The following is a 54,219-nucleotide window of genomic DNA, read 5'->3' as shown; positions in this document are numbered from 1 at the left end:
GCGTTTCTGCCCGTACTGATGGACATGGGTCAACGCCTGTCGGTCGGTTTCTGTCAGAGGAGAGATGAAGCGCCTTACCATGCTGCCGTCCTAAGCTGATATTATACCGACATTATGCATGAATATATTTGCCTAGGCACTTAAATGTATCTTTGGTACCTTTTACGGGCTCCTTGCCTTCTTGGATAACTTTTTCCTGAAAGTTATCATATATCTTGTTCATTTCTTCCCGTAGATCGCCCGGCTTGTAGTCTGCCATAGTTATGCGCCTTTTTTAGATTAAGCTAAAATTTGTTTTCCCCTCGTAACATAAGGTAGCGGATAGTAACCCGAATTTCCAGCGCCGCAGCCAATTTATTTTCATTTTTTATGGCAGCCGGAGCGGCCCGGGCTTTTCAGGCGAGCGCCGGGCAGCGATGGCGCCAGGGCCGGCCCGACCGGCAAGGCGCCCGGCAAAGGGTTTACCCGGAAAAGAGCTCAGTGCAGGCTGCCTTCCCGCGGGTCGGTGAGTTCGGCAATCTGCCGGGTGAGCGACTGGATTTCGCGGTGCACCTCGATGCCGCGCCGGGCGCGCAGGTGGCGCCTGGCGGAGTGGCGGCGGCGGGTTTCGTGGGCATCTACCTCCATGTCCATGAAAATGTCGAGAAGCTGAGCTCTGACCGAAGTGACACGTTCGACGTTACGCATGATCGACGTTCCTCCCGAAACTTCCTTTATGACGTTTTCCTTTATGAAAACTCCACGATGACTATAGCCCAAATGGCGATACGTGGCCCCGCCTACCGCGCCAAACGTGCGATAATTCCCCAACATGCGACCCGCCGCCCGTAAACGCCGGCACCCTCTGCCACTGCAGCCTTCGCGGCTGCCACAACCCGGGAGCCCGCCGTGAGCCGTGCCCTGTTTGATGAAATGAGACACCGCATGGAGCACCTGCGCCGCTCCGAACAGAAAGTGGCCCGCTTTGTGCTGAGAAACTCCGAAGAAGTCATCCACATGCGCATCGTCGACCTGGCCACCGAGGCCAAGGTCAGCGAGCCCACCGTGGTGCGCTTTTGCCGAGCGCTGGGCTGCGGCGGCTTCCAGGACTTCAAGCTCAAGCTGGCGCAGATGCTGGCCACGGGCAGCCAGTTCGCCCAATTTTCGATGAATGACAGCGACTCCGTGGCCGAGTTTTCCCACAGTATCTTCGACTCCACCGTGGGCACGCTGCTCTCGGTACGCGACCGCATCGACAACCAGGCGCTGGGCCAAGCGGTCAACGCCCTGGCCAGCGCCAACCGAGTGGAGTTTTACGGCTTTGGCGCCTCCGGCGCGGTAGCCGTGGATGCCCAGCACAAGTTCTTCCGCCTGCAGATATCCACCTCGGCCTACTCCGACCCGCACATGCAGAACATGTCGGCGGTCACGCTCAAGGAAGGCGACGTGGTGGTGGCCATCTCCCAGACCGGGCGTACCCGGGCGCTGGTGGCAAGCGTACGCCTGGCCCGGGAAGCCGGCGCCACGGTCATCGGCCTGTGCCCCAGCGGCTCACCGCTGGCCGCAGAGGTGACCCTGGCGCTTTACGTCGACGTGTTCGAAGATACCGAAATCTACACCCCCATGAGCTCGCGGATTGCGCACCTGGTGCTGGTCGACGTGCTCGCCGTGGGGGTGGCCAAGACCCGCGGCCCCAAACTTGCCGAACAGCTCAGGGAAGTGAAAAAAAGCCTCGGCCCGCTGCGCTTTCCCGAAGACGACGCCACGCCCTAATGAAGCAAGGAGGAATACCATGTGCTTTGCCAATTCGCTGACGCGTCTCGCCCGCATTCGGCACCCTATCGTTCAGGCACCGATGGTTGGCGTCTCGACGCCGGCGCTTGCCGCAGCCGTCTCCAACGCCGGGGCGCTGGGCTCCATCGGCATCGGGGCAAGCTCAGCCGAACAGGCGCGGGAGATGATCGCCGCGACCCGGGCGCTGACGGAAAAGCCGTTTAATGTCAATGTCTTCTGCCACCGCGAAGCGACACATGATTCAGCCCGTGAGGCTCAATGGATCCGCTACCTGAAGCCCTTTTTCGAAGAGTTCAAGGCGCCAGCCCCCTCCCGGCTCACCGCCGCCTACCCAAGCTTTAACGACAACCGCCCGGCTTTGGACATGCTGCTGGAAGAAAAGCCGGCGGTCGTCAGCTTTCACTTCGGCTTGCCGCCTGCGGAATGGATTCAAGCGCTTCAACAAGCGGGCATCGTCACCTTCGGCTGCGCCACCACGCCGGAAGAGGCGCGCATGGTGGAGGCCGCGGGCGTCGATGCCGTAGTGGCCCAGGGCGCCGAAGCCGGCGGGCACCGCGGTGTCTTCGCCCCCGAGCAGGGCGACCGGCAAATAGGCAGCCTAGCGCTTACTCGTCTGATCAGCGCCGCAAGCGGCATACCGGTGATTGCCGCCGGCGGCATCATGGATGGCCAGGGCATCGAAGCGGCATTGAACCTGGGCGCCGCCGGGGCTCAGCTGGGCACGGCCTTTATCCTGAGCCCCGAGTCCGCAGCCGGTACGGCCCACCGCCGGGCGCTAAAAAGCGAGCGCAGCCACCATACGCAAATCACCAGCGTCATCTCAGGTCGCCCCGCCCGGGGCCTGGTGAACCGCATGCACACAGACGTTGACCGGCCTGACGCCCCGGCCCTGCCCGACTACCCAATTGCCTACGCCGCGGGAAAAGCGCTGGCCGCCGCCGCCACGGCCGGCAACAGCACGGAGTTTTCCGCCTACTGGGCAGGCCAAGGCGCACCGCTGGCCCGCGAAATGCCGGCGGGCGAGCTGATCGAAAGCCTGGTGCAGAACTGCCGGTTTTTATCCCTGGCGCGATAGCGGCGTTTCACGGGAGGCTCTGGCCAGCGCATTGCGGGGTGAAGCACAAGGGGACGCCAGCGAACGTGTCGAGGATCATATTCCTGGACGTGGTCATTCGGTGACACCCTCTACCGTGCGATAGCCTTGCCGGCTATGGTTCGGAACGTTGGGATAGCGAAGTTGCAACTTGCCCGCCTTAACCAGGGGAGCAATGTGGCGCTCACCCGTATTTTTGGGCGAGCGCTGGAGCAGTTCAGACAGCTGGGCAAGGGTAAGGAATCGGCCTCGGCAGAGTCGAAGTAACGTGATCTGCATCGTCTCTGGTGGGGCGCGCCTGGTTTCTGCAACCGGGGCCGCTATCTGCTGTAGCTCTTGCCAGGCCTGAATGTCTTCAGCGATATCGCTATGCGGGAAGCTCTCCTCATTGCGGGGGGAGCTAGCATCCTTTTGAGGTATACCAGCCTCCATCTTCAAGTCGGCTGGAATCTCCAGGGGGAGCGTGTAATAGGCCCCCCGACGACGGCCGTGGGGCACCAGCATGCCTTTCTCTACCAAGCCACTGAGCATTTGAGTGATATCGACTCGATGCAGGGTGAGCATCTCCTGCAAGCGGCGGTTGGTGACCTGCTGTTCCAGGACAGCGATGATCAGCGTCTGGGCTTCATCAGCAGAGAGCTCCTGAAAGGCCTCACCAAAACACTGCTGCAGCCTTTTCATCACATCTTCGGGCATCACGCTGATCAGCGGCAGCGTCAGCATGACCCGATCCGGGCGGAAACGCTCACCAAGGCTGGGCGGTTGCCAAAGGTGTGCATGCCAGCTGCGCCGAATCTTGTCGAGGCCGGAACCCGCCTTATCGCCTACGCCCAGCAGCTGAAACATCAGCTGCAATGACTTGTTGCGGCACTCACTGACACCGCCTTCCATCAGCTGCTCCTGCGAAAGCAATAGCGTACCGGGGTTGGAGAACTCGAAACGGTTCTTGAAGCGATCCACCACAATGCCGCCCTGACCGTGATGCTCGGCATGGATCAAGGCATTGACTAGCGCCTCCTTCAACGCCTCATGGGCATCGCTTTCACCACGGCGATCGGCGCTGAAAGGCACCTTGAGTGCCGGGTCGTGTGCAAGCTTCTGGGCAACACGCAGATAAAACTGAAACAGATTGGCTTCCCAGGTGCCGTCGATGGTAAGCCGATCGCTCCAGCGAGTGTTCTCCTCTTCAGCCAGGCGCTCACGATAGTCAAGCTGGAAGCCTGGTAAGGCTGCGACATCCTGAATGGCTTCGACTTTGCCAAACATCAGCAAGCCCGAAAGGGTAAGACCCTCATCTCCGCTGCGCCGATCCTTGCGCCATCCACCCAGCTTGGCCAGCAAGCCCAGATCATCCTCGGTAAGCCAAGGGTGATCGGGCACCCGCGAGGCCACCCGATTGCGGTACTGTTTGAGCGAGGCGGAATCAAGATCATCGAAGTCAAAGTACTCGAGGATGCGGCTATCGGCCGGTTGCTGCTCGAGCCGGTCGGCGAACATTCGCTGCACTTCGGCCTCATTACAGCGGAAGTCCCCCTCGTGGTTACGCCGATAGGTGCCCTTGAAAGGGTCAACGCCAATATAGACCGGCCGCTCGCTGCGCGTGGCCCGAGGCACCTCGACGATAAGGATAGCGCTGCCCTCAAAAGACTCGACGCTGACATGGCGCTCCTGGAGGATGTTGGCGCTGATCTTCTGAGAGTTATTGAGCGTCATCCAAAAGTCACGCTGCAGCTTATCCACATCCGCCCCGGAAAGACCGGCTGTGGATGGCCCCTCATTACCCTCCTTCACTCCCAGATAGAGAGTTCCGCCTGCGGTATTGGCGAAAGCACTGTAGGTTTCCCAAAGGCTTTTATGGACGACGTGACGGCGATTCTCGGCTCGCTGCTGGCCGCGGAGGTGGCCCTCGCGCTTTACGACGTGTTCGAAGACACCGAAATCCACACTCCCATGAGCTCGCGGATTGCGCACTTGGTGCTGGACAACGTCCTCGCCGTGGGGTGGCCAAGACCCACGGCCCCAAAATTGCCGAACAGCTCAAGGAAGTGAACAAAAGCCTGGGGCCGCTACGCTTTCCCGAAGACGGCGAAGCGGTCTAGGTGTTTAGTCTCACGGCATAGTCGTTTATAGTATAAGACCTTGGCCCGGGAGGGTTTGGCGTTTTCATCAGCCTGCCAAGGCTATAATAAACAGCGCTATCATCCTTAAGGCTGAATTGTATATTCTGTATGGCCCAGCAGTGATCAAGCGCGCTGCAAGCCGACCTGCTTATCAGGTCTTTATCATACCGCCTCCTACTATTTGCGGCCCCTCACGCTGACGTCGCACAGGTGGCACTCGGAAATTGTATGAAGGATGACAGCGGCACTATAGACGTCTAGAGTCTTGTTCCCGCGCGCGCAGTAGATGCCAATACATTGCCCGCAAGCTTGATCATGTATCTGGAGTTAGGATGATACGTTTGTCTATCATGGCGCTGCTTTGCGCTGCACTGGCTGGCTGCAACGCTGCCACTATGGCGACAAAAAAGCCAACGATTCGTGTTCAACAGCCGGAGGGAGCGCAGCTCTCCAGTCAAAGCGAGCTGATTGAGCAGGAGCATGCCGATCGTATCCACCGCATTCGCCGTCTCGCGGACAAATGTGACGTCCCGGCGCCCAGCATTGACCAGCAGCTGCTACTGCCTAAAACACTGTTCGATACGGACCGTGATCTACCGGTCATTCGCGTAGCATGGGGTGATCGGGCTTTCTTTGACACCGACGAAGCCACACCATTGGCCTCTTCCGAGCCGATACTCTGTGTCCTGGCTGGCGTGCTTGAAGGCGACCTCCCTGATACCCATCTGGCGGTGGTAGGCCACACCGATGCACGCGGCAGCAAGGCTTATAACGAGGAACTAAGCCTGGCCCGCGCTCGGAACGTAACGCAGCGGCTGGTAGAACGGGGAGTACGACCGCAGCAGGCTGATTATATCGGTATGGGAAAACTACAGCCTGTAGCGCCTAACAACACGCCGGAAGGCATGGCCAAAAATCGCCGTGTAGAATTTTTCCTGGGGGCCTACCCCGAGATTACGCTGGAAGCGGTGAGTCGGGTGCCGGTCAATGAAGAGCACCGAGAGTTGGCCGAGACCCATTCACGAGAGCGCCAACCAGCAAGCGTGGGTAAAAAACGTTCTGTGCAAGTACACACACCGGCATCGCGCGATACTGATACCGTCGACCAGTCTCGCAAGACTAACGTAGAGAGCGCGCAGCGTCAGCCTGACGCCGGCGAAGCCAAGTCGCGGGAAATAACGGTCGGCGGTCGCCAGCGTAGCCTGGACCTTCCTGCCGTTGTGCATCGCGAGCCGGCTATTGGCAGCCGGCGCAGCGGTTTTTAACTTATTTAGCCACTGATATTAGTACGCAAAGGACGCCATATGCAGGATAAAGAAAAAGAAAAATACCAGGATGATACTGTAACCATCGACGACGCAAAAGTACGACAGGTAGCGGAGCAATGCCTGGCGTTCCGCTGGTCATTTCCTGATGAGGCCACCTTCAGTCAAGAACTGAGAGAAGCGGCAAATAGCGAAGCACAAACCTCTCAGGGGCAGATTGTGCTAACCGAATATGGCTATACGCCACAAATGGAAGGGCTGGTCTTTTTTCCTTTACTACGCCAGACCGCACGCTGGGTCGAGGTGAAAACCGCTTTCACTAATATTCTTGCTCCCCACAGCAAACTGCTGGAAGAAACGGCTGACCTCAAGGAACGCAAAACCACTCTGGAGAAGCAGCGTACCACCTTAAAGCAGGACATTAGTGCGGAATGGGTCGAAAAGAAGAAGGGCTTCAAGGACGATCGCCGCGAAGCGGCAAATGCCGAAGAAGAATACGACAGGCTTTACGAACGTCATGGCAATCGCCATGCCAAAATCGTCAAATTGGGGGTTTACCTGCCCATACTGGCGCTGGTCGGCATGGTCGAATGGCTGATCAACTGGGAAGCAGCCAATGCGCTTTTCGCTCAGCCTTATCTTGCCGCGGGCATTGTTATCGTCGTCGCGATGGCGGTCGCTGCCGCCTCTCACGAGCACGGTAGTCTAGCCAAACAGTGGAGCCACCGCTGCGGCTTTGCAGCCACCTCGGAAACGCGCAAGCGCAACTTTACCGTACTGACCTTCACCACACTGCTATTTATTGCCGCCATGACGTTGGTGGGCTATATGCGCTACAAGCTGGCTTATAGCGATCTGATGGGCGGATCGGCATTCGACAGTAGCAACCCTTTCGGCGAGCGAGGCTCGACAGGCGAAGTGTATACCGCTGTTGCCATGACGCTACTCGGCAATCTCATCGTCTGGCTACTGGGATCGATGGTGGCCTATTGGTTTCATGACAGCGATCCCAACTTTGCCGATGCCCGTGTACGTCATCTGGCGGCCAGCAAGAAATTTGCCGCTTGGTCGCGTCGTATGGAAAAGGCAATGGGAGAGCGCGAGCAACATCTGAGCATGCAGATTGACCAGGTCGACAACATGCTCAACTCACGCAACAATCAGGGACGACTTCTGGTGGATATGAGTGAGCAAGTGCAAGAACATGAAGCCATGCTCTATGGCCGACTTAAGGAAGTGCTGGACGAAAACCTCAGAGCCTATCGTCGCAACCTGCTTGGCTACATCAAGGCCGGCAACCTGAACGTGAGCTTCGTGGATCTTGAGCACGGCACGCTAACTCCCCAGGAGTATGAAACCTATCCGGTAGCAGCACCCGGCAAAGTGCTGAAAAAGCGCATGGAGTTTGGACCTTTTATTGAGCGTCGTGCAGCCAAGCGCCGTATGGAGGAAGCAGTAGCATGAACGGGCAACGACTTTCCCTATCTTTGGCGGTGATAATAGGTCTCGCTGCTGGCCCAATGAATGCCGCACAAGCACAGGGTCTATTTCGCAGTTCCACGGGATCAATCTGTGAGCCTGCTAAAGAAGCAGGCGTCAAGCCAGTGCGTCGCACCTTGCTTTATGTGGATAAACAGGCGCTCTCGCTCTCACCGGATGAGCAGGAGTGGTTCGGCGCTGTGAACCAAATGCTTCAGCAAACAATGACCACCGCTGAGCCGCTGGATATTGTGGTATTGGACAGCGCCAAAGGAACTGCCAAAGCCCACGGTTCTACGCTTTGCTATCCGGTTATCGAAGAGCGTTATCATGACCGTTTTGCCGGCTCCGGCATCAGCGGCCTTTTAACCAACGATCTCATTGACCAACTGCCCGACCTCAAAAAAGAAATCACGGTGCAGATGCAGGATCAGGTTGGACCAGGCTATGCCGACGCACCGCAGCAGCGCCGTCAGAGTAAAGCCGAAGATATTGGGAAGCGCCACTTACTGCGCGCACTGCAGTCGGATGCGGCACGCTTTGGTGGTGATCTTCCCACACGCGTGATCCTCTATTCAGACATGATAGATAACTCGGACTTAGTCGATTTAAACGCGGTTTTGTCAGGAGATGACGAGCAGCGTTTGAATTCGGCTACGTCGGCGATAGACGACCTGCCGCGTCTCGATTTCCAGGGGGCCATGGTATATGGCTTTGGTACGGCTGCTGCCCTTAAAAATCCGGTGGCTGCTGACGCTCTGAATGGCTTTATGCAGCAGGTAGTGTATCTTTCCAACGGCTATCCGGGAGACTTTTCCCGTGAGCTGTCTGTCCCTGCCATCAGGCCTGAAAGTGTCGCGCAATACGATATGGAAGTGACGGTAGAGGAGCGTACCTTCAAGGGCAGAATGCAATTAATGAAGGGTGATAATGGGCGCCTGACCGATAGCTTTCTTGACCTGGGTACAGACAATCGTAGTGCGCACTTCACAAGCGGACGTCTAATTTGCAGCCAGGACAACAGTTGTCAACTTGAAGGCAAGCTGGCCACAGCACTGCTGTTTGAAGACCCGGAGAACGTTTTCCTGGAAGGATCTCAGGATACACTGTCAGGGCATCTCGGATTTCGTAACGACAGGCTGGCAGACAGCGATAACCCGGCGCTACTTCCCATAGAGGCTGAAGTAAGGCCATGAGCCTATACCCTTTGATTTCTATCCCCAACTCACTAAGGAAGCTAAAAAATGCAAAGCCCTTTCCGTCCGGCTGTCGTCATCATGGCCATACTGGTATTTTCGCTGTTTCTCAGCGGCTGCCAATCTCTCTCGTCTCAACAGCGCTCCGCACTGGGGACAACGGTAGGCTCTGTAGCGGGCGCGCTGGCGGGCTCTCAGATAGGCGGCGGAAAAGGCCAGGTTGTGGCCATGGCCGTGGGCGCAGCCCTGGGCGGCTATGTTGGCAACCGCTTTGCTAACCACCTAAATCAGCAAGAGCAGGAGTCGCTAGCTCAGACGACTCAAGAGGCGCTACGTGCTGATGAAAGTCGTGCTGGTGCCGTTGATTGGCGCAGTGGTCAGCGCACGGATGTCGGGGGCCAAGTCTATTATGGCAAAACAGTGTCGGCACATGACAATCAAGCGGGGGACTACTTGTCCGACGTGCGCGGGAAAACCATCTCTGCTCAGGAACGCGCCAAACTGGCCAGCTTGGATGAAGGCACAAGCTGCCGTCCGACGCGCACCTCATTATCGGTAGAAGAACGTGGCGTCGCAGACGGTGTCATCTGGTGCCGCACGCCTAAAGGCGACTATAAGCCGCTGGACGCGATTGCTGCCTGATACCGTGGGAAACCGCCGATACGGCAAGAGGTCGGCTCTCGACCTCTTGCCCTGTAGCTAGACGCCGCACTTTTCGTTCCAATCACTACACTCTCGCCCCAATACGCCTGACGAACCGCCCACAAAGCAGGCGCTATGATAGACTATCAGCCCACTTTTCAACCCCCGGCAGCGGCTTTTATGGACGACGTGACGGCGATTCTCGACTCGCTCAACTCCGCCCAGCGCGAGGCGGTGAGCGCTCCCCAGGGCAACCTGCTGGTGCTGGCCGGTGCCGGCTCGGGCAAGACCCGGGTGCTGGTGCACCGCATCGCCTGGCTGATGCAGGCCGAAGGGCTTTCGCCCTATGCGCTGCTGGCGGTGACCTTTACCAACAAGGCCGCCCGGGAGATGCGCACCCGGCTCGAGGCGCTGCTTAACATTTCCATGCGCCACGTCTGGGTGGGCACCTTCCACTCCATCGCCCACCGGCTTTTGCGCACCCACTGGCAGGATGCGCGCCTGCCCCAGCACTTCCAGATCATCGACGCCGACGATCAGCTGCGCCTGGTCAAGCGCCTGCTCAAGGACTACAGCATCGACGCCGAGCGCTTTCCGCCGCGCCAGGTGCGCAGCTTCATCAGCGGCTGCAAGGAAGAGGGCCTGCGCCCGGCCCAGGTGAATACCGCAGGCGATGCCTACCTGAGCCAGATGGTCGAGCTCTACCACTTCTACCAGCTGACCTGCGAGCGCGGCGGGCTGGTGGACTTCGGCGAGCTTCTGCTGCGAAGCCTTGAGCTTCTGCGCGACAACCCCGCGCTGCTGGCGCACTACCAGGAGCGCTTCGGCCACGTGCTGGTGGACGAGTTTCAGGACACCAACACCCTGCAGTACGCCTGGCTCAAGCTGATCACCGGCCAGCAAACGCCCACCACCGTGGTGGGCGACGACGACCAGTCGATCTACGGCTGGCGCGGGGCCAAGGTAGAAAACATCAGCCGCTTCGAAAACGAGTTTGATCAGGTACACACCGTGCGCCTGGAGCAGAACTACCGCTCCACCAGCGCGATCCTCGACGCCGCCAACGCGCTGATCAGCCACAACAGCGAGCGCATGGGCAAGCACCTGTGGACCGACGGCGCCCGGGGCGAGTCGATCTCGGTCTACGCCGGCTTCAACGACCTGGAAGAAGCGCGCTTTATCGTCGATACGATCAAGGAGCGCACCGCTTCCGGGCTCAGGCGTCAGGACGTAGCCATCCTCTACCGCTCCAACGCCCAGTCGCGGCTGCTTGAGGAGACGCTGATTCGCCAGGGCGTACCCTACCGCATCTACGGCGGCCACCGTTTCTACGAGCGGCTCGAAATCAAGAACGCCCTGGCCTACCTGCGCCTGCTGCTCAACCGCGACGACGACGCCTCCCTCGAGCGGGTGATCAACGTGCCCACCCGGGGCATCGGCACGCGCACGGTAGAAACCCTGCGCCTTCGCGCCCGGGAGCAGAGCATTCCGCTGTGGCAGGCGCTCCACGACTGCGCCAGCGACGGCACGCTCAAGGGCCGCGCCGCCACCGCCGTGCGCGCCTTTGCCAATCTGATCGAACAGCTGGACAACGACGCCGCCGGCCTCTCCCTGCACGAGATCATCGAGCACGTCACCGCCCTCACCGAGCTGATTGAACACCACCAGGCCGAGCCCGGCGAGAAAGGTCAGGGCCGGGTAGAAAACCTCGAAGAGCTGGTCAACGCCGCCCGGGCGTTTACCCAGGGCGATGTCTTCGACGCCCCGGAAGCCGGCGAGGGCCTGGTGGCGCTGGAAGCGTTTCTCTCCGAAGCGGCGCTCAACGCCGGCGAGCACGAGGCCGAGGAGTTCGAGGACAGCGTGCAGCTGATGACGCTGCACTCGGCCAAGGGGCTGGAGTTTCCGCTGGTGTTCATCGCCGGCGTCGAGGAAGGGCTGTTCCCGCACAAGATGTCGCTGGAAGAGCCCGGCCGGCTGGAAGAAGAGCGCCGGCTGGCCTACGTCGGCGTTACCCGGGCGATGCACAAGCTCTACCTGACCCACGCCGAAACCCGCCGCCTCCACGGCAAGGAAATCTTCCCCCGGCCGTCGCGCTTTCTGCGCGAGCTGCCCGCCGAGCTGCTGGAAGAAGTGCGCCTGCGCGGGCAGGTCTCGCGCCCGGTCACCGCGCCCCGGCGTGGAGCTGCCTCCGACCTTAGCCAGCAGAGCGTGGAAGGCGACGACGACACGCCCAGCCTGCACATCGGCCAGGTCGTGGAGCACCCGGTGTTCGGCGAAGGCGTCATCCTCAACGCCGAGGGCGAAGGCGCCCGGGCCCGGGTGCAGGTCAGCTTCGAGCGCGAAGGCGCCAAATGGCTGGTGCTGGGCTTTGCCAAGCTGATTCCGCTATCGTAAGCCAGACGATTGGTTAATACCGCCGAAGATAGGGTGGCGAGGGGCGCTGTAAATCCCTCCCTGGACGCTACCTACGCCATCCTTGGCGTAGAACCCCTCGCCACCCTATTCTCCGGCATGTTGGTTAGCCCAAAGCAGTATTCTTTCAATAACAACCGGAGCCTCACCATGACCCTGCCACGCCGCCATTTTCTCAAGCACACCCTGACCACCGCCGGGCTGGGTGCCGCCGGTGCCGCCGCCGCGCCCTTTGTCGCCACCGCCAGCGCCGACGAGACGGTCTCCTGGGACATGGTCACCTCCTGGCCGACGAACTTCCCGGCCCTTGGCACCGGCGCCAGCGAGTTTGCCAAGCAAGTGGAGATACTCTCCCAGGGGCGCATGCGCATCCGCGTTCACGGCGCCGGCGAGCTGGTGCCGGCCATGGAAGTGTTTGATGCGGTGTCGTCGGGCACCGCGCAGATGGGCCACTCGGCGTCGTACTACTGGCGCGGCAAGGTGCCGGCGGCGCAGTTTTTCACCGCCGTGCCCTTCGGCATGACCACCCAGGAAACCAACGCCTGGCTTTATTACGGCGACGGCCAGAAGCTCTGGGACGAGCTTTACGCCGAGCACAACCTCAAGCCCTTCGCCGTGGGCAACACCACTACCCAGCCCGCCGGCTGGTTCAAGAAGGAAATCAACTCGCTGGACGACCTTCAGGGCATCAAGCTGCGCCTGCCCGGCCTTGCCGGCGAGGCCATGAACCGCATCGGCGTGACCACGGTGAACATGCCCGGCAGCGAGATTTTCACCTCCATGCAGACCGGCGCGCTGGACGCCGCCGACTGGGTCAGCCCCTACAACGACCTGGCCTTCGGCCTGCACGAAGTCGCCGACTACTACTACACCAACGCCTGGAACGAGCCCAGCGCGGTGCTTGAGGGCACGGTCAACCTGGACGCCTGGAAGGCCCTGCCCGACGACCTCAAGGCCGTGGTCACCGAGGCCGCCCGGGCTGCCAACCTGGCGATGATCAGCGAGTTCACCTTCCGCAACGCCCAGGCGCTGAAGGCGCTGGTGGACGAGCACGGCATCAAGCTGCGCACCTTCCCCGACGACGTCACCCGGGCGCTCTACGAAGCGTCTAATGCGGTTATCGAAGAGCAGGTAGCCGACGACCCGGCGTCGAAGAAGATCCACGACTCCTACCGCGCCTTCCAGCAGACCGTACGCCCGGTGACCGATACCGGCGAGTATGCCTACTTAAAGACCCGGGACGCGCTAACCCGCGGCTAGCCGCCCGGCAGGCCTGGGTCAGCCCTGGTGATGCGCCGCACGGATGCGGCCGTTGTCATCAAGCGCCACCATGATAAAGCGCGCCTCGGTGACCTTGAGGCGCTCGTGGCAGCCTTCGTGGGGCGCGCGTACCCAGACCTCGACGTCGATCTTGATCGAGCTGTGGCCGACCTCGCACACCCGGGTGAAAAGGCTCACCACCGAGCCCGCTCGCACCGGGCTCAAAAAGTCCATGGCTTCGATAGCCACCGTGGCGGTTCGCCCGCCGGCTTCCCGCCCGGCGGCGAGCTCGGCGGCCTGGTCCATTTGGCTGACCAGCCAGCCGCCGGGAATGTCGCCGTACAGGTTGGCCTCCTGGCGCGTGGCCGGCAGCTTCAGCGTCAGCTGGCCGTCGGGGGCAGGAATGTCATCCACGCCGCCGGGAGGCGGCGCGTCGTTGGTTTCCAGTGTCATGTCGCTATCGCTTCTACCGGTTATTGTTGTCCGCCGGGGAAGCGGCCGCCGCCTTCGCGGGGGCTGCCGTCTACCCGGGCGCTGCAGTTAACCACAGGAGATCAGCGGTTTGAACCAGACGGGCAGCAGAAACGCTTGACCTCGGGCCCTATTGGCCCTGCAATACGCGCTTTCGCTCATCGCCACACAGGGTCATGCCATGCTGAACGCCGTTGAAGCCATCGCCCAGGGCACGCGCTGGGTCTATCGTCCGGGGCTGCGGCGCTACGTTTTTGCCCCCATCGCGATCAATCTGGTCGTCTACGTCACCCTGCTGGGCGTGGTCATCCAGCGTTTCGGCGGCTGGGTCGACTACTGGATGAGCCTGGTACCGGGCTGGCTCGACTGGCTGTCGTGGCTTATCTGGCCGCTGTTCGTGCTGTGCCTTTTAGTGGTGATATTTTTTACCTTTACCCTGGTCACCCAGCTGATCGCCGCGCCGCTTTACGGCTTTCTGGCCGAAAAGGTGGAAGTCGTCGCCACCGGCCGCGAGCCGCTGGACGACCGCGGCCTGGCCAAAACCGCCGTGGACGCCCTGGGCCGCGAGCTGATCAAGCTGGGCTATATACTGCCCCGGGCGGCGGTGCTGTTCATCATCAGCTGGATCCCCGCCGTCAACCTGCTAGCGCCTTTCCTGTGGGCGCTGTTCTCCGCCTGGATGATGGCCATTGCCTATCTCGACTACCCCATGGACAACAACAAGGTCAGCTTTGCCGACATGCGCCGCCGGCTCGCCCGCCGCCCCTGGCACAGCCTGAGCTACGGCGGCGCGGTGACGCTGATCACCTGGATACCGCTGGCCAACCTGTTCTTGATCCCCGGGGCCGTGGCCGGCGCGGTGCTGATGTGGGACGCCCACTACCGCCAGGCGCTACCCGCCGCTTAGCCGGGCCGGGGGAAACGCGCAGCGAAACAGCGCGCCTTCGCCCGGGCCTGACTCAATCTCCAGGCGGGCGTCGTGGCGCAGCAGCACGTGCTTGACGATAGCAAGCCCCAGGCCGGTGCCGCCGCTTTGGGTACTGCGGCTTTTGTCCACGCGGTAGAAACGCTCGGTCAGGCGGGGAATATGCGCCGGATCGACGCCGTCGCCGTCGTCCTCGACCTCGATCACGCCGCCGCCGGCCTCGCGGCGCCAGCGCAGCACGATGCGGCTGCCCGCCGGGGTATAGCGCACGGCGTTGAACGCCAGATTGGAAATCGCGCTTTGCAGCTCCTCTTCGCTGCCCAAAAGCGTTAGCCCCGGCGCCGCGCCCTCTACCGCGATCGTCTGGCGGTCGGCGGAAAGCGCCCGGGTTTCTCCGGCGATGCGCTCGAGCAGCTTGGCCGGGCACAGCCAGGCGTGATCCTCGCCGCCCTGGTCGATCTCCAGCCGCGAGAGCAGCAACAGATCGTTTACCAGGTTCTGCATCCGCGCGGTCTGGGCCTGCATCTGCTCGATGCCGCGCCCGAGCCTGGGCGGCAGCGCTTCGGCCAGGTCGCCGTAGGTTTCCAGATACCCCGCCAGCACGGTGAGCGGCGTGCGCAGCTCGTGGGACACGTTGGCGACGAAGTCTCGACGCATCTGCTCCAGGCGGTTCAGCCGGGCGGCGTCCCCGGCGACCGGCAGCCGCTCGCCGGCGGCATCGAGCGGCGACGGCCGAGCCAGCCGGGCAAAAACGTCGCCCCAGAGGCCGGGCGCCCGGGGCGGGGGCTTGTCGGGGCAGCGGGCAAGCCATCGGTAGAGCGTCCCGAGCCGGTAAAGGTGGGTCCCCAGCACCGCGCCCAGCCCCAGAGCCAGCCCCGCAAAGGCGTGGCCGAAAACGCCGCCAAGCCCCGCCCCCAGCGCGGCCAGCCCGGCGAGATAGGCGAATTCGTAAAGCCACGGCCGCATACGGCGCTACACCTGGGGGGAGAAGCGGTAGCCGGTGCCGCGCACCGTCTGGATCAGCGCCTTGTGCGGCTGGCCCAGGGTCTTGCGCAGCCGGCGGATATGCACGTCCACGGTGCGCTCCTCGACGTAGACGTTGTCGCTCCAGACCTCGCCCAGCAGCTGGCGGCGGGTATAGACACGCTCCTGATGAGTCATGAAAAACAGCAGCAGGCGGTACTCGGTGGGGCCAAGCTCCAGCGGCACGCCGTCAACGCTGACCCGGTGGCTCAACGGGTCCAGCCGCAGGCCCGCCACCTCGATGACGTCTTCTCCGCCCGGCGGCGCGGCCCGGCGCAGCACGGCCCTGAGCCGGGCCATCAGCTCCCGGGGCGAGAACGGCTTGGTGATGTAGTCGTCGGCGCCGGCCTCCAGCCCCTGGATCTTGTTGTCCTCTTCGCTGTTGGCGGTGAGCATGATGATCGGCAGCTCCGCCGTGGCGGCGTCGCGCTTCAGCCGCCGGGCAAGCTCGATACCGCTGACCCCGGGCAGCATCCAGTCAAGCAGCACCAGGTCCGGGCGCTGGTCGACGATCATGGCGTGGGCGTCCTGAGCGTTGCCGGCCTCGAGCACCCGGTAGTCGGCCATTTCCAGCGCCACGGCGAGCATCTCGCGGATGGAGACTTCGTCTTCGACCAGCAACACGGTTTGAGCGGTCATGCAGCATCCTCACGATACGCCGATGCGGCAGCGGCTAACCCACCGCCGGCCACAGGCCCAGGGCAATCCCGGCAAACACGATCAGCCCCGACCAGAAGTTATTGAGAAAGCCCTGAAAGCAGCGCTCGCGGGCGCGCTCGTGGATCAGCCACTGCTGGTAAACAAAGGTCGCGGCCATGCCGGCAAGCCCCAGCCAGAAAAAACCGCCCGCCGCCAGCCGCCAGCCGGTCCAGCCGAGAAAGCCAAGCGCCACCAGCTGAAAAATCCCGATCATCAGCTTGTCGGCACGGCCAAACAGCACGGCGGTGGACTTTACCCCGATCTTCAAATCGTCGTCGCGGTCCACCATGGCATACTGGGTGTCGTAGGCAACGGTCCAAGCCACGTTGGCGATGAACAGCAGCCAGGCTTCCACCGGCACCTGCCCCAGCACCGCGCCGTAGGCCATGGGAATCGCCCAGGAGAACGCCGCGCCGAGAAACAGCTGGGGCAGATGGGTGTAGCGCTTCATGAAGGGGTAGATAAACGCCAGCGCCACCCCGCCAAGGGAGAGCAGAATGGTAAAGAGGTTGGTCATCAGCACCAGGAGGAAGGCGATGACCACCAGCCCGGCAAACACGCCCTTGGCCTCGGCCTCGCTGATGCGCCCGGTCGCCAGCGGGCGCTGGGTCGTGCGCTTGACGTGGCCGTCCACGTAACGGTCGGCGTAGTCGTTGATCACGCAGCCCGCGGCGCGCATGACGTACACCCCGGCGACAAAGATCAGCACCACGCCGCGGCCGGGCACGCCGTCGGCGGCCAGCCACAGCGCCCAGAGGGTCGGCCACATCAAAAGCCAGGTGCCGATGGGGCGGTCCAGCCGGGTCAGGTGAAGAAAATCCGCTACCCGGGAAAGCCCCGTGGGCCGCAGCAATGAACGGTTCATGCCCTACCTCGTCGTGATCAGAACCGGCCCGGGTAAAGGCCGGCTACAGGTAAACGTCGTCCGGCGTCAGGTCGGCGGCAATGCCAACGCCTCGGCCATGGCCGGCAAAAAGTACTCCTGCACCAGCAGCGCCAGCCGGCGGTGGCGAAACACCGAGCGCCGCCCCCAGAGGCTGGGCACGGCCACAAACCGCGGCGGCGCTCGGGTGACTTCCAGCGGGCGGCGGACAAGCCCCGGCTGGGCAAACAGCCAGCTTCCCAGGGAGCGCTCGCCGAGCGCATACAGCCGCTGGCCGCGCAGGGCGGCGAGCGGTGCTACCGAGCGCGCCACCACCCAGGGCACGCCGTCGAGGCACAGCGCCACTTCGCGCCGCCAGGCAAGCCGCCCGGGCGCCATGCCCAGCGCCCGGGCCTCGTCGGCAAACGGATAGCCCGTGCCCTGGCGCAGCAGGCGCACGCTGAACTGCCGGGAGCCGCCCGCATTGATCAGCCGCGCGGTCAGCGAGTCCGTGGAGGCCACCCAGCGCCACCAGCGCGGCGACATCAGCGGGCGCGCTGCCGCTGCCGGGCGCCAGCGCACGGGCAGGCCGGGCGCTATACTGCTTCGCCGGACGTTATCCTTCACCGCGCTGCTCCCCCAGAGTTAAAGGCGGCTAGTGTAACATGGGCTTCTCCATGCGCTGATAGGGCCTTACCGTGCAGGCGGTTTTTATCGTGCCACTTACTTTCCGGATTCAGGGGATAACATGCCTGTTCAACACGCCGAGCTGGTGATCATCGGTACCGGCATGGCCGGCGTCGGCCTGGCCCGGGCGCTGCGCCAGACAGGCGACAGCCGCACGCTGGCGCTGATCAGCCAGGATAGCGGCGACGCCTACAGCAAACCGCTGCTGTCCACCGGCTTTGCCAAACGCCTGCCGCCGGATCGGCTGGCCCAGCAAAAGGCCGCCGCTCTCGCCGACGAGCTTGACGCCACGCTGTGGACGCACACCATCGTCACCGGCATCGACCCCGACGCCGGCATGCTTACCCTCAGATCGCGAGATACGGGCGATGAAGCCGCGGCAGGCGCCCAGACGCTTGCCTTTACTACCCTGGTGCTGGCCACCGGGGCCGAGCCGCGCCTCCCCTTCTCCCTGCCTGCCGAGGCTGCCCCGCGCTGTTTCAGCGTCAACGACCTCGACGACTATCGCCGCTTTTACGCTGCCCTGGGCGACGCCCCCGCCCGGGTCGCGATAATCGGCGCGGGGCTCGTCGGCTGCGAATTTGCCAACGACCTTCACGCCGGCGGCCACCGGGTCAGCCTGGTGGCCCCGGAATCCACGCCGTTGCCCCGGCTCTTGCCCGAGGCCCCGGGCCGGGCGCTGGGCGAGGCGTTCCACGCGGCGGGCATGGCGCTGCACCTGGGCCGCACGCCCGAGCACTTAGGCCTCGACGCCGACGATAACCTGGCCCTCAAGCTCGATGACGGCGAGACGCTGCGCGCCGACGTCGCCCTGCTCGCTACCGGCCTGGTAGCGCGCACCGAGCTTGCCGAGGCCGCCGGACTCGAGGTGGTAGCGGACGGCATTGTCGTGGACCGCACCCTGGCCACCTCTCACCCGCGCGTTTACGCGCTGGGCGACGGGGTCTGCATCGACGGCGTCAGCGCCATGTACGTACAGCCCTTGCAGGCAAGCGCCAAGGCGCTGGCCAAAACCCTGAGCGGCACGCCCACCCCGGTGCGCTTTGGCGCCTGGCCGGTGGTGGTCAAGACCCCGCTGCTGCCGGTGGTCGCCTACCCGCCGCTGACGCCGCCGGCGCACTGGCGGATCGAAGCCGACGGTCACAACATCAGCGCCCTTGCCGAGGATAAAAACGGGCGTTTGCTGGGCTTCGCGTTGACAGGGGACTGCGTGAAAAGGAAAGTGAAGCTTTCCAGAGCGGCACCGGCGCTGCTAGGCTGACGTTTGCTGCCTGCGGGCGCCGGCTCTGGGCCGTTCTGCCAACCATAGCGGCACGGGCCTTGCCACGCTCCGGTTATAATCACAAACAACGCGCTTGATCCATCACAAGGGAGATATCGTATGCGCAAACCCGAACTGGCTGCGGCCATCGCCGAAAGCGCCGACCTGTCCAAGGACAAGGCCGGCCAGGTACTCAACGTAATTCTGGATGAAATTACCCACAGCGTCGCCCAGGGCGACGACGTGGCGCTGATCGGCTTTGGTACCTTTACCGTCCGCGAGCGTGCCGCGCGCACGGGCAAGAACCCGCAGACCGGCGAGCCGCTGCAGATCCCGGCCAGCAAGAACGTGGCTTTCAAGCCGGGGAAAGCGCTCAAGGACGCGGTTTCCTGATGAAACTCCGGCTTGCGCTGTGGCTTCTGGGCTTGCTGCTCAAGCGCGCGCTGCGTCGCAAGCCGCGCTTTGCCGAACAGCTGGAAAAGATGCGCGGCCTGGACTTCGGTATTGCCACCGAAGACCTATCCATCGCCCGCCACTACCGCATGACGCCGGCCGCTATCCACAGCGGCAAAGGGCTGCCCACCGATCTGGATCTGGAGCTGCGCTTTGCCGACGCCGACACCGCCTTCAAGGTGCTGAAAAAGCCCACTTCCCGGGCGTTTTTCGACGGCATGCGGCACAACAAGGTGCGCCTGGTAGGCGACTCCGCCGATATGACCCGGCTGCAAAAGCTGCTCAAGCACCTCTAGCCGGCGGCCACGCTTTCCGGCACGGCACAAAAACGCGGCGCCTCGGGCCAGTCACCGAGGCGCCGCGTTTTTTTATGGCGGATGCCCGGCGGAGGCGCTACACCTGGCCGTAGCGGCCCGCAGCGTCGCCCAGCCAGCGGCGGATCAGCACCGTGGTCGCGTCTGCGTTGCCCTGGAGCTCGGCGGCCAGGGCGCTGACGCTATCGAGCAGGTCGGCGTCGCGCTCCAGATCGGCGATTTTCATCTGCGCCAGGCCCGTCTGGCGGGTGCCCAACACCTCGCCGGGGCCGCGGATTTCCAGGTCTTTTTCGGCGATGCGAAAGCCGTCGGTGGTGTCGCGCATCACGCCCAGGCGCTGGCGCGAGCTTTTTGAAAGCGGCGGATGGTAGAGCAGCACGCAAAAGCTTTCGGTGCTGCCGCGACCGACCCGGCCGCGCAGCTGGTGGAGCTGGGAAAGCCCGAGCCGCTCGGGGTTTTCGATCACCATCAGGCTGGCGTTGGGCACGTCGACGCCGACCTCGATCACCGTAGTGGCCACCAAAAGGTCCAGCTCGCCTTCCTTGAAGGCGGTCATTATCTCGGCCTTCTCGGCGGCCTTCATGCGCCCGTGCACCAGGCCCACGGCGAGCCCGGGCAGCGCTTCCGTGAGCTCGTCCCGGGTTACCTCGGCGGCCTGGCACTGCAGCGCCTCGGACTCCTCGATCAGCGTGCATACCCAGTAGGCCTGGCGGCCCTCGCCGCAGGCGCGCTCGATGCGCTGCACCACCTCCGGGCGGCGCTCGTCGGCCACCACCACGGTTTTTACCGGCGTGCGCCCGGGCGGCAGCTCGTCGATCAGCGAGACGTCAAGGTCGGCGTAGGCGCTCATGGCAAGCGTTCGCGGGATCGGCGTGGCGGTCATGATCAGCTGGTGGGGCGTGAGCCCCCCGGCCTCGCCCTTTTCGCGCAGGGCCAGGCGCTGGTGGACGCCGAAGCGGTGCTGCTCGTCGATGATCACCAGGCCCAGGCGCTGGAAGTGCACGTCGTCCTGGAACAGCGCGTGGGTGCCCACCACCATGCGCGCGCGGCCGTCGGCAATGGCGGCCTTGGTATCCAGCCGCGCCTTGCCCTTGAGCTTGCCGGAAAGCCAGGCCACCTCGATGCCCAGCGGCTCGAACCACGCCTGGAAGGAGCGGTAGTGCTGCTCGGCGAGAATCTCCGTGGGCGCCATAATCGCCGCCTGGCAGCCGCTTTCCAGCGCGGCGAGCGCGGCCATGGCGGCCACCACCGTTTTGCCCGAGCCTACGTCGCCCTGAACCAGCCGCAGCATGGGCGCCGGGCGGGCAAGGTCGAGGATGATTTCTTCGAGCACCCGCTGCTGGGCGCCGGTCAGCGCAAAGGGTAGCTGGGTCAAGAACCGCGCCTGGAGGCCGCGCCCGTCGGAGAGCGCCGGCGCGCCGTCCTGCTGGATGCGCTGGCGCACCTCGCGCAGGCTAAGCCGGTGGGCTAAAAGCTCCTCCAGCGCCAGCCGCCGAGTGGCCGGGTGCTTGCCGGCGCCCAGCTGTTCGATGTCCGCATCCGGCGGCGGCTGGTGCAAAAACTCAAGGCTTTTGTGCAGCCCGGGCAGTCGAAAGCGCTGGCGCAGGGCATCGGGCAACACCTCGGGCAGGGTTTCCGGCTGGCGCTCCAAAAGCGCCAGCGCCTGCTTGACCAGGGCGCGCAGGCGCGGCTGGTTGAGCCCTTCGGTCGTGGGGTAAATCGGGGTGAAATGCTCTTCGACCGGGGGCTGGGCGCCCGCGTCCACCAGCCGATATTCCGGGTGGTAAAGCTCAAGCCCGGTGGCGCCGGCCCGGGCTTCGCCGAAGGCGCGCACGCGAACGCCGGGGCGCAGTTGCTGCTGCTGGGCCGGGGCAAAGTGGAAAAACCGCAGGCTGATAATGCCGCTGCCGTCGCGCAGACGCACCAGCAGGCTGCGCCGGCGGCCCTTGACCACGTCTCCGGCGGTGACCTCGCCCTCGATCACCGCTTCCTGGCCGGCGTGCAGGGTGCCCATGGGTGTTAGCCGAGTGCGGTCCTGATAGCGCAGCGGCAGGTGAAACAGCAGGTCGCTGGCCCGCTCGATGGAAAGTCGCTTAAGCTTTACGGCCAGCGCCTCGCCCACGCCCTTGAGCGCGGTGACCGGCGCGTCAAGGGAGCTCATGCCACCTCTACGGCGCCGTTGACCGGCTGCCGGCAGCGCTCGGCGGCGCGGATCAGCGCCTCGATGGCCTGGGGCCGGGGGAAGCTTGCCCGCCAGGCAATGGCCACCGTGCGCGACGGCGCCGGCGGCACGAACGGCCGGCTGATCAGCATCGAGTGCTCGTGGTTCTCGCTGCCGAGCGCCGACTGCGGCAGCACGGTGATACCCAGTTTGGAAGCCACCATGTGACGGATGGTCTCCAACGAGCCGCCCTCGGCAATCAGCGTATTGCTGGGGCTATTGAGCTTTTGGCTAATCGCCGGGCAGGCTTCAAGAATCTGGTCGCGAAAGCAGTGGCCTTCGCCCAGCAGCAGCAGGCGCTCGTCCAGCAGGTCTTCCTTGTGGATGGCCTCGCGCTCGGCCCAGCGGTGGTCGGCGGGGAGCAGGACCTCAAAGCGCTCCTCGTAAATCGGGCGGTTGAGCACGTCGGTCTCGGTAAACGGCAGCGCGATGATAATGGCGTCGAGCTCGCCGCTTCGCAGCTTGCCGCGCAGAGCTCCGGTGAGCCCCTCTTCGATGTACAGCGGCATCTGCGGCGCGGCCCGGGCAATCTCGGGGATCAGGTGGGGGAACAGATAAGGCCCGATGGTATAGATCGCGCCGATGCGCAAAGGGTTGGCCAGCTGGTCCTTGCCTTCGCTCGCCATGGCATAAATCATGCTGCTCTGCTCCAGCACGCGCTGGGCCTGGGCGACGATTTTTTCGCCCAGCGGGGTCACCTGCACGGTGGATTTGGAGCGCTCGAACAGCGGCACGGCGAGCTCTTCCTCGAGCTTTTTGACCGCCACGGAAAGCGTCGGCTGGGAGACGTGGCAGCGCTCGGCGGCGCGGCCAAAGTGGTGCTCCTGGGCCAGGGTTACGATATAGCGGAGTTCTGTTAGAGTCATGGTGGTGCCCGTGGCATCCTCCCGTGATAAGCGTGCTGGCGGCATTCTCGTCGAGTAAAGCCCTGTCTGATAGTGAGGGTCTATCAACAGGGAGCGCTTTGTCAAAAGCGCCTGTCCAACAGGAGTCAAATAGTGAAACCAAGCGTACTGATTATCGGCTGTGGCGACCTGGGAACCACGCTCGGGCGCGAGCTGGTGGCCGAAGGCCACCGGGTCACCGGCGTGCGCCGCCACGCCGACGCCCTGGCCGGCACCGGCATCGAGCCTTTGGCGCTGGACCTCGCTACTCTCGACGGCAAAGGCGCTGACGCGCTGCCCGAGGCGGACTACGTCATTTACACCGTGAGCGCCGACCGCTTTGAAGAAAGCGCCTACCAGCGCGCCTATCCGGACGGCCTGAAGCACGTGCTTGGCGTACTCGAGCAGCACAAAACGCCGCCCAAACGGCTATTTTTCGTCTCCTCCACCAGCGTCTACGGCCAGCAGGAGGGCGAAGCGATCAGCGAACAGAGCCCGGCCAGCGCCCAGAGCTTCTCCGGTTTGCTGATGCGCGAGGCCGAACGTGCCCTGCTGGATCACGCCATTCCCGGCACCGTGGTGCGCTTCTCGGGCATTTACGGCCCCGGGCGCGATCGTCTGATCCGCCAGGTCGCCGAAGGCCGGGTCGCCGCGGTCACGCCGGAAATCTACACCAACCGCATCCACCGCGACGACTGCACCGGTATCCTCTACCACCTGATTCAGCACCAGGAGCGCGGCGATAGCGTAGAGACGCTGTATCTGGGCAGCGACAGCGAGCCTGCCACCCAGCACAACGTCATGAGCTGGATGGCCCAAATGCTCGAGGTCGCAGCCACCGAGACCATGCAGTCGCCCCTGCGCCGGCGCGCCAGCAAGCGCTGCGACAATACCCGCATCGTCGAGAGCGGCTACGATTTCCGCTACCCGACCTTCCGCGAGGGCTACGCCCAGGTGCTCAGGGAAGGCGGCTTTCTACCCGAACAGACGTCGGAGCAGACATAAAAAGCCGGGAGAGCCAAACAGAGGCACTCCCGACGCTTTGCAGGGACATTGGCAACGGCGCGGCTTAATCGCCCAGCACCATCACCGCTTCGGCTTCGAACCGCGCGCCCTTGGGCAGCGCCTTGACGCCGACGGCCGCGCGGGCGGGGTAGGGCTCGGTGAAGAACTCTTCCATCACGGCGTTGACCACGCCAAAGTGCTCAAGCTCGGTGAGATAGAGGTTGAGCTTGACGATATCCCCCAGGCTGCCGGCAGCTTCTTCGCACACTGCTTTAAGGTTGGTAAATACCTGGCGCGCCTGGGCCTCCACGTCGCCTTCCACCAGCGCCATGGTCGCCGGGTCCAGCGGGATCTGCCCGGACATGTACACGGTGTTACCCGCCTTGATGGCCTGGGAATACGGGCCGATCGCCGCCGGGGCTTTTTCGCTATTGATGGCTGCCTTGTTACTCATTGGGTTGATCTCCTTGGCGGATAAAAACTGATGGATGAAAACTGGTGGATAACAACGTGATAGATGCCAACAACGGCGTACTCTGGCGCGGTGCGCCGGATCGCAGGGGAAACGAATGACGTGCCGGGCTACTGAACCAGCCGGTAGATCTTTTCCACGTTGGGCAGGTTGCGGATACGCTTGATGATCCGCGCCAGGTGCACGCGGCCCTTGACCGCCAGGGTCAGATTGACCGAGGACAGCCGCGCATCGCGCTCTTCGATGCCGATACGCTCGATATTGGCATCGGCGTCGGTGACTACTCCGGCAAGCTCGGCCACCAGCCCCCGGCGGCTTTCCACCTCGATGCGCAGCGCGACGAGGAAATCCTCGTCGATATCCTCCGCCCACTCCAGGGTAAACAGCTTGTCGGGGTGATGCTTGTCGATGAGGTTCTTGCACTCGGCGCGGTGCACCACCAGCCCCTTGCCGGCGGAAAGGTGGCCCACCACGTCGTCGCCGGGGAGCGGGTGACAGCAGCGGGCGAAGTTGGTGACCATGCCTTCGCTGCCGCTGATGACCACGGGCTGCTGGCTCTTGACCTCGCTGCTGGCCGGCGTCTGGCCGTCGAGCAGGTCGATCAGGTGGCGCGCCACCACGTAGGCCATGTGCCGGCCAAGCCCGATGGACTCCAGCAGCGTATCCATGTCCTCGACGTCGAGCTCCTCAAGGGCGCGCCCGACCACGGCGTCGTCCAGCGCCTCAACGCTGGTGTCAAACCCCGACAGCGCCTTGTTCAGCAGCCGGCGGCCCAGGTGGATCGCCTCGTTGCGCTGCTGATGCTTGAGCGCATGGCGAATAGCCGAGCGCGCCTTGGCGGTGCCCACGAAGTTGAGCCAGGCAACGTTGGGGCGCGCCGCCGGCGCGGTGATGATATCCAGGGTCTGGCCGCTTTCCAGCCGGGTCGACAGCGGCGCCAGCTGGCGGTCGATACGACAGGCGATGCAGCTGTTGCCGATATCGGTGTGCACGCTGTAGGCGAAATCGATCACCGTGGCGCCCCGGGGCAGCTCCATGATGTCGCCCTTGGGCGTGAACACGTAGATATCGTCGGGGAAAAGGTCGTTTTTGACGTGCTCGATGAACTCCAGCGAATCGCCGGCGTGGCGCTGCATCTCCAACAGACCCTTGACCCAGGACCGCGCCCGCTCGCGGCTGCCTTCGGCGATCGGATGGTCGGTCTGACCCGCCTTGTAAAGCCAGTGGGCGGCAATGCCGTTGTTGGCCATGGCCTCCATTTCCCGGGTGCGGATCTGGACTTCCACGGGCATACCCCGGGGGCCGAACAGCGTCGTGTGCAGGCTCTGGTAGCCGTTGGCCTTGGGAATGGCGATATAGTCCTTGAAGCGCCCGGGCACCGGCTTATAGAGGTTGTGCACCACGCCCAGAATACGGTAGCAGCTGGCGACGTCGTCGGTGACGATGCGAAAGCCGAACACGTCCATGATGTCGGCGAAGGGTTTGCGCTGATCGCGCATCTTCCGGTAGATCGACAGAAGATGCTTCTGGCGCCCCATGACCGTGCCGCCAAGCCCCTCGTCCTCAAGGCTTTGCTGCATGGTGTCCTGCACCTGGCGCATGGCGCTGCGGCGGTTGCCCCGGGCGCTGACCACGGCGCGCTTGATGCGCTCGGCGCGCATGGGGTGGATCGCCTGGAAGGACAGATCCTCAAGCTCGATGCGGATGGTGTTGATGCCCAGCCGGCCGGCCACCCGGGCGTAGATTTCCAGGGTTTCCCGGGCGATGCGGCGCTTCTTGTCCGGCCGCAGCGCCCCCAAAGTGCGCATGTTATGCAGCCGGTCGGCGAGCTTGACGATGATCACGCGGATATCCCGGGACATCGCCAGCACCATCTTCTGGAAGTTCTCCGCCTGGGCGACGGCCTTGTCTTCAAAGGCAATCTGGGTGAGCTTGGAGACGCCGTCTACCAGCTCGGCGACCGCCTCGCCGAACTGGGATTCCACCGCCGGCTTGTCGACGCTGGTGTCTTCGATGACGTCGTGCAGCATGGCTGCCATCAGGCTTTGATGGTCCATGTGCATGTTGGCAAGGATGGTCGCCACCGCCAGCGGGTGGGTCACGTAGGCTTCGCCGGAGCGGCGATGCTGGCCGTCGTGGCACTGCTCGGCGTAGTAGAAGGCGCGCTTGACCTGCTGGATTTCGTCCGGGGGAAGATAGCCGCCAAGTCGATCCGCCAGGTCATCAATGGTAAACATTCACCGCGCCTCTGTGGGTATCAGGGAGTGCCGGGACGCTATTCGTCCGCGGGCACGCCGGTGTCCATCGGGCGCGGGCGCACCGGCGCCTCTACCGGCTCGTCAAGCACGCTGCGGTCGACCAGGCCGGCGGCGATCTCGCGCAGCGCCATGACGGTGGGTTTGTCGTTTTCCCAGGGCAGCTGGGAATCCCGAGATCCGCGCGCCAGCTGGCGCGAACGCTGGCTGGATATCATCACCAGCTGAAAGCGGTTTTCCACGTTGTCCAGACAATCTTCGACGGTAACACGAGCCATGGGCATCTTCCTGTCATAGTCATTCGCCGAGCCGATGCGGCATCGACCCGGGCACAAAGGGGTAACAAGCGTTACGTTGAGACGGATAGCCTACTCGACGCCGGACTCCCGTGACAAGCGGCGCGCGTCACGACAGCAGCGCCTCGAGCAGCGGCGTGTGGCGTTCGCGGATGAGGGCCGTGGTCAGCCGCCGGCTGATGACCAGCGCGCGCAGCTCCTCAAGGGCGGTGGTGAAGTCATCGTTGATGACGATGTAGTCGTATTCATCAAAGTGCACCATTTCGCTGACCGCATCCAGCATGCGCCGCTCGATCACCGCGTGGACATCGGTGCCGCGCCCGGCCAGCCGGCGCTCAAGCTCGTCCCGGGAGGGCGGCAGAATGAAGATCGACACCGCCCCGGGCATCTTTTCGCGCACCTGGCGCGCGCCCTGCCAGTCGATCTCGAGGATCACGTCCTGGCAGGCGTCCAGGCGCTCCTGCACCGCCCGCTGCGAGGTGCCGTAGTAGTTGCCGAACACCCGGGCATGCTCGAAAAACTCGCCGCGCTCCGCCATCGCCTCGAACTCGGCGGTCTCGGTGAAGTGGTAATTGACGCCGTCCACTTCGCCTTCCCGGCGCTCGCGGGTGGTGTGCGACACCGACACCTGAATACCGCTCAGGCTCTCGACCAGCTCGCGCACCAGGCTGGTTTTCCCGGCCCCGGACGGGGCGGACACAACAAAAAGCGTACCTTGGGACATGACGCGCTTCCCTAGCCTTGGCAATAAAGCCGCCTTGGCGACACAGCAGGATGAATAAAAAGCTGACGCAGCCACCCGGTAAGGGGCGGCCCCCGTCATCAACCGTTACCGCAGTGATACAAGCGCCGGATTATCGCATATCCGGCCTGGGGACTGTAGAGATATTGCCGCCTCCGCGCCGCTCCATGCGCTGCCCCAGCGCGAACAGCGCAAGCCCTACAAGCGCCAGGGCGGTGCCGACAAGGCCAGTGCTCGACCAGCCAAGCTCGGCGCTGATGGCAAGCCCGGCAAGCCACGCCCCCAACGCGTTGGCCGCGTTGAACGCGGCGTGGTTGAGCGAGGCGGCCATGGTCTGAGCCTCTTCGGCCACGTCCATCAGCCGGGTCTGCAGCGCCGGCGCCAGGGCAATGCTGGTGCCCACCAGCGCCACCGAGACAAGCCCCGTCCAGACGTTGTCAGCCGCGAAGAAAAACAGCCCCTGTACCACCGCGCACCACACCAGTATCCACGGTATGGCGCGCAGCAGATTCCTGTCCGCGGCGCGCCCGCCCACTACGTTGCCGGCAAGCGTGCCCAGCCCAAACACCGCCAGCACCAGCGGCCCCAGGGCTTCGCTCATGCCCGCCTGGCGGGTCAGCGTGGGCATGGCGTAGCTGAAAATCGCGAACATGCCGCCACAGCCGATGCAGGCCACCGCCAGGGTCATCAGCACCCGGCGCTTAAGCAGCGCAGAAAGCTCGCGCACCGGGCTTGCGGCCTCATCCACCGGCTGCACCGGCACCCACAGACGGATGCACAGCGCGGTAATCAGCGCGTTGACGCCCACCGCGGCAAAGGCGATCTGCCAGCCGAACTGGTTGCCCGCCCAGGTGCCCAGCGGCGCGCCGATGAGAATGGCCACGGTGAGCCCCAGCATCACCCGGGACACCGCCCGGGCGCGCTGGTCCACCGGCACAGCCCCGGCCGCCACCAGCGCGGCCACGCCGAAGTAGGCGCCGTGGGGCAGCCCGGCAACAAAGCGCAGCGCCACAAAGGAGACAAACCCCGGCGCCAGCGCACTTGCCACGTTGCCCACGGCAAACAGCAGCATCAGCGCCATGAGCAGCCCGCGCCTGGGCGCCCGGGCGGCAAGCGCAGCGATCAGCGGCGCGCCGACCACCACCCCCAGCGCATAGCTGCTGATGGCATAGCCCGCCTGGGGGACGGTCACGGCCAGGTCTTCCGCTACCCGGTTCATCAGCCCCATGATGACAAACTCGCAGGTACCGATGCCGAACCCGCCCAGCGCCAGCGAAAACTCGGCCAGACGGGGATGGGCGGCACGGCCGGGCGTTGACTGCTGCATGAAGACTCCTGAACGATGGCTATTGCCGACATTAGCAAACACAGGAAAATACCATGCCACAACGCGACCTTGAACTCGGTGACCTTGAACATGCCCTGCAGGCGCTAGCCGGCCAGGACGCCGATATCGCCCGGGCGCTGCCCCAGGTCGGCGTACCCGAACCGCGCCGGCGCGACAAGGGCTTTGCCACCCTGCTCGGCACCATTGTCAGCCAGCAGATATCCACCGAGGCCGCGAGCGCCATTAGCGGGCGCCTGAAGGAGCGCCTGCCGGCGTTAAGCGCCCGGGCCGTTGCCGCCGTCGACGGCCAGACGCTGCGCGACGCCGGGCTTTCCTGGCGCAAGGTGGAATATGCGAAAGGGTTGGCCGAGGCCGAGCTTGCGGGCACCTTCAACGCCGCCGCCCTGGAGGCCATGAGCGACGCCGACGCCGTTGCCGCCATCACCGCCCTGCGCGGCTTCGGCCGCTGGAGCGCAGAAATCTACCTGATGTTCTCGCTGGCGCGCGGCGATATCTTCCCCGCCGACGACCTGGCCCTGCGCGTCGCCCTGAGCAAGCTAAAAAGGCTGGATGAGCGCCCCACGCCCGGCCAGTCGCTCCGCCTGGTGGAGCACTGGGCGCCCCACCGCAGCGCCGGGGCGCTGTTTCTGTGGCACTACTATCGCGGCGCCCCGGTTTAGGCGGCCGGGTTTACAGGCCAATATCCGCCTGGCCGACGGCCAGCAGAAAAAGCGCAATCACGGCAAAGTGCCCGGGGTACCAGGCAAGCCATGCCCGCCGCGGCATCAGCCAGGGCGACCTGGGAATCAGCGCGCAGGCCCCGGCGGCGAGCAGCAGCACGCATAGCGTGGTTACCACGGTAAACGACTTGGCCGTATCGGAGCTGTTCATCATGCCGGCCACCGCCAGCAGCGGCAGGCAGGCGGCGACGGCTCCAAGGCGCGAGGAGAGCGCCGGGCCTGCGCGAAACAGCGGGCCGATTGCCAGCATGAAAAACGGCACCAGCAAGAGCCCCAGGTGCGAGTACTCTACCCAGGGGCCAATCAGGTACCACGCCACCGCCACCAGCACGGCCTCCAGCGCCATCCGCCCGGCTACTGAGGAACCCTGCTGCCAGCGCTGCGGAAGCCGCGTCAGCCAGGTACCGGCCAACAGTCCCAGCCCTAGCGTGAAGCAGATGTTGAACTGCACCAGCGCCTCCCGGGGCATCAGCTGGTAGGGCAGCTGGGCCACCACGCCAATCACCATCACCCGGCGGGCATAGCGCACCGGGTTGCGCGTGTTAAACAGGCCGTGCCAGGCCACCATGCCGGCAAACAGCGGAAAGGCAATGCGCCCCACGGTGCTGTCGACCCAGCCAAGCCCCCAGCTCCCCGTGGCCATGTAGCGCGCCACGTGGTCCAGCGTCATGGTGATCAGCGCCAGCCACTGCCCCCAGCTCGTCCAGTCGGACGACGGGCGCGTTGGCGCGGCGCTTGCCGGCGATGTCACGGACGACGGCGGCGGCTGAGGGCTTGGCGCAGTAGAAGACATGGGGCACTCCAGGTAGTCGGGTTGCCATGAAGACAGCCGCCCGCGCGGCAAGTTCGACGCCCTTCACGCCCGGGCAGGCGAGTTCAAGATTATTGCGCAAAGTCCCGGCCGGCCACCCGACGAAACGCCGCCGCATCGTTCTCGCTGAAAAAGCACAGCGTTACCCTGAGCGCCGGGTAGTTCGGAAGCTCCTCCTCCATCACCCGGAGCACGACCCGGGCAGCCTCATCGAACGGATAGCCGTAAACCCCGGTGGAGATCGCCGGAAAAGCGATGCTCTGGCAGTCGCGCTCGCCGGCCAGGCGCAGCGCGTTGCGGTAGCAGTCGGCCAGCAGCCCGGACTTGTCCTCGTTCTTGGCGTACACCGGCCCCACGGTGTGAATCACATAGCGCGCCGGCAGCTTGAAGCCACCGGTGAGCGCGGCCTGGCCGTCCGGCAAGCCGTCGGGCCAGTCGCTGTCGCGCAGCCGCTGGCAGGCCGCCTTCAGCTCCGGACCGGCGGCGCGGTGAATCGCGCCGTCGACGCCCCCGCCACCCATCAGGCTATGGTTGGCGGCGTTGACGATGGCATCCATATCAAGCGCAGTGATATCGCCGGTGATGACTTTCAGGCGAGAGGCAATATCGGTAGTCATGGCAGGCTCCTTCGCACGCGATGAACAAGCCATGATCATCACCCCGGCCAAAGCACTCTGACAAGAGCCACCGGCCGCGTCTTGCCATGCCGGCAGCAAACTGCCATGGTCAAAGCGACGCTCGACACATTTAAGCTTTGACCCTCTACCCTCTGATCACCGACCAGGAAGACAGCGACTTATGAGCCAACGCGACGCCTACGAGCAGAAACTGCGTGCCAAGCTGGATGAATGGCAGGCCGAGATCGATCGGCTCCGCGCCAAGGCCCGGAGCGCCGAGGCCGATGCCCAGCTCAAAAAGGAACAGGAGCAGGAAGCCGAGCGTCTGGAAGAGCAGCGCGATGAGATGCGCCAAAGGCTGGACAGGCTGCGCGACGCCAGCGACGACGCCTGGGACGACATCAAGGACGGCGCCGAACGCGCCTGGAGCTCGGTCAGCGACGCCTTCAACAAGGCCCGCTCGCGCTTCAAGTAAGCGCCCCGCTACCCCGGCGCCAAACGCCCGGGGCTTTTACCACGCCATGGCTAAGCGCCGGCAAAGCGCCCTACACTGTTTTTGATCTTCGTTCGACCTGCCACATTTTTCGGCGGTCAAGGATTATCAAGCCATGAACGCTAAGCATGAGGGGTTGATGCATACCGCTGGCTACCTGGGCATGGTAGGCCTGCTGATAGTGCCGGGCTCATTGCCCGGCAGTGCCCTGGGCGCTAACTCCTTTCTTACCCCGCTGGGCCCGGTGGCAGATGCCGAGCGTGAGTATCTGCTGGATATCATCGGCATCACCATGATCGCTATTATGCCGGTGCTGATTGGCGTGCCGCTGATCCTGTGGCGCTATCGGCGTGGCAATAAACGCGCCACCTACCGTCCCCACTGGACATTTTCCAAGCCGCTGGATATTGCTATGTGGGGCGTGCCGGTGCTGATTATCAGTTTTCTCAGCGTCTGGCTTTGGCACCATACCGTGAAATACGACCCCTACAAGCCGCTGGGCGTCGACCCGCTGCATATTCAGGTGGTGGGGCTTGACTGGAAGTGGCTGTTTATCTACCCCGAGCAGGGCGTGGCCAGCGTGGGCGAAATGGCCCTGCCCGTCGATCGTCCGGTGTCGCTGAGTCTGACGACGAATACGGTCATGCAAAGTTTCATGGTGCCGGCGCTGGCCGGGCAGATTTACGCCATGGCGGGCATGCAGACTCAGCTCAACTTTATTGCCGACCGCCCGGGCACCACCCGCGGGCAAAATACCCAGTACACCGGCGCGGGCTTCTCCGAGCAGTTTTTTACCGTGCATGCCCTGCCCGAGGGCGACTGGCAAGGCTGGGTAGCCAAAGCCCGCACCGCGCCGCTGGCGCTGAACAAGCGCACCTATGCCAGGCTTGCCAAACGCGGCTCCCGGGCCGAGGCTCGCCAGGCGCTGGCGCCTGGGCAGGACTCGGGGCCGCTGTTGTTTGCGTCGGTGCCCCCGGATCTTTTCCAGCAAATCATCAACCGCTATCACGACGGCAAAGGGCTGACGGCGCAGCAGCAGCCGGGCTCGCCCGCCTACCGGGCCGGAGGCGAAAATGAATGAGCTGATATTCGGCCGGCTGGAGTGGTCGAGCTTTTTCATCCACGAATTTATCGCCGAGCCGAGCATCGACAGCGCCGTGGCCGCCGGGGCAGGGCTCGCGGTGGTACTGGGGGCGCTGGCCCTGCTCGGCGTGCTGATTCGCTACCGGCTCTGGGACCGGGCGTGGCGCGACTGGCTGACCAGCGTTGACCACAAGAAAATCGGCATCATGTATATCGTGCTGGCGCTTGTGATGATGGCCCGGGGCGTGGCCGAAGGCGTCGTCATGCGCGCCCACCAGGCCACCGCGCTCGATGGCGGCGTGCTGTCGGCCGAGCACTTCGCCCAGCTGTTCAGCACCCACGGCACCATCATGATCCTGTTTGTCGCCATGCCGCTGCTGATCGGCCTGATCAACTACGTGGTGCCGCTGCAGATCGGCGCGCGCGACATGGTCTTTCCGGTGATGAACCAGGTCAGCCTGGGGCTAACCACCGCCGCGGCGGCGCTGATCATGGTATCGCTGGTGGTGGGCCACTTCGAAACCGGCGGCTGGTCGGCGTATCCCCCCTACACGGGGGCCGACTTCAACCCCGGCGTGGGGCCCGACTACTGGATCTGGGCGATTGTGCTGTCGGGCATCGGCACCACCCTCACCGGCATCAACTTTGCGGTCACCATCTACAAGTCGCGTGCGCCCGGCATGCATTTCATGCGCATGCCGATGTTTACCTGGACCGCCCTGTGCACAGCGATCATGATCGTCTACGGAATGCCCCCGCTCACCGTCGGCTCGCTCATGCTGGCCCTTGACCGCTATCTGGACTTTCACTTCTTCACCAACGATCTCGGCGGCAACATGATGAACTACGCCAACATCTTCTGGATGTTTGGCCACCCCGAGGTGTATATCGTGGTGCTGCCGTCGTTTGGCGTTTTCTCGGAAATTTCCGCTACCTATGCGGCCAAGCGTCTTTACGGCTACGCCTCGCTGGTGTTCGCCACCATGGCCATCGCGGCCGTTTCGTTCACCGTCTGGCTACACCACTTCTTTACCATGGGGCAAAGCGCCAGCGTCAATATCGCCTTCGGTATTGCCACCATGGTTATTGCCGTCCCCACCGGGGTCAAGATCTACGACTGGATGGCTACCCTCTATCGCGGGCGCATACGCCTCACCGCCCCCATGATCTACATGTTGGGCTTTTTCTTTCTGTTCGTCATCGGCGGGCTGAGCGGCGTAATTCAGGCCAACCCCACCGTGGACTTTCAGGTACACAACACGCTGTTTCTGGTCGCCCATTTCCACAACGTGCTGATCCCGGGCACGCTGTTTGGCCTGCTCGCGGGGATCCACTACTGGTTTCCCAAGGCGTTTGGCTTTCGTCTGGATGAGCGCCTGGCAAAGCGCGGGGCCTGGCTGTGGATCATCGGCTTTTGCTTTACCTTTCTGCCGCTTTACTGGCTGGGGCTGTTGGGCATGCCGCGGCGCTCGGCGAGCTTCAGCGACCCGGCCTTTGTGCCCTGGATGCTGGTCACGCTGGCCGGCGCGCTTACGCTGCTGGGCGCTTTTTTCACCATGCTGCAGACGGGCTGGGTGAGCGTTCGCGATCGTGCGCGGCTGGCGGTGCCCATAGGCGACCCCTGGGACGGGCGCACCCTCGAATGGTCCGTTCCCGCCCCGCCCCGGGAGTGGAACTTCGCCGCCACGCCTCGGGTGCATTCGCGGGACGCTTTCGCCGTCGAGAAAGAAGCCGGCCACCCCTATCAGCCGGCGCAGCGCTATACAGACATCGAGATGCCCAAGGCCACCTCCATGGGCATGGTGGTAGGCGTTGCCGGCACTCTCATGGGCTTTGGGCTGATATGGCACATATGGTGGCTGGCCATGGTGGGCCTGCTGGGTATGCTCGCCAGCATGGTCGCCCGCGGCCTTGTCATCGATACGCAGCATACGCTTTCAGCGGCCGAGCTTGAGCAGGCACATCGCGACTGGCTTACCCAGGTGGCCAGCACTCGCGCCGTCACCCGCGATGAAGAAACCACCCCTGGCAACCGCGGCCTTGCCGCGGCGGATGTAGTGCCATGACACGCGATACTCTTCTCCATCCCGGCCTCAACCTGGGCGCCGCGCACGGCACGGCCCATACGCGCTCGGAGCCTGTGCTCTTCGGCTTCTGGGTTTTCTTGATGAGCGATCTCATCATCTTCGGCATCCTTTTTGCCACCTACGTGGCCATGCGCGACGGTACGGCGGGCGGGCCGGGGCCCCACGAGCTGTTCAACCTGTCAAGCATCGCCGTTCAGACCGGGCTTTTGCTACTGAGCAGCATGACCTACGGCTTGGCCAGCCTGCAGCTCAAGCATGGCAACGGCCAGCGCTACAGGCTGGTGATTTGGCTGATCATTACCGCCGCGCTGGGGTTGGCTTTTCTGGGGTTCGAGCTGGCCGATTTCCACAGCATGGCCCAGGAGGGCGGCGTGCCTTCGCGCAGCGGCTGGCTGTCGGCCTATTACGCTCTGGTGGGCCTGCACGGCCTGCATATTACCCTGGGTCTGCTATGGATCGCGGTCATGCTGGTTCAGATTCGCGTGCTGGGGCTGAATGGCCTGGTCAAAACGCGATTGCTGATGCTGGGGCTGTACTGGCACTTTCTGGACCTGGTATGGATCGGTATTTTTTCCATTGTGTTTCTTGCGGGGGTCGCATGAAATCCACGGCTTGGCAGCGTGAACGGAAACACTACCTGATTGGCGGCTTGCTCTCGCTGATTCTCACCGCCGTCGCCTTTATCGCCGTCATGGGGATCGAGCTTTCCCGCCCTGCGACGCTGGCCGTTATCGCCATCGCGGGAGTGGCTCAGCTGATCGTGCAGGTGCGCTTTTTTCTACACATCGACCTTAGCCGGCAAAAACGCGAGGACCTGCACCTCATCCTGTTTTCGCTGCTGCTGCTGACACTCATGGCCGGCGGCACTATCTGGATCATGGGCGACCTGGCCGGGCGCATGTAGCGGCTGGCCTTTGCCCCACATACCCACCACAATCGGGCCATATTTCAATGTGCTAAAGGAGGAAGATTTGGCTACCGAGCGTTACCAGCAGGGCATGGACAAACTCAAGGAGCTGACCACTCCGGAAGCCGGCAAGCCCACCGGCCATATGGAAGTCGGCGAAAGCTTCAAGGGTATCGCTCCGGACCTTACCCGCATGGTGGTCGAGTTCGCCTTCGGCGACGTCTACTCGCGCCCGGGGCTTGAGAACAAGCAGAAAGTGCTGGCTACCATTTCCGCGCTGGTCGCCCAGGGGACCCCGCAAATCGGCATGCACGTGGTCACCGGCCTGAAAGTCGGCCTCACTCCGGACGAAATCGCCGGCTGCATCATCCACCTCATCCCCTACGTCGGCTTCCCCCGCGCGTTAAGCGCGCTGAAGGTCGCCCAGGACGTGTTCGCCGAAGAAGGCGTGGTGATCAGCGAAAAGCTGGCCGAAGAGCTGAAGCAACGCTAAGGGGCAAGGCGCCGGCTACCCGGGTCTGTGGGATGCCGATTTATCGGGCGAAGCGGCGCTGCATAAACCAGTGATTGACCCCGATGACCGGCTGTTCGGCCACGGTAGTAAAGCCAAACCGCTGGTAAAGCCGGACGTTGGCCGTCAGATCGGTTTCGAGGTATCCGACCAGCTGGCGCTCGCTCAGCTCGTCGCAAAGCCGCTGAAAGAGCGCGCTGCCGATGCCCTGGCCTTGCCGCTTGGGCGCTACCGCCATCGGGCCGAGGTGGGCGTGCCGGGGCATTTGGGCGTCCTGCTGCGCCCAGACCCGCGTCCAGCGGTAGACCCGCCACAGGCCGCCCGGGCCGCTGGCTGAAAACAGGGCCGGCAGGGCGCGGAGCTTGTCGGCAAGCGCCGGCTGGCAGCGGCCGGGCAGAGAAAGCCCGGCCACGCCAACAAGCTCATCCTCGGTAAAGGCACCCAGCACCACGCCGTTAACCGCCTGGCGACGCATAAAGGGCGCAAACATGGCGCTTAGCGCACGCTCCCGGCGCGCCGGCTGACTGCCGAACGCCCGAATATGGGTAGGGTTATCGCGCATGCCCCGGCCCAGCAGCGCGCTGGCGGCGGGTATCTCCGCGACGGCAAGGCGGCGTATGCTAACGGCATTGGATTGGCTCATGATATGCATGATGCCTGATAACACGACCAGGGAACCAATGTTACTGCCTGATAGTAAAACCGTGGGGCTGTTTCTCCTTACCGCGCTTGCCGAAATCGTCGGCTGCTATTTGCCCTACCTCTGGCTGCGGGAAGGAAAGACGGCCTGGCTACTGATTCCGGGGGCGCTGAGCCTTGCCGCCTTTGCCTGGCTGTTAACGCTGCACCCTACTGCGGCGGGCCGGGTCTACGCGGCCTACGGCGGGGTCTATATCTTTACCGCGATCATGTGGCTGTGGCTTGTCGATGGGATAAAACCCACGGCGTGGGATCTGGCAGGCTCCGCCGTGGCGCTTTTGGGCATGGCGATTATCATGCTGGGGCCGAGGGCGGCCTAATCGTACTGTCTGCTCCCCACCCACACGGCACCCGCTCACTCAACGTTCTGCACCTGCTCGCGCATCTGCTCGATGAGCACCTTTAGCTCCACCGCGCGGCGGGTGGTCTCGGCGACCAGGGATTTGGACGAGAGAGTGTTGGCTTCGCGGTTGAGCTCCTGCATCAGAAAGTCCAGCCGGCGGCCCTTGGGGCCTTGCTCGGCGAGCTGGCGGTGGGCTTCTTCGACGTGGGCATCCAGCCGGTCAAGCTCTTCGGCGACGTCGCTTTTTTGCGCCACCAGCACCAGCTCGGCTTCAAGGCGCTGGGGCTCAAGCTCGGTGCGGGCGGCATCCAGGCGTTCCAGCAGTTTTTCGCGCTGGGCCTGCTGTATTTCCGGCATCAGCGCGCGTACGGCGGCCACTTCGCGGCGCACGCCCTCAAGCCGGGTCGCAATCATTCCGGCAAGCTTTTCCCCTTCCCGGGCCCGGGCCTCAATCAGCTCGTCCAGCGCCCGCTCGAACAGCGACCGGGCGGCGGTGAGAACGACGTCGCTATCCTGACGGCCGCTTTCCAGCACGCCGGGCTGGTTGAGCAGGTCCAGCGCGGTGGGCGCGGCGGTGCCGGGGACTTCGCGCTGGACGACTTCCAGCGCGCGGGCAAGCTCGGCCAGGTAGGCGGTATTCACCGCCGGGGCGTGGCCGGCTTCCGCGGTATCCAGGCGCAGGGTGCACTCCACCTTGCCCCGGGCCAGGCGCTGGCGCAGGGCCTCGCGCAAGGTCGGTTCCAGCGCGCGCAGCGGCTCGGGCAGGCGGAAGGTCGGCTCCAGATAGCGCTGATTCACCGAGCGCAGCTCTATCTGAAGGGTGCCAAAGCCTTCGGCCTGCTCGGCGCGGGCGAAGGCGGTCATGCTGTGAACGGATGCTGTAGCGGACATATCGACTCCCGAATCCTCATTTTTTGCCAGTTTATCCGATATCCCGCCGGAACCGGGCAAGGCATGTACAATGACCGGCCCGATTTTCGTCTTTACCTATCCAGACTAACCACGAGGTAGCCCATCATGAGCAAGGTGTCTCAACCCGAGGTCATCCGCCCAAGCGACCGTGCGCCCGACGAGCCCCGGGCGGTGCGGCTAACGCGGAACTATACCCGCCACGCCGAGGGCTCGGTGCTGGTGGAGTTTGGCGACACCAAAGTACTGTGTAACGCAAGCGTGGAGGCCGGCGTGCCCCGCTGGCTGCGGGGCAAGCGCCAGGGCTGGGTCACCGCCGAATACGGCATGCTGCCGCGCGCGACCCACACCCGGGGCGGGCGCGAGGCGACCCGGGGCAAACAGGGCGGGCGTACGCTTGAAATCCAGCGGCTGATCGGGCGCAGCCTGCGCGCGGCGGTGGATCTGAAAAAGCTCGGCGAGTTCACCATCACCGTGGACTGCGACGTCATTCAGGCCGACGGCGGCACCCGCACCGCGGCGATTACCGGCGGCTGCGTGGCGCTGGTGGATGCGCTGCGCTACCTGCAGCGGGAGAAAAAGATCAAGGCCGACCCGCTCAGGCAGCTGGTCAACGCCGTCTCGGTAGGCCTATACCGAGGCGTGCCGGTAGCGGATCTGGACTACGCCGAGGACAGCAGCGCCGACACCGACACCAACGTGGTGATGACCGAAGCCGGCGGGTTGATCGAGGTGCAGGGCACCGCCGAAGCGGGCGCGTTCAGCCGTACCCAGCTCAACGCCATGCTCGACCTCGCCGAACAGGCCGGCGGCCAGCTGACCCGCTATCAGCGCGAAGCGCTGGAAATGCGCGGCTGAATTTATAAAGCCAGGTCGTACTCGACGATCAGCGGCGCGTACTCGGAGAAGGTAGCGTCGTAGTCGATCCAGGCGTCGACCACGTGGCGGCGAAAGTTGGGCCCGACCATCTGGTAGTCCAGCCGCCACCCTTCCTGGCGCACCCGGGGCACGTCCTGATCAAGCTTTGGCCACCAGGTATATTCGCTGGCGTCGCGGTTGATCTCGCGAAACGTATCGATAAAGCCGGTGGGGCCGAGAACATGGTCCATCCAGGCGCGCTCCTCGGGGCGAAAGCCCGGGGTCAGCTGGTTGTCGGACCAGTTGGTCAGATCGATCGTCTTGTGCGCCACGTGCCAGGTGCCGCAAATGATGTATTCGCGGCGCTTGCGCGCCATTTTGCTCAGGTATTCCTGATACTGTTCCATGAACTGCTGCTTGGCGCGCTGGTCGCGGCCGTCGGGCATCAGGAAGGTGGCAATGCTGAAGCGGTCGTAGTCGGCCTGCAGAAAACGCCCTTCGTGGTCGCACTGGGGAAAGCCCAGGCCGTACATGATAGCTTTGGGAATCTTGCGGCAGTACAGCGCCACGCCGGAAAAACCGTCTTCTTCGGCGTCGAGAAAATAGCCTTCGTAGCCCTCGGGATAAAGAATGTGATCGCCCAGCTCGAAGCTTTTTACCTGAGTATCCTGCACGCAGACCACATCGGCGTCCTGCTGCGCCAGCCAGTCCAGAAACCCACGCTCGACGGCGCCGCGAATACCGTTGACATTGATGCTGGCAATTTTCATAAATCGTCCCTTTTGCGTCGCTGCTGTATGATACCCGACGTTTCCACCTTTGGGTAAATCCCCCCAGCAAAAAAGCGAGGAGTGCCGTGGCTGCCCCCCGATCATCCGATCCCCAACACGCTCTCAAACCCTATCAGCGCGATTTCATCCGCTTTGCCATCGAGCAGGGCGTGCTCAAGTTCGGCGAATTCACGCTGAAGTCCGGCCGCGTCAGCCCGTACTTTTTCAACGCCGGGCTGTTTCAAACCGGCGGTGCGCTGTCACGCCTCGGGCGCTTTTACGCCCGGGCCATGGTGGAAAGCGGCCTTGCCGCCGACGTGCTGTTCGGCCCGGCCTACAAGGGCATTCCGCTGGCCGCGGTCACCGCGGCTGCCCTTGCCGACCACCACGACCGCGACATGCCCTACGCCTTCAACCGCAAGGAGGCCAAGGCCCACGGCGAAGGCGGCAGCATCGTCGGCGCATCGCTTGAGGGCGATATCTTCATCATCGACGACGTCATCACCGCCGGCACCGCCGTGCGCGAGGTGATGGATATCATCGCCGAGCACAGCGCCCGGGCCGCCGGGGTCCTCATCGCCCTGGACCGCCAGGAGCGCGGCCAGGGCAAAAAAAGCGCGATTCAGGAAGTCGAGGCCACCTACGGTATGCCGGTAGTAAGCATCGTCACTCTGGACCAGGTGCTTGAGTACCTGGAAGAGCACGCCGGCCCCGAGATGCAGCCCCACGCCGAGGCCATCCGCGACTACCGCGCGCGCTACGGCATCAGCTGATATCTGCCTGAGCCTCAACCGCGCCGGCAAAATCGTTTTGCCGCCAGGCCTCGAAGCTGACCAGCGCCACGGCGTTGGAGAGATTGAGGCTGCGGTTATTGGGCCGCATGGGAATGCGCAGCTTGTGCGAGCCGGGCAGGCTTTGATGAACCTCGGCGGAAAGCCCGGCGGTTTCCGAGCCGAACAGCAAAACGTCCCCCGGGGCGAAGGCGGCGTCGGTATAAAAGCGCGTACCGCGCGTGGTCAGCGCCCACACGGTGCGCCCCTGCATGGCGCGCATAAAAGCGCTAAAATCCGCGTGCCGGGTGACGTTGGCCGCATCGCGGTAGTCCAGCCCCGCCCGGCGCAGCTTGCGCTCTTCCAGATCAAACCCCAGCGGCTCGATCAAATGCAGCCGGCAGCCGTTATTGGCCGCCAGGCGCATGATGTTGCCGGTATTGGGTGCCATGCGCGGCTCGAACAGCGCAATCTCGAACATGTGTTTTGCCTCGTTGACCTTTCGCCTAGTTAAGTCACGGCGCCGATTATCGCAGCCGGCAACACGCCCCTGCCAGCGCGACGCGTTTTTTGCCCGGGCGGTCACTACCGTGATGCCCAAGGAGTCCCCGATGAACCCCAGCATTGCCCAGCGCCTGCGCGGCCTGAACCCCCGCCAGCAACAAGCGGTACGCGCCATCGACGGCCCTTGCCTGGTGCTCGCCGGTGCCGGCTCGGGCAAGACCAGCGTGATCACCACCAAGATTGCCTACCTGGTCAAGGAGTGCGGCATGAGCGCCCGGCGCATCGCCGCGGTGACCTTCACTAACAAGGCCGCCCGGGAGATGAAGGAGCGCGTGGGCGGGATGCTACAGGGCAAGGAAGGCCACGGGCTTACGGTCTCGACCTTTCACACCCTGGGGCTCAACATCATCCGCGGCGAGCTCAAGACGCTGGGCTACAAGCCGGGCTTTTCGCTGTTTGACCCCGAAGACGCCAAGGCGCTGCTGCGCGACCTGATGGACAAGGACGCCCAGGTCGACGCCGAGGCGATCAACGCCGTACAGGGCATGATCTCCCAGTGGAAAAACGACCTGGTGCTGCCCGGCGAGGCGCTGTCCCACGCCGCCGATGACGACGCCCACTACGCCGCCCGGGTGTACGAAGCCTACGTGCGCCACCTGCGCGCCTACAACGCCGTGGACTTTGACGACCTGATCCTGCTGCCGGTGGTGCTCTTGCGCGACGACCCCGAGGCGCTGGCCCGCTGGCGGCGCAGGATCCACTACATGCTGGTGGACGAATATCAGGACACCAACGTCAGCCAGTACCTGCTGGTCAAGCTTCTGATGGCCGAACGCCAGACCTTCACCGTGGTCGGCGACGACGACCAGTCGATCTACGCCTGGCGCGGCGCGCGGCCGGAAAACCTCGTCACCCTGGGCGAGGATTTCCCCCGGCTCAACGTGGTCAAGCTGGAGCAGAACTACCGCTCAACCGGCACCATTCTGCGCGCGGCCAACGCGCTGATCGCCCACAACCCCCACGTCTACGAAAAGACCTTGTGGTCGCAAATGGGCGACGGCGCGGCCATCCGCGTGGTGGTCAACCGCCACGAAGAGGCCGAGGCCGAGCGGGTGGCAAGCGAGATCCTCACCCGCCGGATCAAGGAGTCCGCCGCCTGGCGGGACTTCGCCGTGCTTTACCGGGGCAACTTCCAGGCGCGGCTTTTGGAGCTTAAGCTGCAGCACTACCAGATCCCCTACAAGCTCTCCGGCGGCACCTCGTTTTTCTCCCGGGGGGAAATCAAGGACGCCATGGCCTACCTGCGCCTGCTGATCAACCCCGGCGACGACAACGCCTTTCTGCGCATCGTCAACGTTCCCCGCCGGGAGATCGGCCCGTCCACGCTTGAGAAACTCGCCAACTATGCGACGGAACGCGAAGCCTCGCTGTTTGCCGCCTGCCACGAAATGGGTCTCGAGCAAACCCTGCCCGAGCGCGCGGTGGAAAGGCTTGCGCGCTTTACCCGCTTTATCGACGGTACCCGCCGGCGCATGGACGAGGGCGACGCCATCGCCGCTATTCGCCGGATGATGACGGAGATGGACTACGAGGCCTGGCTGTATCAGAACGCCAGCGCCCCGACCGTGGCCGAGCGGCGCATGGCCAACGTGTGGACGCTGATCGACCAGCTGGAAAAATCCCTCGACCGCGAGCCGGAAGACGACGACGCCGACAGCACCGACTCGACGGCGACCCAGACCGACAGCGTCGAAGACGCCATTTCCCGGCTGGTGCTGCGCGACATCCTCGAACAGCAGGCCGAGGAAGACGACTCCGACCGCGTGCAGCTTTTAACCATGCACGCCTCCAAGGGGCTGGAGTTTCCCCACGTCTACCTCATGGGGCTGGAAGAGGATCTTTTGCCCCACCGCAACGCCGTGGAAAACGGCACCGTGGAGGAAGAGCGCCGCCTTGCCTACGTGGGCATTACCCGGGCGCGCCGGACGCTAACGCTGACCCTTGCCCGCCAGCGCAAGACCTACGGCGAGCTTTCCGACTGCACCCCCAGCCGCTTTCTCGACGAGCTGCCGGCAGAGGATCTGGAGTGGGAAGGCCGCCCCGACAAGGAAGACCCGGAGAAAAAGCAGGCCCGGGGGCAAAGCGCCATCGCCGGGCTGCGCTCGCTTCTGGACTGATGATCGGGCACAAAAAACCCCGCAGGGCCGGCGGATAAAACCGGCTCTGCGGGGTCAGGCGCGATACCGCTATGGCGTTACGTTACTGCGACTCTTCCACCATGTAGTCAACGGAAGCCTTGACCTCGTCGTCGGACAGGGTGGCATGCCCGCCCTTGGGCGGCATGGCGTTGAAGCCGTTGATCGCATGGTCGTAAAGCGTATCCATGCCCTTCTCGATGTGCGAAGCCCACTGCTCGGCGTTGCCGGAAATCGGCGCACCGGCAGCCCCGGTAGCGTGGCAGGCCATGCAGGCCTGGTTGAAGATGGCCTCGCCGTCGATGTCGGCCCAGGCAACATCGCCGCCGGCACCGTCATCGGCCTGGCTGTCTTCACCGCCTTCGTCGGCGCTTTCGGCCGCGACGGCCTCTTCTTCGGATGCGCCGTCTTCAGCCGCTTTATCCTCGGCCGACTCGTCGCTCTGCGCCGCGTCCTCCGCTGCGGCATCGTCGTCGGGCACGTCCATTACCGGTTCGACCATGTAGGCCACGGCGGCGTGCATGTCGTCATCGCTAAGGTTGGGGTTGCCGCCCTTGGCCGGCATGCCGTTAAAACCGTTGATGGCGTGATCCAGCAGGGTGTCAAAGCCCTTGTCGACCCGATCGGCCCAGTCTTCTTCGTTGCCGCGCACCGGCGAGCCGGCGGCTCCCGTGTCGTGACAGGCGGTGCAGACGTTGCCGTAAATCTCTTCGCCGTCGGCCGCGCCGCCGTCGTCACTGCTGCTATCGGCGGGCTCTGCCGACGCAGAGCCGCAGTCCTGGCTTGCCAGGCAGACCTCGCCCACCGGCGCCAGACGCTCGGCAATGGCGTCCTTGTCCACTTCGGCCTGGGCGCCGGCAACGCTTACCAGCACGCCCAATGCCGCCAGACCGCTTTTGATTAGCTTGGAATCCACTCTCATTACCTCGTTGTATTATCGTTGAAACCTGCACGAGCCTCTGCGCGCGGCGGCGTCGGCGACGGTCAGCCGTGACGCCCGGGCGAGTCTATCGCGGTAGTATACCGGCAACGCCAGGCCCGGAAAATGCCGGGCGGCGCCTTGCCGCGGTTTCAGGGTCAATACAAGGCGGATTCGCGGCTGTCGGCGAGGCCGCGGGCACGCTGACGACGCAGGCGCTGGCTAACCACGCCGTAGCGCGGCCCGGCGATAAACGCCAGCAGCAGAAACACCCCGGTCATTACCGCCATCATGCCGCCGATGGACACGTCCCAGTGCACGGCGATGAAGTAGCCGCTCACGCTTGCCGCGGTGGAAATCACAGCGCCCAGCACCAGCATCAGCCAGAGGCGGTCGGTGAGCAGGTAAGCCGCCGCCGGCGGGACGATGGCAAAGGCGATGAACAGCACCGCACCCACGGCGTCAAAGGCGGCAACGGCGGTGGAACTTGTCAGCATCAAAAGCGCGTAGAACATCAAGCCGGGGGCAAAGCCCAGCGCCTTGGCCAGCGCCGGGTCAAAGGTGGAAAGCTTGAGCTCTTTGAAGAACAGGCCAATAAACGCAAGGTTGAGCGTAAGCATGATGGTCATGGAAACCACCGCCTGGGGAATGTGGTAGCCCAGCACGCTGACGGTATCCAGCCACACAAAGCCGATCTCGCCCAGCAAAACCGTGTGGGTGTCGATGTGCACGTCGTGGGCGTAAACGTTAAGCAGCAGTACGCCAATGGAAAAAAGCGCCGGGAACACCAGCCCGATGGCGGCATCCTGCTTCATCCGTTTGGAGCTGGCCAGAAGCTCGGTGAGAAACACCGTTAAAAGGCCGGTAAGGGCCGCGCCGATCAGCTGCACCGGGCCGCTCTGGTGGTGGGTCAGCATCCATACCACGACGATGCCGAGCACGATGGAGTGGCTGATGGCGTCGGACAGCATGCTGTTGCCGCGCAGTACCAGAAACGTGCCCACCATCGAGGAAGCAGTGCCCACCATCGCCCCCACCAGCATGATTTGTAGCTCGATATTGTTGAAAAATGCCTCAAGCATGATGGCCCCTGTGGTAAAAGTGCCGGGTGGTAAAAATGCCGTTAAGCCGCGTTGAACATCGCCGTGACCTGCTTCGCCTCACGAACGCCCTTAGGGGTTAGCCGCCACTGACGGGCGGGCTTGCCCGCCGCTGCCTCAGGGCGCGTAGCGGTCAAAAGCCCCTGGCGCTTCAGGCGGTAAAGGGCAAAAGCGGTAAAGGCGCTGCGGCTAAGCCAGGGGCTGCGCTCGTGCTCTTCCTGCTCGAGGCGCGTCTGGTAAAGCACGTAAAGAATCTGGTTCTTGTGCAGCGCCCAGCGCTGGCGCACCAGGCGCAGGGATTCCCAGAGAATGCCTCGGCCGGGCGCCACGGCAAGCGACACCAGCACAATGGCCGAGGCGCTGAGGACAATCAGCGGCCCGGTGGCAAGCCCCCGGCCCAGGGTGCTGATGGTGGCGCCGGTAATACCGCTGATCACCCCGACGCCGGCGGCAATCACCACCATGCCGCCCAGATGGCGGCTCCACTGGCGGGCGGCCACGGCCGGGGCCACGACCATGGCGGCCATCAGCACCACGCCGACCATCTGCAGCCCCACCACCACCGCAAGGGTGATCATGGTGGTCAGCATCACGTCGATCAGAGTCACGGGCATGCCCAGGGTGCGGGCAAACTCGGCGTCAAACGTCACCAGCTTGGCCTGCTTCCACAGCGCGGCCAGCACTGTCAGAGCCACCAGGGTAATCCCGCCCATGAACCAGACGTCCGAACGCAGGGTGGCCGCCGCCTGGCCGAAGAGGAAGGCATCCAGCCCGCCCTGGGAGGCGTTGTCGGTCCCCTGGATATAGGTCAGCAGAACCACGCCGATGGCAAAGAACAGGCTCAGGCAGGTGCCCAGCGCCGCGTCGGTCTTGAGCCGGCTTAGGCGCGTCAGCGCCAGCATCAAAAGGGCCGCCAGCCCGCCGGTGATCATGGCGCCGACCATGATGCTGCCCATGTTGCGACTGCCGGCCACAATGAAGCCCAGGCACACCCCGGGAAGCGCGGCGTGGGAGATGGCATCGCCCAGCAGGCTCTGCCCGCGCAGCACCGCAAAGCTGCCCAGAGCGCCGCTGATGATACCCAGCAGCGCCGCCCCCATAACCACGTTTTGAAAGGTGTAGTCACCCAGAATCGATAGCCAGGACATGAGTTATTTCGCGCGCTCTATTGCCGTGAAGGGCGGTGTCTTGAAGGACGATGCCGTGAAGGACGGGTCCTGCGTTGCCGCGGGGTCGTCAGCCGTAGGCGCAGCCTCTTTGTCGGCCACGCCGCCGGCAAACCGATGGCTTTCATCCAGCAGCGCAATCTGGCCGCCGTAGGCGCGCTTCAGGTGCTCGCCGGTAAATACTTCCTTCGCCGGACCCGAGGCAACCACCTGGACGTTGAGTATCAGCAGCCAGTCGAAGTAGCTGGTCACCGTCTGCAGGTCATGGTGTACCACGATCAGCGTCTTGCCAGCGTCGCGCAGGCGGCGCAGGATGTCGATGATCGCCCGCTCGGTAGTGGCGTCCACCCCGGCCATGGGCTCGTCGAGGAAGTAGATATCCGCCTGCTGCACCAGCGCCCGGGCGAGAAACACCCGCTGCTGCTGGCCGCCGGACAGCTGGCTGATCTGGCGGTCGGCAAAATCCTGCATGGCCACCATGTCCAGCGCGTCAAAGGCTTCCTGGCGCTCGCGGCGGCCGGGGCGTTTGATCCACCCCAGACGGCCGTAAAGTCCCATCATCACCACGTCGAGCACGGTCGTGGGAAAGTCCCAATCCACGCTCGAGCGCTGGGGCACATAGCCGATGCGCTTGCGCTGGGCCTTGTACGACCGGCCGTGAAAGCTCACGCTGCCAGAAAGCGGCGGCACCAGCCCTAAAAGGCTTTTGATGAAGGTACTCTTGCCCGCTCCGTTGGGGCCGACGATGCCGGCCATGACCCCGGCGGGAACGTCAAGATTGACGTCCCACAGTACCGGCTTGTTGTGATAGCTCACGGTCAAATGCTTGACCTTGACGGCGGAATCCATAGTGATACCCCTGTTGTGCTGTTCGCTTACGCTTCGTCGAGGTCCCAGCGCTCGGCCCAGGACGCCAGGGCGTCCGGCAGCGGGGCTACCTCGCCGCCCAGGGCCTCGACAATGGCCTGGGTGTTGGCACGTAGCATCCCGATATAGGTACCGTCAGCGGTGCCTTCCTTGCCCATGGCGTCGGAATACAGCTGGCCACCGATCACCACTTCGTGGCCGCGCTGTTCCGCCGAGTCGATCACCGCCTGGACGGTGCGCGGATTAATGGTGCTTTCGATAAACACCGCCGGCACTTCGCGCTCGATGACGGTGTCGGCCATGTGGCGAATGTCGGCAATGCCGGTTTCGGTATCGGTGCTGATGCCCTGAATACCTTCCACCTCGATGCCGTAGGCGCGGCCGAAGTAGTTGAAGGCATCGTGGGCGGTGACCAGAATGCGCTGCTCTTCGGGAATGGTTTCAACGCTTTCCTTCACCCACTGATGCAGCGCACCGAGCTGCTCGGTGTAGGCCTCGGCGTTGGCTTGAATGCTGTCCTTGCACTCGGGGCGGGCCTCGATGAAGGTCTCGCCGATGGTGTCCACGGTTTGGGCCCAGAGCGAGACATCCATCCACACGTGGGGATCAATGCCGTAAACGTCGTCGGCAGTGAGCATCCGGGAAAGATCGATGGACTCAGGCGATACGGCTACGGTCGTTTTCCGGCGCGAGAAGTTTTCCAGCACCTCGCCCAGCTGGCCTTCCAGCGAATAGCCCGCATAGAGGATCTGGTCGGCATTGCGCAGGGTTTTCACATCGCTGGCGCTGGCCTGATAAAGATGCGGATCGACCCCCGGGCCCATCATGGGCTCCGCTGCCACGCACTCGCCGCCGACCTCGCTGGCAACGTCGGCAATCATGCCGATGGTGGTCACCACGTTGAGCGGTGCCTTTTCAGGTTCGGCGTGGGCCAGCGGGGCAGCCAGCGCCATTGCCAGCAGCGGGGCGGCATAGCGGGTGTTCATGGGGGTCTCCTGAGCAAGCGTATTTACTGTACAAATATTCAACGAGCCAATATTTAGCGTACAGTCAGAAAGTAAGCCTTGGCTAAGTTTAGAGAGGCGACCCGCCAAACACAAGAAAAGCTTGCGCTATCTTCGGTATCCGGGCCCGGCTTACGGCTTCATGGCAAAATGCGCTACCATGGGTTCGGCTTTATGCCGTTCACACCCACTTTTCATGTCGAGACGCTGCTGTTTTCATGAGTCATGATTTCAAGCCCCAAGGGGCGTTTGCCCACAGCGCAAGCGTGGACGCGCTGCCGCCGGTCGAGCAGCACGCGCGCCAGTACGCCACGGTGCGCCAGGCCCATGAAACCGAACTGATCGAAGACTACGTCGAGCTGATCGGCGATCTGCTGACCCATCGCGGGGAAGCTCGGGCGGCGGATATCGCCGCGCGCATGGGGGTCAGCCAGGCGACGGTGTCAAAGATGATCCGCCGGCTCAACGAGCTTGAGCTGGTCACCAGCCGCCCGTACCGCTCGCTGTTTCTCACCAGGGCGGGCAAGGCCATGGCGTCCCAGTCCCGGGAGCGCCACGATATCGTGCTGCATTTCCTGCGCGCGCTGGGGGTGAGCGACGACGCTGCCCGCATCGACGCCGAGGGCATGGAACACCACGTAAGCGATGAAACCCTCGACGTCATGCAGCGCTATATCGCCGCGACCGCCCGGCAAAGCGAAGGCTAAAAGCGGCCGCCGGTTAAAACCGGTGGCGCAGCAGGCGCATGGCGTTAAGCGTCACCAGCACGGTGGCGCCGGTATCGGCCATCACCGCGATCCATAGCCCGGTGATACCCAGCGCCGTGGTCACCAGAAAGATCGCCTTGAGCCCCAGCGCCAGCGCCACGTTGGTCTTGACGTTGGCAAGCGTCGCCCGGGACAGCCGAATCAGCTCGGCGATGCCTGCCACCCGATCCTTGAGCAGCGCGGCGTCGGCGGTTTCCAGCGCCACGTCGGTGCCGCCACCCATGGCAACGCCTACGTCTGCCGCCGCCAGCGCCGGGGCGTCGTTGATGCCGTCGCCGACCTTGCCCACCGGCCCTTCGCCTGCCTCTCGCCACTCGGCTACCCGGGCAGCCTTGTCTTCGGGCATCAGCCCGCCGTGGGCTTCGATGCCCAGCAGTTTGCCGATCGCCGCCGCGCTGCGGGGGTTATCGCCGCTCAGCATGACCGCCCGTATGCCCAGCCGGGAAAGTGCATCAAGCCCTGTGCGGGCATCTTCCCGGGGCTCGTCGCGCAGGGCGATAGCGCCCACGGCCACGCCCGCTTTCACCAGCACGGTGACGGTCTTGCCATCCTCTTCAAGCGCCTGGATATGCGCCTCGTCGGCGTCGCTGAGCGAGGCGATACTCGCCGCGTAGCCGGGGCTGGCAAGGATCACCTCCTCGCCGCCAATGCGCCCGCTGACGCCGGCGCCGGCCAGCGCCCGGCCGCCTTCTACCGCCGGCAGCGCAAGGCTCCGCGCCTTGGCCTGGCTGACAATGGCGGCGGCGATGGGGTGGCCGGATTCGCGCTCAAGCGCAGCGGCAAAGGCCAGCACGTCGTCCTCGGCGGCACCCTGCCAGGCGTCGATGTCGGTGACTTCCGGGGCACCGGCGGTGAGCGTGCCGGTTTTATCCAGCGCGATCACCTTGAGCTTGCCCAGGCTTTCGAGCACCGCGCCGCCCTTGATCAGAAGCCCGTGCCGGGCCCCGCTGGAAAGCCCCGCGGCAATGGCGGCGGGCGTGGAGATCACCAGCGCGCAGGGGCAGGCAATCAGCAATAGCGCCAGCGCCCGGTAGACCGATTCCGACCACGCCATGCCCGCTACCAGCGGCGGCAGCACGGCAAGCGCCAGCGCCAGCGCTATCACCGCGGGCATGTACCAGCGGGCAAAGCGGTCGATGAAACGCGCCACCGGTGCCTTGGCCGCCTGAGCCTCTTCCACCAGGCGGATGATACGCGCGATGGTGTTGTCCTCGGAGCGGCGGGTGACCTCTACGGTCAGCGCCCCGTCGCGGTTGATGGTGCCGGCAAACACCTCCTCGCCTGCGCTCTTGTAGCGCGGCTCGGCCTCGCCGTTGACCGGCGACTCGTCGAGGTAAGAGCCGCCCTCGGCAATGCGGCCGTCGCAGGGCATTCGATCCCCCGGGCGGACCAGCACGCGCTGCCCCGGGGCCAGCGTTTCCGCTGCGACTTCGGTGACCTCCTCGCCGTCAAGCCGCCGGGCGGTCGCCGGCGCCAGGTCGGAAAGCGCGGCAATACTCCGCCGCGCCCGGGTCGAGGCCACGCCCTCCAGCAGCTCGCCGACGGCAAACAGCACCACCACCACGGCGGACTCTGCCGCCGCGCCGATGATCAGCGCCCCGGCGGCGGCAATGGTCATCAGCGATTCGATGGTGAATACTTCGCCCACGCGAAGCGCCTGCCACGCCGACCTGGCAATGGGGTAAAGCCCGACCAGGGTCGCCGCCACGAAGGGCCAGTCGCCAAGCACGGGCCAGAACAGATGGAGCACGGCCGCCACCGCCAGCAGCGCGCCGCTGACCAGTACCAGCTTGCCCTTGGCGCTTTGCCACCAGGCGGTTTCCGGCGTAGCGCCGGCCGCAGACGACGTCCGTTCGTCGTGAATGACCTCGTAGCCCAGCCCGCGCATCGCCTGATCGATGGCTGCCTCATCGGGTGGCGTCTTCCCTTCAAAAAACACATCCAGCGTGCCCGCTGCGGCGTTGGCCTCAGCATCAACCACACCTTTTACGCGAGACGCGGCCGCCACCGCCTTGCGCTCGCAGCCGCCGCAGTCCATGCCGCTCACGCGGAAGCGCTCGTACGGCGTCTTTCCGCCTTCGGCGCCGCGGGGGTTCAGGGTCTCGCTAGCAGATAGCGTCATTCACATTCTCCCGGCCGACTGGCCTTGCATTCCGGGTATCTACGTTCAAAATAGGACCTAAAGCCACTATAGGTTCAATATCCGTGGCAAAATCCGGTGACACCATCCGGTTGAAGACGCGAGTCGGGAGGCAAAATGCAGGAACAGGAGACGTTCAGCATCGGCGCGCTGGCAAGCCGGGCCGGCTGCCAGGTGCAGACCGTGCGCTACTACGAGCAGATCGGCCTTTTGCCCGAGCCCGCGCGCAACGCCGGCAACCAGCGCCGCTACAGCACCGCCACTCTGCGTCGGCTGACGTTTATCCGCCATTCGCGGGATTTCGGCTTTTCGGTGGAGGCCGTGCGCGAGCTGCTGGGCATGGCCGATCATCCGGACATGCCCTGCGACCACGCCGACGCCATCGCCAAGCGCCACCTGGAAGAAGTGGAAGCGCGGATTGAGCGGCTTTCCGCCCTGCGCGACGAGCTGAAAAGGATGGTGGCCCAGTGCGCCGGCGGCCGAGTGGAGGAGTGCCGCATTGTGGAAGTGCTAAGCGACCACGACCAGTGCCTCCACGCCAGCGGCCACGGCGGCCGGGAAGCAATTCGCTAGGGCAGCGCTCAGAACATCGAGGCGTTGACCAGCAGGTGCGCGCCGACGCTTGCGGCGTAGCCGAGCAGAATGGCCGGCATCCAGCGCAGGTGTACGGCAAAGGTATAAATGCCCCTGGCCTGGCCCATCAGCGCCACGCCCGCCGCCGAGCCCATGGCCAGGAGGCTGCCGCCGACGCCGGCGGTCAGGGTGATCAGCAGCCAGTTGCCCTCGGACATATCCGGGGCCATGGAGAGCACGGCAAACATCACCGGAATGTTGTCCACCACGGCGGAAATCATGCCCAGGATAACGTTGGCCAGCGCCGGATGGCCGCCGCCGTAGAGGCTTTCGGAGAGCAGGCTCAAATAGCCCAGAAACCCAAGGCCGCCCACCGACATCACCACGCCGTAGAAGAACAGCAGGGTGTCCCACTCCGAGCGCGCTATCCGGCTGAAGATATCGAATGGCACTACGCTTCCCAGCTGCTCGAGCTTGCGCCAGTCGCCGCGGCGGGAGTAGCGCTCGCGCTTGCGTTCAAGCGAGCGCGGCAGGCTGCGGCGCAGGTAGTAGCCGAAAAACTGCAGCATCCCCAGGCCGAACATCATGCCCATGGCCGGCGGCAGGTTGAGCACCGAGTGGCACAGCACCGAAATCGCCACGGTAAACAAAAACAGCAGCACAATGCGCCGGGCACCGCGCTTGAGCCAGACGGTTTCGGTCAGCGACGCCGGCTTCTGGTTGACGATGAAAAAGTTCATGATCAGCGCCGGCACCATGAAGTTGACGATGGCCGGAATCAGCAGAGCAAAAAAGCCGCCGAAGGGAATCTGCCCGGCCTGCCATACCATCAGCGTGGTGATGTCGCCAAAGGGGCTGAACGCGCCGCCAGCGTTAGCCGCCACCACCACGTTGACGCAGCACAGGCTGATGAACTTGTTGTCGCCTTCGGCGACCTTGAGCACCACCGCGCACATCAGCATGGCCGTGGTCATGTTGTTGGCAATGGACGAAATCCAGAACGCCAGAACGCCGGTAATCCAGAACAGGCTGCGGTAGCTGAAGCCCTTGTACACCAGCCAGGCGCGCAGCTTGTCGAACACCCGGCGCTCCTCCATGGCGTTGATGTAGGTCATCGCCACCAGCAAAAACAAGAGCAGCTCGGTGTATTCCAGCAGGGTTTCGCGAAAGGCGTTTTCGGCCACGTCCGGCAGCCCCGCGCGCATGTACATCCACGCCACCAGCGTCCAGATCAGCCCGGCGGCGATCAGCACCGGCTTGGACTTGCGCATATGCAGTATTTCTTCGCTCATCACCAGCGCGTAGGCCAGCAGGAAAATCACCACCGAGGCGATGCCGGCCACCGAGAGCGTCAGATCGAGCGGTCCGGCGTCGGCAAAGGCAAAAGCGGGAAAACACAGCAGACAGGCAGCAAGAAACCGCCGGCGGACCCGAAGAGAGCGGGGCCGGGAGGCAGGGGCGTTGAAGGGTCGCATGGCACAAACCTTGGGAGGCAGGAGAGGAGAGAAAACCTGCTAATGATAAGCACCCTAAGGGAAGCCCGCAACACGCGCGGCAAGAAATACCAATACCGGCGAGCGGGATGCGCACTCCGGCGTTAATGGGCCACCGGCAGAGCGCATTGGAACGTTATGACAAGAGGAAAGCTATTGGCCCGGCCGGTCCGACTGGGCAGGCGCTCCCGGCCGGCTAAGGGGTGCCGACTGGCTCGACTGGCCCGGCTGGCCAGCTCCGGCTCCGCCGGTCCGGTCCGGCATTTCCTGAGCAGGGCCTTCACTCGCTCGCGGGCTCGGCTCCGGGCTATCCGGATGGCTGCTGCAGGCGGCTAGCGCAACAATGCAGGCAGCAGACAGCGAGGACAGTAGCAGCGGACGTACGTTGTTAAGCATAAATCCCCAGGCGTTTTATCAGCAGATCAAAGTGCGACACATACAAGAGAGCAAGAACTATGTGCCGCACTTCGATAGAGTTTAAAAGTGTAAGAAAGAATCGTTACCTATTGGCTATTACCAGGTAGTTACCAAGTAGTATCTTCCTCATCCTCGTCGCCCGTTTCCGGCGTGCCCGGCTCAGGCTGCTCGTCTTCGCCGAAGCCACCTTCTGTCTGGCCGTTGGTCTGCGGCCCTCCCTGTGTGTCAACCTGAATCCATACACCGGCTCAGTGAGTTAAACTCGATTTCAGAGCCCGAGGTTCAGGAGCCCATATCATGCCTAAACCGCCAACCGAGCTGCCCGATCACCAGGTCACG

Annotated in this window: 53 protein-coding genes and 2 pseudogenes; 27 read left to right on the top strand and 28 right to left on the bottom strand. The window is 64.0% G+C overall.

Annotated features, from left to right (window positions below):
• Positions 1 to 112: 112 nt before the first annotated feature.
• Both RS027_RS08900 and RS027_RS08895 read right to left on the bottom strand, forming a co-directional pair.
• The gene (locus RS027_RS08900; protein WP_311956238.1) at positions 113 to 259 is read right to left on the bottom strand and encodes a hypothetical protein; all 147 of its coding nucleotides are present in this window, start codon (positions 257 to 259) and stop codon (positions 113 to 115) included.
• A gap of 218 nt (positions 260 to 477) precedes the next feature.
• Positions 478 to 687 (bottom strand): PA3496 family putative envelope integrity protein, encoded by a 210-nt coding sequence (locus RS027_RS08895; protein ID WP_311956237.1) that lies wholly within the window; start codon positions 685 to 687, stop codon positions 478 to 480.
• 201 nt (positions 688 to 888) lie between these two features.
• Between RS027_RS08895 and hexR the strand changes: the two genes are divergently transcribed.
• Both hexR and RS027_RS08885 read left to right on the top strand, forming a co-directional pair.
• The gene (gene hexR / locus RS027_RS08890; RefSeq protein WP_311956236.1) at positions 889 to 1,752 is read left to right on the top strand and encodes a transcriptional regulator HexR; all 864 of its coding nucleotides are present in this window, start codon (positions 889 to 891) and stop codon (positions 1,750 to 1,752) included.
• Between the two features lie 13 nt (positions 1,753 to 1,765).
• Positions 1,766 to 2,848, top strand: a pseudogene (locus tag RS027_RS08885) (NAD(P)H-dependent flavin oxidoreductase); the annotation flags it as partial.
• 93 nt (positions 2,849 to 2,941) lie between these two features.
• On the opposite strand, the gene RS027_RS08880 reads toward RS027_RS08885, so the two are convergent.
• The gene (locus RS027_RS08880) at positions 2,942 to 4,657 is read right to left on the bottom strand and encodes a DUF8451 domain-containing protein (protein WP_464380058.1); all 1,716 of its coding nucleotides are present in this window, start codon (positions 4,655 to 4,657) and stop codon (positions 2,942 to 2,944) included.
• Between the two features lie 90 nt (positions 4,658 to 4,747).
• Between RS027_RS08880 and RS027_RS08875 the strand changes: the two are divergent.
• From RS027_RS08875 to RS027_RS08845, 7 genes and pseudogenes are all read left to right on the top strand, one after another.
• Positions 4,748 to 4,965: pseudogene (locus RS027_RS08875) on the top strand (transcriptional regulator); the annotation flags it as partial.
• 353 nt (positions 4,966 to 5,318) lie between these two features.
• Complete coding sequence (locus tag RS027_RS08870; RefSeq protein WP_311956234.1) at positions 5,319 to 6,251, top strand: OmpA family protein; 933 nt, start codon at positions 5,319 to 5,321, stop codon at positions 6,249 to 6,251.
• 39 nt (positions 6,252 to 6,290) lie between these two features.
• Complete coding sequence (locus RS027_RS08865; protein ID WP_311956233.1) at positions 6,291 to 7,715, top strand: hypothetical protein; 1,425 nt, start codon at positions 6,291 to 6,293, stop codon at positions 7,713 to 7,715.
• Positions 7,712 to 8,926, top strand: a complete 1,215-nt coding sequence (locus RS027_RS08860; RefSeq protein ID WP_311956232.1) for a hypothetical protein — start codon at positions 7,712 to 7,714, stop codon at positions 8,924 to 8,926. Before RS027_RS08865 ends, RS027_RS08860 begins: the two co-directional genes overlap by 4 nt.
• A 48-nt stretch (positions 8,927 to 8,974) precedes the next feature.
• Complete coding sequence (locus RS027_RS08855; RefSeq protein WP_311956231.1) at positions 8,975 to 9,568, top strand: YMGG-like glycine zipper-containing protein; 594 nt, start codon at positions 8,975 to 8,977, stop codon at positions 9,566 to 9,568.
• Between the two features lie 180 nt (positions 9,569 to 9,748).
• On the top strand, positions 9,749 to 11,962 hold the full coding sequence (gene uvrD, locus RS027_RS08850) for a DNA helicase II (RefSeq protein WP_311956245.1): 2,214 nt from the start codon (positions 9,749 to 9,751) through the stop codon (positions 11,960 to 11,962).
• 168 nt (positions 11,963 to 12,130) lie between these two features.
• Positions 12,131 to 13,240 carry a TRAP transporter substrate-binding protein gene (locus tag RS027_RS08845; RefSeq protein ID WP_376717590.1) on the top strand — a complete coding sequence of 370 codons (1,110 nt, stop codon included), beginning with the start codon at positions 12,131 to 12,133 and terminating at the stop codon, positions 13,238 to 13,240.
• Positions 13,241 to 13,258: 18 nt separating this feature from the next.
• On the opposite strand, the gene RS027_RS08840 is transcribed toward RS027_RS08845, so the two are convergent.
• Positions 13,259 to 13,693 (bottom strand): acyl-CoA thioesterase, encoded by a 435-nt coding sequence (locus RS027_RS08840; protein WP_311956229.1) that lies wholly within the window; start codon positions 13,691 to 13,693, stop codon positions 13,259 to 13,261.
• A 199-nt stretch (positions 13,694 to 13,892) separates the two neighbouring features.
• On the opposite strand from RS027_RS08840, the gene cysZ reads away from it, so the two are divergent.
• On the top strand, positions 13,893 to 14,618 hold the full coding sequence (cysZ, locus tag RS027_RS08835) for a sulfate transporter CysZ (protein ID WP_311956227.1): 726 nt from the start codon (positions 13,893 to 13,895) through the stop codon (positions 14,616 to 14,618).
• Here cysZ and RS027_RS08830 read toward each other — a convergent pair.
• The 4 genes from RS027_RS08830 to RS027_RS08815 form a co-directional block, all read right to left on the bottom strand.
• Positions 14,604 to 15,602 carry a PAS domain-containing sensor histidine kinase family protein gene (locus RS027_RS08830; protein WP_311956225.1) on the bottom strand — a complete coding sequence of 333 codons (999 nt, stop codon included), beginning with the start codon at positions 15,600 to 15,602 and terminating at the stop codon, positions 14,604 to 14,606. The two genes, cysZ and RS027_RS08830, sit on opposite strands and share 15 nt — an antisense overlap.
• 6 nt (positions 15,603 to 15,608) lie before the next feature.
• Positions 15,609 to 16,298 carry a phosphate regulon transcriptional regulator PhoB gene (phoB, locus tag RS027_RS08825; protein ID WP_311956222.1) on the bottom strand — a complete coding sequence of 230 codons (690 nt, stop codon included), beginning with the start codon at positions 16,296 to 16,298 and terminating at the stop codon, positions 15,609 to 15,611.
• Between the two features lie 34 nt (positions 16,299 to 16,332).
• Positions 16,333 to 17,223 carry a 4-hydroxybenzoate octaprenyltransferase gene (ubiA, locus tag RS027_RS08820; RefSeq protein ID WP_311956220.1) on the bottom strand — a complete coding sequence of 297 codons (891 nt, stop codon included), beginning with the start codon at positions 17,221 to 17,223 and terminating at the stop codon, positions 16,333 to 16,335.
• A gap of 66 nt (positions 17,224 to 17,289) precedes the next feature.
• On the bottom strand, positions 17,290 to 17,847 hold the full coding sequence (locus RS027_RS08815; protein WP_311956218.1) for a chorismate--pyruvate lyase family protein: 558 nt from the start codon (positions 17,845 to 17,847) through the stop codon (positions 17,290 to 17,292).
• Between the two features lie 121 nt (positions 17,848 to 17,968).
• Here RS027_RS08815 and RS027_RS08810 point away from each other — a divergent pair, with 121 nt between their 5' ends.
• The 3 genes from RS027_RS08810 to RS027_RS08800 all read left to right on the top strand — a co-directional run bounded on the left by RS027_RS08810 (position 17,969) and on the right by RS027_RS08800 (position 19,917).
• Positions 17,969 to 19,168: an NAD(P)/FAD-dependent oxidoreductase gene (locus RS027_RS08810; RefSeq protein WP_311956216.1), complete on the top strand. Its 1,200-nt coding sequence runs from the start codon at positions 17,969 to 17,971 to the stop codon at positions 19,166 to 19,168.
• Positions 19,169 to 19,288: 120 nt separating this feature from the next.
• Entirely contained in the window at positions 19,289 to 19,561 is a 273-nt protein-coding gene (locus RS027_RS08805; RefSeq protein WP_311883993.1) for an HU family DNA-binding protein, read from the top strand.
• Positions 19,561 to 19,917 carry a hypothetical protein gene (locus RS027_RS08800; RefSeq protein WP_311956214.1) on the top strand — a complete coding sequence of 119 codons (357 nt, stop codon included), beginning with the start codon at positions 19,561 to 19,563 and terminating at the stop codon, positions 19,915 to 19,917. Before RS027_RS08805 ends, RS027_RS08800 begins: the two co-directional genes overlap by 1 nt.
• A gap of 97 nt (positions 19,918 to 20,014) precedes the next feature.
• Here the strand turns inward: RS027_RS08800 and recG are convergent, their stop codons facing one another.
• Together recG and RS027_RS08790 are read right to left on the bottom strand one after the other, a co-directional pair.
• Positions 20,015 to 22,096: an ATP-dependent DNA helicase RecG gene (recG, locus tag RS027_RS08795; protein ID WP_311956209.1), complete on the bottom strand. Its 2,082-nt coding sequence runs from the start codon at positions 22,094 to 22,096 to the stop codon at positions 20,015 to 20,017.
• Positions 22,093 to 23,022, bottom strand: a complete 930-nt coding sequence (locus RS027_RS08790) for a hydrogen peroxide-inducible genes activator (protein ID WP_311956205.1) — start codon at positions 23,020 to 23,022, stop codon at positions 22,093 to 22,095. Before RS027_RS08790 ends, recG begins: the two co-directional genes overlap by 4 nt.
• Before the next feature lie 132 nt (positions 23,023 to 23,154).
• Between RS027_RS08790 and RS027_RS08785 the strand changes: the two genes are divergently transcribed.
• The gene (locus tag RS027_RS08785) at positions 23,155 to 24,045 is read left to right on the top strand and encodes an SDR family oxidoreductase (RefSeq protein ID WP_311956203.1); all 891 of its coding nucleotides are present in this window, start codon (positions 23,155 to 23,157) and stop codon (positions 24,043 to 24,045) included.
• A 64-nt stretch (positions 24,046 to 24,109) separates the two neighbouring features.
• On the opposite strand, the gene RS027_RS08780 is transcribed toward RS027_RS08785, so the two are convergent.
• The 5 genes from RS027_RS08780 to RS027_RS08760 form a co-directional block, all read right to left on the bottom strand.
• The gene (locus RS027_RS08780) at positions 24,110 to 24,499 is read right to left on the bottom strand and encodes a RidA family protein (protein WP_311956201.1); all 390 of its coding nucleotides are present in this window, start codon (positions 24,497 to 24,499) and stop codon (positions 24,110 to 24,112) included.
• 128 nt (positions 24,500 to 24,627) lie between these two features.
• On the bottom strand, positions 24,628 to 26,754 hold the full coding sequence (locus tag RS027_RS08775) for a RelA/SpoT family protein (RefSeq protein WP_311956199.1): 2,127 nt from the start codon (positions 26,752 to 26,754) through the stop codon (positions 24,628 to 24,630).
• Between the two features lie 38 nt (positions 26,755 to 26,792).
• Positions 26,793 to 27,050: a DNA-directed RNA polymerase subunit omega gene (rpoZ, locus tag RS027_RS08770; protein ID WP_311956198.1), complete on the bottom strand. Its 258-nt coding sequence runs from the start codon at positions 27,048 to 27,050 to the stop codon at positions 26,793 to 26,795.
• A gap of 127 nt (positions 27,051 to 27,177) precedes the next feature.
• The gene (gmk, locus tag RS027_RS08765; protein ID WP_311956195.1) at positions 27,178 to 27,792 is read right to left on the bottom strand and encodes a guanylate kinase; all 615 of its coding nucleotides are present in this window, start codon (positions 27,790 to 27,792) and stop codon (positions 27,178 to 27,180) included.
• A 130-nt stretch (positions 27,793 to 27,922) separates the two neighbouring features.
• Complete coding sequence (locus RS027_RS08760; RefSeq protein WP_311956192.1) at positions 27,923 to 29,137, bottom strand: MFS transporter; 1,215 nt, start codon at positions 29,135 to 29,137, stop codon at positions 27,923 to 27,925.
• Between the two features lie 53 nt (positions 29,138 to 29,190).
• On the opposite strand from RS027_RS08760, the gene RS027_RS08755 reads away from it, so the two are divergent.
• On the top strand, positions 29,191 to 29,817 hold the full coding sequence (locus RS027_RS08755) for a DNA-3-methyladenine glycosylase family protein (protein WP_311956190.1): 627 nt from the start codon (positions 29,191 to 29,193) through the stop codon (positions 29,815 to 29,817).
• A gap of 10 nt (positions 29,818 to 29,827) precedes the next feature.
• Here the strand turns inward: RS027_RS08755 and RS027_RS08750 are convergent, their stop codons facing one another.
• Both RS027_RS08750 and RS027_RS08745 read right to left on the bottom strand, forming a co-directional pair.
• Positions 29,828 to 30,670: a TraX family protein gene (locus tag RS027_RS08750; RefSeq protein WP_311956187.1), complete on the bottom strand. Its 843-nt coding sequence runs from the start codon at positions 30,668 to 30,670 to the stop codon at positions 29,828 to 29,830.
• 89 nt (positions 30,671 to 30,759) lie between these two features.
• Positions 30,760 to 31,305 carry an O-acetyl-ADP-ribose deacetylase gene (locus tag RS027_RS08745; RefSeq protein WP_311956185.1) on the bottom strand — a complete coding sequence of 182 codons (546 nt, stop codon included), beginning with the start codon at positions 31,303 to 31,305 and terminating at the stop codon, positions 30,760 to 30,762.
• A 181-nt stretch (positions 31,306 to 31,486) separates the two neighbouring features.
• Here RS027_RS08745 and RS027_RS08740 point away from each other — a divergent pair, with 181 nt between their 5' ends.
• From RS027_RS08740 to RS027_RS08715, 6 genes are all read left to right on the top strand, one after another.
• Entirely contained in the window at positions 31,487 to 31,780 is a 294-nt protein-coding gene (locus tag RS027_RS08740; RefSeq protein WP_311956182.1) for a sll1863 family stress response protein, read from the top strand.
• A 133-nt stretch (positions 31,781 to 31,913) separates the two neighbouring features.
• Complete coding sequence (locus tag RS027_RS08735; RefSeq protein WP_311956179.1) at positions 31,914 to 32,879, top strand: cytochrome ubiquinol oxidase subunit II; 966 nt, start codon at positions 31,914 to 31,916, stop codon at positions 32,877 to 32,879.
• Entirely contained in the window at positions 32,872 to 34,947 is a 2,076-nt protein-coding gene (locus RS027_RS08730; RefSeq protein ID WP_311956176.1) for a cbb3-type cytochrome c oxidase subunit I, read from the top strand. The genes RS027_RS08735 and RS027_RS08730 overlap by 8 nt, the downstream gene beginning before the upstream one ends.
• The gene (locus RS027_RS08725; protein ID WP_311956174.1) at positions 34,944 to 35,570 is read left to right on the top strand and encodes a cytochrome c oxidase subunit 3; all 627 of its coding nucleotides are present in this window, start codon (positions 34,944 to 34,946) and stop codon (positions 35,568 to 35,570) included. Before RS027_RS08730 ends, RS027_RS08725 begins: the two co-directional genes overlap by 4 nt.
• Complete coding sequence (gene cyoD, locus RS027_RS08720) at positions 35,567 to 35,872, top strand: cytochrome o ubiquinol oxidase subunit IV (RefSeq protein WP_311956171.1); 306 nt, start codon at positions 35,567 to 35,569, stop codon at positions 35,870 to 35,872. The genes RS027_RS08725 and cyoD overlap by 4 nt, the downstream gene beginning before the upstream one ends.
• Before the next feature lie 67 nt (positions 35,873 to 35,939).
• Entirely contained in the window at positions 35,940 to 36,368 is a 429-nt protein-coding gene (locus tag RS027_RS08715; protein WP_311956168.1) for a carboxymuconolactone decarboxylase family protein, read from the top strand.
• A 40-nt stretch (positions 36,369 to 36,408) separates the two neighbouring features.
• On the opposite strand, the gene RS027_RS08710 is transcribed toward RS027_RS08715, so the two are convergent.
• A complete protein-coding gene (locus tag RS027_RS08710) occupies positions 36,409 to 37,029 on the bottom strand; it encodes a GNAT family N-acetyltransferase (RefSeq protein WP_311956165.1) in 621 nt (206 codons plus the stop codon).
• 43 nt (positions 37,030 to 37,072) lie between these two features.
• Between RS027_RS08710 and RS027_RS08705 the strand changes: the two genes are divergently transcribed.
• Positions 37,073 to 37,405 (top strand): YnfA family protein, encoded by a 333-nt coding sequence (locus RS027_RS08705; protein WP_311956240.1) that lies wholly within the window; start codon positions 37,073 to 37,075, stop codon positions 37,403 to 37,405.
• 35 nt (positions 37,406 to 37,440) lie between these two features.
• On the opposite strand, the gene RS027_RS08700 is transcribed toward RS027_RS08705, so the two are convergent.
• Complete coding sequence (locus tag RS027_RS08700; protein WP_311956162.1) at positions 37,441 to 38,319, bottom strand: YicC/YloC family endoribonuclease; 879 nt, start codon at positions 38,317 to 38,319, stop codon at positions 37,441 to 37,443.
• Positions 38,320 to 38,445: 126 nt separating this feature from the next.
• On the opposite strand from RS027_RS08700, the gene rph reads away from it, so the two are divergent.
• Positions 38,446 to 39,195, top strand: coding sequence for a ribonuclease PH (rph, locus tag RS027_RS08695; RefSeq protein WP_311956159.1), 750 nt, complete (start codon positions 38,446 to 38,448; stop codon positions 39,193 to 39,195).
• Positions 39,196 to 39,197: 2 nt separating this feature from the next.
• Here rph and RS027_RS08690 read toward each other — a convergent pair whose 3' ends face one another.
• Positions 39,198 to 39,965, bottom strand: a complete 768-nt coding sequence (locus tag RS027_RS08690) for an exodeoxyribonuclease III (protein WP_311956156.1) — start codon at positions 39,963 to 39,965, stop codon at positions 39,198 to 39,200.
• Between the two features lie 86 nt (positions 39,966 to 40,051).
• Here RS027_RS08690 and pyrE point away from each other — a divergent pair, with 86 nt between their 5' ends.
• Positions 40,052 to 40,738 carry an orotate phosphoribosyltransferase gene (gene pyrE, locus RS027_RS08685; protein ID WP_311956154.1) on the top strand — a complete coding sequence of 229 codons (687 nt, stop codon included), beginning with the start codon at positions 40,052 to 40,054 and terminating at the stop codon, positions 40,736 to 40,738.
• On the opposite strand, the gene RS027_RS08680 is transcribed toward pyrE, so the two are convergent.
• Positions 40,731 to 41,216: a tRNA (cytidine(34)-2'-O)-methyltransferase gene (locus RS027_RS08680; protein WP_311956152.1), complete on the bottom strand. Its 486-nt coding sequence runs from the start codon at positions 41,214 to 41,216 to the stop codon at positions 40,731 to 40,733. The genes pyrE and RS027_RS08680 overlap by 8 nt on opposite strands.
• Positions 41,217 to 41,346: 130 nt before the next feature.
• Between RS027_RS08680 and rep the strand changes: the two genes are divergently transcribed.
• Positions 41,347 to 43,416 carry a DNA helicase Rep gene (gene rep / locus RS027_RS08675; RefSeq protein ID WP_311956150.1) on the top strand — a complete coding sequence of 690 codons (2,070 nt, stop codon included), beginning with the start codon at positions 41,347 to 41,349 and terminating at the stop codon, positions 43,414 to 43,416.
• An 82-nt stretch (positions 43,417 to 43,498) separates the two neighbouring features.
• On the opposite strand, the gene RS027_RS08670 is transcribed toward rep, so the two are convergent.
• The 5 genes from RS027_RS08670 to RS027_RS08650 form a co-directional block, all read right to left on the bottom strand.
• Positions 43,499 to 44,356 (bottom strand): c-type cytochrome, encoded by an 858-nt coding sequence (locus RS027_RS08670; RefSeq protein ID WP_311956147.1) that lies wholly within the window; start codon positions 44,354 to 44,356, stop codon positions 43,499 to 43,501.
• Between the two features lie 155 nt (positions 44,357 to 44,511).
• On the bottom strand, positions 44,512 to 45,435 hold the full coding sequence (locus RS027_RS08665; RefSeq protein WP_311956144.1) for a metal ABC transporter permease: 924 nt from the start codon (positions 45,433 to 45,435) through the stop codon (positions 44,512 to 44,514).
• Between the two features lie 41 nt (positions 45,436 to 45,476).
• Positions 45,477 to 46,601, bottom strand: a complete 1,125-nt coding sequence (locus tag RS027_RS08660; RefSeq protein ID WP_311956141.1) for an iron chelate uptake ABC transporter family permease subunit — start codon at positions 46,599 to 46,601, stop codon at positions 45,477 to 45,479.
• 3 nt (positions 46,602 to 46,604) lie between these two features.
• Positions 46,605 to 47,468 carry a metal ABC transporter ATP-binding protein gene (locus tag RS027_RS08655; RefSeq protein ID WP_311956138.1) on the bottom strand — a complete coding sequence of 288 codons (864 nt, stop codon included), beginning with the start codon at positions 47,466 to 47,468 and terminating at the stop codon, positions 46,605 to 46,607.
• Between the two features lie 26 nt (positions 47,469 to 47,494).
• Entirely contained in the window at positions 47,495 to 48,472 is a 978-nt protein-coding gene (locus RS027_RS08650) for a metal ABC transporter solute-binding protein, Zn/Mn family (RefSeq protein WP_311956135.1), read from the bottom strand.
• A gap of 236 nt (positions 48,473 to 48,708) precedes the next feature.
• Here RS027_RS08650 and mntR point away from each other — a divergent pair, with 236 nt between their 5' ends.
• A complete protein-coding gene (gene mntR, locus RS027_RS08645) occupies positions 48,709 to 49,197 on the top strand; it encodes a manganese-binding transcriptional regulator MntR (protein ID WP_311956133.1) in 489 nt (162 codons plus the stop codon).
• A gap of 13 nt (positions 49,198 to 49,210) precedes the next feature.
• Here the strand turns inward: mntR and RS027_RS08640 are convergent, their stop codons facing one another.
• The gene (locus RS027_RS08640) at positions 49,211 to 51,379 is read right to left on the bottom strand and encodes a heavy metal translocating P-type ATPase (protein WP_311956130.1); all 2,169 of its coding nucleotides are present in this window, start codon (positions 51,377 to 51,379) and stop codon (positions 49,211 to 49,213) included.
• 135 nt (positions 51,380 to 51,514) lie between these two features.
• Here RS027_RS08640 and RS027_RS08635 point away from each other — a divergent pair, with 135 nt between their 5' ends.
• Positions 51,515 to 51,970 carry a MerR family transcriptional regulator gene (locus tag RS027_RS08635; RefSeq protein ID WP_311956128.1) on the top strand — a complete coding sequence of 152 codons (456 nt, stop codon included), beginning with the start codon at positions 51,515 to 51,517 and terminating at the stop codon, positions 51,968 to 51,970.
• A gap of 8 nt (positions 51,971 to 51,978) precedes the next feature.
• Here RS027_RS08635 and nhaD read toward each other — a convergent pair whose 3' ends face one another.
• Entirely contained in the window at positions 51,979 to 53,445 is a 1,467-nt protein-coding gene (gene nhaD, locus RS027_RS08630) for a sodium:proton antiporter NhaD (protein WP_311950969.1), read from the bottom strand.
• Positions 53,446 to 54,219 lie beyond the last annotated feature (774 nt).

It is taken from the genome of Halomonas garicola (genome assembly GCF_031935715.1).
Classification (GTDB): Bacteria; Pseudomonadota; Gammaproteobacteria; order Pseudomonadales; family Halomonadaceae; genus Vreelandella; species Vreelandella garicola.
Note: the sequence above shows the minus strand (reverse complement) of the source record. Positions and strands in the feature narration are given on the sequence as shown.

Coding starts and splice junctions, on each gene's coding strand:
- rpoZ (WP_311956198.1), bottom strand. CDS start 27,050: ATGGCTCGTGTTACCGTCGAAGATTGTCTGGACAACGTGGAAAACCGC.
- RS027_RS08865 (WP_311956233.1), top strand. CDS start 6,291: ATGCAGGATAAAGAAAAAGAAAAATACCAGGATGATACTGTAACCATC.
- RS027_RS08700 (WP_311956162.1), bottom strand. CDS start 38,319: ATGTCCGCTACAGCATCCGTTCACAGCATGACCGCCTTCGCCCGCGCC.
- RS027_RS08730 (WP_311956176.1), top strand. CDS start 32,872: ATGAATGAGCTGATATTCGGCCGGCTGGAGTGGTCGAGCTTTTTCATC.
- nhaD (WP_311950969.1), bottom strand. CDS start 53,445: ATGCGACCCTTCAACGCCCCTGCCTCCCGGCCCCGCTCTCTTCGGGTC.
- ubiA (WP_311956220.1), bottom strand. CDS start 17,223: ATGAACCGTTCATTGCTGCGGCCCACGGGGCTTTCCCGGGTAGCGGAT.
- rph (WP_311956159.1), top strand. CDS start 38,446: ATGAGCAAGGTGTCTCAACCCGAGGTCATCCGCCCAAGCGACCGTGCG.
- RS027_RS08895 (WP_311956237.1), bottom strand. CDS start 687: ATGCGTAACGTCGAACGTGTCACTTCGGTCAGAGCTCAGCTTCTCGAC.
- RS027_RS08750 (WP_311956187.1), bottom strand. CDS start 30,670: ATGTCTTCTACTGCGCCAAGCCCTCAGCCGCCGCCGTCGTCCGTGACA.
- RS027_RS08855 (WP_311956231.1), top strand. CDS start 8,975: ATGCAAAGCCCTTTCCGTCCGGCTGTCGTCATCATGGCCATACTGGTA.
- RS027_RS08640 (WP_311956130.1), bottom strand. CDS start 51,379: ATGACGCTATCTGCTAGCGAGACCCTGAACCCCCGCGGCGCCGAAGGC.
- RS027_RS08805 (WP_311883993.1), top strand. CDS start 19,289: ATGCGCAAACCCGAACTGGCTGCGGCCATCGCCGAAAGCGCCGACCTG.
- RS027_RS08870 (WP_311956234.1), top strand. CDS start 5,319: ATGATACGTTTGTCTATCATGGCGCTGCTTTGCGCTGCACTGGCTGGC.
- RS027_RS08760 (WP_311956192.1), bottom strand. CDS start 29,137: ATGCAGCAGTCAACGCCCGGCCGTGCCGCCCATCCCCGTCTGGCCGAG.
- phoB (WP_311956222.1), bottom strand. CDS start 16,298: ATGACCGCTCAAACCGTGTTGCTGGTCGAAGACGAAGTCTCCATCCGC.
- RS027_RS08775 (WP_311956199.1), bottom strand. CDS start 26,754: ATGTTTACCATTGATGACCTGGCGGATCGACTTGGCGGCTATCTTCCC.
- RS027_RS08660 (WP_311956141.1), bottom strand. CDS start 46,601: ATGTCCTGGCTATCGATTCTGGGTGACTACACCTTTCAAAACGTGGTT.
- RS027_RS08800 (WP_311956214.1), top strand. CDS start 19,561: ATGAAACTCCGGCTTGCGCTGTGGCTTCTGGGCTTGCTGCTCAAGCGC.
- RS027_RS08840 (WP_311956229.1), bottom strand. CDS start 13,693: ATGACACTGGAAACCAACGACGCGCCGCCTCCCGGCGGCGTGGATGAC.
- rep (WP_311956150.1), top strand. CDS start 41,347: ATGAACCCCAGCATTGCCCAGCGCCTGCGCGGCCTGAACCCCCGCCAG.
- RS027_RS08900 (WP_311956238.1), bottom strand. CDS start 259: ATGGCAGACTACAAGCCGGGCGATCTACGGGAAGAAATGAACAAGATA.
- RS027_RS08665 (WP_311956144.1), bottom strand. CDS start 45,435: ATGCTTGAGGCATTTTTCAACAATATCGAGCTACAAATCATGCTGGTG.
- uvrD (WP_311956245.1), top strand. CDS start 9,749: ATGGACGACGTGACGGCGATTCTCGACTCGCTCAACTCCGCCCAGCGC.
- RS027_RS08635 (WP_311956128.1), top strand. CDS start 51,515: ATGCAGGAACAGGAGACGTTCAGCATCGGCGCGCTGGCAAGCCGGGCC.
- RS027_RS08780 (WP_311956201.1), bottom strand. CDS start 24,499: ATGAGTAACAAGGCAGCCATCAATAGCGAAAAAGCCCCGGCGGCGATC.
- RS027_RS08740 (WP_311956182.1), top strand. CDS start 31,487: ATGAGCCAACGCGACGCCTACGAGCAGAAACTGCGTGCCAAGCTGGAT.
- RS027_RS08655 (WP_311956138.1), bottom strand. CDS start 47,468: ATGGATTCCGCCGTCAAGGTCAAGCATTTGACCGTGAGCTATCACAAC.
- RS027_RS08680 (WP_311956152.1), bottom strand. CDS start 41,216: ATGTTCGAGATTGCGCTGTTCGAGCCGCGCATGGCACCCAATACCGGC.
- RS027_RS08810 (WP_311956216.1), top strand. CDS start 17,969: ATGCCTGTTCAACACGCCGAGCTGGTGATCATCGGTACCGGCATGGCC.
- RS027_RS08690 (WP_311956156.1), bottom strand. CDS start 39,965: ATGAAAATTGCCAGCATCAATGTCAACGGTATTCGCGGCGCCGTCGAG.
- RS027_RS08860 (WP_311956232.1), top strand. CDS start 7,712: ATGAACGGGCAACGACTTTCCCTATCTTTGGCGGTGATAATAGGTCTC.
- RS027_RS08745 (WP_311956185.1), bottom strand. CDS start 31,305: ATGACTACCGATATTGCCTCTCGCCTGAAAGTCATCACCGGCGATATC.
- mntR (WP_311956133.1), top strand. CDS start 48,709: ATGAGTCATGATTTCAAGCCCCAAGGGGCGTTTGCCCACAGCGCAAGC.
- RS027_RS08790 (WP_311956205.1), bottom strand. CDS start 23,022: ATGACTCTAACAGAACTCCGCTATATCGTAACCCTGGCCCAGGAGCAC.
- RS027_RS08725 (WP_311956174.1), top strand. CDS start 34,944: ATGACACGCGATACTCTTCTCCATCCCGGCCTCAACCTGGGCGCCGCG.
- RS027_RS08755 (WP_311956190.1), top strand. CDS start 29,191: ATGCCACAACGCGACCTTGAACTCGGTGACCTTGAACATGCCCTGCAG.
- RS027_RS08845 (WP_376717590.1), top strand. CDS start 12,131: ATGACCCTGCCACGCCGCCATTTTCTCAAGCACACCCTGACCACCGCC.
- RS027_RS08670 (WP_311956147.1), bottom strand. CDS start 44,356: ATGAGAGTGGATTCCAAGCTAATCAAAAGCGGTCTGGCGGCATTGGGC.
- cyoD (WP_311956171.1), top strand. CDS start 35,567: ATGAAATCCACGGCTTGGCAGCGTGAACGGAAACACTACCTGATTGGC.
- gmk (WP_311956195.1), bottom strand. CDS start 27,792: ATGTCCCAAGGTACGCTTTTTGTTGTGTCCGCCCCGTCCGGGGCCGGG.
- RS027_RS08830 (WP_311956225.1), bottom strand. CDS start 15,602: ATGCGGCCGTGGCTTTACGAATTCGCCTATCTCGCCGGGCTGGCCGCG.
- RS027_RS08650 (WP_311956135.1), bottom strand. CDS start 48,472: ATGAACACCCGCTATGCCGCCCCGCTGCTGGCAATGGCGCTGGCTGCC.
- recG (WP_311956209.1), bottom strand. CDS start 22,096: ATGAGCTCCCTTGACGCGCCGGTCACCGCGCTCAAGGGCGTGGGCGAG.
- RS027_RS08735 (WP_311956179.1), top strand. CDS start 31,914: ATGAACGCTAAGCATGAGGGGTTGATGCATACCGCTGGCTACCTGGGC.
- RS027_RS08710 (WP_311956165.1), bottom strand. CDS start 37,029: ATGAGCCAATCCAATGCCGTTAGCATACGCCGCCTTGCCGTCGCGGAG.
- cysZ (WP_311956227.1), top strand. CDS start 13,893: ATGCTGAACGCCGTTGAAGCCATCGCCCAGGGCACGCGCTGGGTCTAT.